The sequence below is a fragment of the Methylorubrum populi genome (genome assembly GCA_036946625.1).
Classification (GTDB): Bacteria; Pseudomonadota; Alphaproteobacteria; order Rhizobiales; family Beijerinckiaceae; genus Methylobacterium; species Methylobacterium populi_C.
In genome coordinates, this window is the sequence record JAQIIU010000002.1 from 1,399,826 (window position 1) to 1,442,500 (window position 42,675).

Here is a 42,675-nt window from a genome sequence, read left to right on the forward strand (position 1 = left end):
GGCTTCCTGCTGCTCGAAGGCCTGCTCGACATCCTCGTCGGCGTCGCGGCCTTCCTCGTACCGGCGGCAGCGGTCTGGGTCTTCGTGCTCCTCGTCGCGGCCTGGGCTCTGGTGACCGGCGGCCTGATGATCGCCGCGGCCTTCCGGCTCCACCTGCATTACGGGCGCTGGTGGCTCGGCTTCGGCGGTGCCGTCTCGGTGCTGTTCGGGATCGCGCTGCTGATCAATCCCGGCATGTCGGCGCTGGTGCTGACGTGGTGGCTCGGCGCCTACGCGGTGGCCTTCGGCGCGCTGCTGCTCGTCCTCGCCTTCCGCCTGCGCGCCCGCCACGAGGCGGCGGGCCGCCCCTGAACCTTCACGCCGCCGGCACCCTGCCGGAGCCTCGCTCCGAAAACCGGATCGGGGTGGAGGCTCCAGGCCCTCGTTCCTGCGTCGGCTCTCTCCGGAAAACCGGCCGCTTGCGGGATACCTCCCCGCTCAGCGCCCCTCCACGGGAGGCCCGGCGGCGCTGTTGCGCCGGACGGTGACGCGGTTCGGAACCTGATCCGGCTCCGGCCGCCACAGCGGCACGAGGAAGCGCAGCCAAGCGCGGGTCTCCTCGCCGCCGAGGTTGCGCTGGGCGATGTCGCGGGTGAGCAAGGTCTGGACCGTGAACTTCTCGAAGGCGTAGCCGACCAGGGCGCCCATCGCGATCTGTCCGACGGGGCGGTAGCCCGGCCGGTTCGTCGGCAGGTCGGTCGAGCCGAAGGCGACGGCGCCGAACTGCCACTTGCCGAACCGCTTGGCCGCGGTCAGGTCGAGATTGAGGTAGTCGGAATAGTGCACGTTGGTTGGCGAGTTCTCTTGCAGCATCGTGCCGTAATGCAGGTTCGCCGTCAGGTTCCAGCCGTCGCCGACATAGCTGATCGCGAAGCGCTGGGCGATCGAGGCCGACCGGAGCGCGAACAGCGTGTCGCTCGGCCAGAAGCCGCCGAAGAAGTAGCTGACGCCGAGATTGTCGCCGATCTTCCAGGCGATCTGCGCGACCGTCAACGGCTGAGCGAGGCCTGCCTGCCAGGGGCCTTCCTGCGGGCTGACCGCGTTGAACGGAAACGACTGGAGGAACCGCAACTGCCCGCCCAGGACCTTCCAGGGTGTCGCCCAGAGGAACACGACGAGGTTGTTGTTGCCCTGGTTGTCCCGCGGCTGCGTCCCGCGCTCGGCGAAACTCGTCGTGAGATTCATCTGAACGCCCTCCGGGACCTGCCAGCCCGTCGGAAGGCCGCCGGTGATGCCCGGCAGCGCGGCGGAACGGGCCAGCGCCGAAGAAGGGGCCCCGACCAGACAGGCACAGAGGGCGATCCGCGCGAAGCACTGCGCTTTCTGTCCAAATTTCAATTCGCTCCCCCAACCCTTGTCCGCGTGAGCCGCCCGTCCTCGGCTCCAGCGCTCCTTGATCCAAGCACCCCCTTCATGAGGGGAAAGAAAGGGTGGAAACAGCCAAGCCAGGACGCATCGATTGATAGATTCGCGCGCTTGTCACGAATTCCGCAGAACAGAACAGATTAAAAATATCTTCGCCCTTTTATCGAGAGCGGGATTAAAAATCATACTTCAGACGTACCAACGGCAGAGCCGATTTGGAGTGCCCCCGAAGCGCCCGGCCAACGGCGCACCCGCTCCAAATGCCCGCCAAATGCTCGGCGGCGGTCAGGCCATGATCGCCCGCGCGGCGTCGGCATCGGCGAGCGGGCGGCCGAGCAGGCGCGCCCCTTGCGCGGCACGAAGGATCTGGGCGGCGTTGCTCTCGGCCGGGCGGCCGTCGGGAGCGAGCAGGCTGTTCTCGAAGCCGACGCGCACATGCCCGCCCAGGCCCGCCGCGACCAGGGCGCAGGCATTCTCGCGCGGGCCGAAGGCGCAGATCGACCAGAGCGGCAGCCCCTCCCCGGCCACACCTCCGGCCACGTCGAGGAAGGGCAGCAGATCGGCGGGGGCGGAGACCTGGCCGGGGGTGTAGCGGCCGAGCACGAACAGGGGGAAATCCTGGCCCTCGCCGAGCACGCCGCGACGTTTGAGTTCGGCGTAGCGCGTGACCTCGGCCGGCTCGTAGAGGATGATCTGCAGGAAGACGCGCTCGCGCCGGGCCCAGGCGAAGAACGCCGCCGCCGCACCTTCCGCGCCCGCGTCCGGCACGATCTCGCGCAACGCCAGCGACACCGCCTCGGGGCGCGCGGCGCGCACCACCGCCATCTGCTCCGGGCCTTCGTAGCGCCCGGCGGCCTCCGAAGTGACCTGCACCACGAGCCGGTCGCCCACCTCGGCGCGGATCGCGGCGGTGACCGTACGATACGCCTCGGCGTCGAGGAGATGGCGGCCCTGGGCGTCGCGGACATGGACGTGGATCAGGGCGGCGCCGGCTTCCGCGATCTCGGCGGCGGTGCGGGCGATCTCGGCCGCCGTCATCGGCAGGGCCGGATGGTCGGCCTTGGTGCGGCCGGCACCGTTGGGGGCGTTGGCGAGGATGAGCGGCGGCCAGCCGGCGGCGTCTTGCATCACGGGTTCGGTCTCTCGGTCGAAAAGAATCAGTCGCCGGCGCTCAACCCGAGCCGCCGCATGCGGTCGGAGAGCGTCTTGCGCGGCAGGCCGAGCGCCCGGGCGGCCTCGGCGATGCGCTGGCCGGAGGCCTTCAGCGCGTCCTCGATGACGAGGCGCTCCACCCGGTCGAGCAGGGCGTCGAGCCCCGGCGCGGCGCCGGCGGCGCCGGCGAGGTCGGGGCCGAGGAAGCCGAGCATGGCGCGCTCGGCGGCGTTCTTCAGCTCGCGCACGTTGCCCGGCCAGTCGGCGAGCATCAGCGTGCGGCGCAGGGAGGGCGGCACCTCGATCACCGGGCGCTGGTACTTCACCGCCGCCTGGACGAGGAAGAGCTCGAACAGGAGCGGGATGTCCTCGCGGCGCTCGCGCAGAGGGGGCAGCGTCAGGGTCACGACGTCGAGGCGGAAGAACAGGTCGCGGCGGAAGCGGCCGGCTTCCGAGAGCGCGCCGAGATCCTCCTTGGTGGCGGCCACCACCCGCAGATCGACCGGCACGCTCGCGTTCGACCCCAGCCGCTCGACCCGGCGGTCCTGGAGCACCCGCAGCAGCTTCACCTGAAGCGCGAGCGGCATGCTCTCGACCTCGTCGAGGAACAGCGTGCCGCCGCTCGCATGCTCGACCTTGCCGATGCGGCGCTTGCCCGCGCCGGTGAAGGCGCCGGCCTCGTGGCCGAACATCTCGCTCTCGAACATGCTCTCGGGGATGGCGCCGCAATTGATCGCCACGAACGGCTTGGCCGCCCGCGCTCCCCCCTCGTGCAGGGCGCGGGCGACCTGCTCCTTGCCCGCGCCGGTCTCGCCGAGCACCAGCACGTCGGCGGCGGCGGAACCGAGCGCGGCGACGTCCTCGCGCAGCCGCCGCATGGCCGGCGACTGGCCGACGAGGCAGCGCTCCACGGCGCTGCCGCGCGCATCGCCCCGGTCGAGGGCGTCGCGCAGGCGGCGGTTCTCCATCACCAGCGCCCGCTTCTCCAGGGCGCGGCGGACCACCTCGACGAAGGCGTCGTTGACGAAGGGTTTCTCGATGAAGTGGTAGGCGCCCTCGCGCATGACGGCGACCGCCATGGCGATGTCGCCGTGGCCGGTGACGAGCACCACCGGCAGTTCGGGATCGCGGCGTCGGATCGCGGCGAGCACTTCGAGCCCGTCGCTTCCCGGCAGGCGCACGTCGCTCACCACGACCCCGGAGAAATCGCGGCCGATCGCCGGCAGCGCCGCCTCGGCGCTGGGATAAGCCTCGACCGCCAGCCCCGCGAGCTGCAGCGCCTGCTCCATGGCGAGGCGGACCATCGCCTCGTCGTCGATCAGCACGACCCGCGGGTGCGGGGCGTCGGGCGGCGCGGGCTCAGGAAACATGGCGCATCCTCTCCGGGCCCATCCTCTCCGGAACGGGGACTCGCGCCGCCTCCGTCGCCGCTTCCATGGCAAGGTCGAAGGCGAGACCGCCGCCGGGCATCGGCCGGGGCTGAAGCGTGGCGCCGAACTCGCGGGCGATGGCGAGCGAGATCGGCAGGCCGAGGCCGAGCCCCTCCCCCGCCGGCTTGGTGGTGAAGAACGGATCGAAGATGCGCGCGAGCGCCGCGCGATCGAGGCCCGGCCCGTTGTCCTCGACGCTGAGCACGACGCGCCCCTCCCCCGCCCAGGCGCGCACCACAACCTCAGCCCCGGAGCGCCCCTTCACCGCGTCGAGGGCGTTGCCGACGAGGTTGACCAGCACCTGCGACAGGCGGATCGGCTCGAACACCACCCATCGCGCCGCCGGATCGAGATCGGTCGTCACCCGCGCGCCCGTGGCGCGGATGCGCGGCGACAGGATCGCGAGACTCTCGGACACGGAAGCGGCGACATCCACCGCCACCCGCTCCGTGCCCGAGCGGCGGGAGAAGCTGCGCAACTGTCCGGTGATCTTGCCGAGCCGGTCCACCAGGGAGACGATGCGGCCCAGATTGGCCTGCGCCTCCTCGTCTCGGCCCTGGCGCAGGAAGGCGAGCGCGTTGTCGGCGAGCCCGCGCAGGGCGGCGAGCGGCTGGTTCAGTTCGTGGGTGATGCCCGCGGCCATCTGGCCCAGCGTCGCCATCTTGGCCGCCTGGACCAACTCGCCCTGCGCCTCCCGCAGGTCGCCCTCGGCGCGGGTCCGCTCCTCGATCTCGCCCGCGAGCTTGAGATTGGCCGCGCTGAGGTCGGCGGTGCGGGCCGCGACCTTTCCCTCCAGTTCGCGCTGCGCCGCGCGATTCTCCCGAACGCGCCGCAAGTGCTGGCGCCCGTACAGGCCGATCAGGCCGAGCACGACCAGCGCCAGGATCGCGCCGACCCGGGCGCTGCGCCCGGCGATCGCCACCGGCGCGGCGTCGGCAAAGAGCAGCAGCGTCCAGCCATAGGCCGGCAGCGCCTGCGCCTCGAACAGGGCGCGGATATGGGGCGCCGCCTCCGAGCGGCTGACTAGGGGCACGCCGCCGACCGTCTCCGTCCGGCCGGGGCCGATCAGGGGATAGTCGCCACGCCCGTACTGGCGCGCCCGCTCCATGCCCACGCGGGCGGCACCATCGAGGGGCTTCGTCGCGCGGAACTTCAGGGCCGGGTCGGAAGCGAGGAAGACGATGCCGTTCCCGTCGGCCACCAGCACGCGGTCGCTGCCCTCGCGCCAGATCGCCTCCATCGGATCGAGGCTGACCTTGGTCGCCATCACGCCGCGCACCGTGCCGTCGACGATGACGGGGGCGCTGATGAAGTAGCCGGGCACGCCGGTCAGCGTGCCGATGGCATAGAAGCGCCCGGTGCGTCCGCCGAGCGCCTCGGTGAAATAGGGGCGATAGGAAAAGTCCTGGCCGACATAGGTCTGGGACGTGGCCCAGTTCGAGGCGGCGATGGTCAGGCCGGAGGGAATCAGCAGGTAGACGACACCCGCTCCGGCCTCGCGGCTCAGCCTTTCGAGATAGGCGTTGACGACCGCGACCTGCGCGGCATCGCCGGGCGCGGCCAGCAACGCCCGCACCCGCGGGTCGAGGGCGGCGGCGGCCGGCAGAAAACCGAAGCGCTCGATGGCGCCCTCCAGGCTCTGCGCGTAGATCTCCGCCCGCTGGCGGGCATCGCCCGCGAGGCTCTCGGCCACGCGCGCCTCCGCCACCTCCCCCGCCTTGAGCACGGCGAGGACGGCCGCGACCGCCAGGGCGGCGAGGATGAGGGCGCGCGCGGCCGTGGCGCGGGGGAAGGGCATCACTCTCATTGACCGGACGAGGCTTCCGTCACCCCCATCGTGAACGGCGGGCGATCAGGGAGCCTAGCATGGCAGCGTCGTGTTCTGGATTGCTTCGCTTCGCTCGCAATGACGGTCTGGGCCACTCTCCCGTCATTGCGAGGCGAAGCCGAAGCAATCCAGCAGCGCGACCTCGGCCGATCTCGCGCCACGGCGGCCACCGCCGACGCGACGGCCGCAAGCCTCAATCCGTCGTCAGCCCCTTCATCTCCACCTGCTCGAAGCGGTGCTGCTCGGCGGTGACCAGGGTGGAGAGGTCGCGCTTGAGGGCGTTGAAGGCGGCCGAGGCGCTGTCGCGCGGGCGCGGCAGTTCCACCCGCAGGTCGCGCTTGATCGTGCCGGGGCGGTAGGTGAGCACGACGATGCGGTCGGCCAGATAGATCGATTCCTCGATCGAGTGGGTGACGAACACGATGGTCTTGCCCGTCGCCGCCCAGATCCGCAGCAGTTCGTCCTGAAGCGAGCGGCGGGTCAGGGCGTCGAGCGCGCCGAAGGGCTCGTCCATCAGCATCACCGGGCTGTCCAGCGCCAGCACGCGGGCGATCGCCACCCGCTGGCGCATGCCGCCGGACAGGTCCTTGGGGAAGCGGTCGCGGAACTCGGCGAGCTTGAGCATGTCGAGGAGCTCGGCCACCCGCGCCTGGATCGCGGCGCGGCCCATGCCCTTGATCTCGAGGCCGAAGGCGATGTTCTGCGCCACGCTCATCCAGGGGAACAGGGCGTATTCCTGGAACACCATGCCCCGGTCGGGACCGGGCTCGGCGATCGCGCGGCCCGCCACGGTGATGCCGCCGCGGGTCGGATGGGAGAAGCCGGCGATGGCGTTGAGCAGCGTCGACTTCCCGCAGCCGGAAGGGCCGAGCAGACAGACGAACTCGCCGCGGTTGATGGTGAGGTCGATGTCCTTCAGGGCGACGACCTCGCCGCCGGGGACGGGGAAGACCTTGTCGACGCCCGTGACCACGATGTGGGGCGTGGTTCGGGATTCGGCGGCGGCGAGCGGTGCGTGGACCGGAACGGCGTCCTGGGTCACGGTTTCGAGGGAGCGGGGTTGCACGGACACGGGATGCCTCACGATTCCAGGCCGCGATGCCAGCGGAGCAGGTGGTTGTTCAGGCGGCTGACGCCCATGTCGATGAGAAGGCCGAGGGCGCCGATGGTCAGCATCCCGGCGATGATCTTGTCGGACCAGAAATATTCGCGCGCTTCGAGAATGCGGAAGCCGAGGCCGTTGTTGACCGCGATCATCTCGGCCACGATCACCACGATGAAGGCGGTGCCGATGCCGATGCGCGCGCCCGACAGGATGTAGGGGGTGGCCGCCGGCAGGATGACCCGCCGGAAGATCGTCATCCGGCTGGCGCCGAGGCTGCGGGCGGCGCGGATGTAGATTCCGTCGACGTGCCGCACGCCGGCGATGGTGTTCATCAGCACGGGGAAGAAGGCACCGATGGCGATGAGGAACACGGCCGGCGCGTTGCCGAGCCCGAACCACAGGATCGAGAGCGGGATGTAGGCGATCGGCGGGATCGGCCGCAGCACCTGCATCAAGGGGTTGACGTGGCGGTAGATCAGGTCGCTGGTGCCCATGAGCAGGGCGAGCCCGGCACCGACGAGGAAGCCGACGACGACGCGGTAGAGCGAGGCCAGCGCATCGTGCGGCATCTCGCCGGAGACGGCCCAGGCGAGCCAGGAGCCGTGCGCCGGATCGTAGGCTTCGAGCGGCGCGAGATAGGCCCACCAGCGCGCCGCCACCGCGGCGGGCGAGGGCAGCACCATCGGGTTGACGAGCCCGGCCGTGCAGGCGAGCTGCCAGATCACGAGGACGGCGAGGGGAACCGCGAAGCCCTCGGCCAGGGATTTGAGGCGGGAGGCGATCATCAAGCGACCTCCTCAGTTCGTGCCGGCGGAAGCCTTGGCGGCCTCCAGCAGGTCGAGCTTCACCCACTCGGCGGCCTTGGCGGGCTTGGACATCTTGCCGATGCCGTGCTCGGCCATCACGTCGGTGGTCTTCTGGATGTGGTCGGCGCTCATCTCCAGGGTGTAGGGCGAGTTGGCGAGCGCCTCCTGGAACTCGGCCGCCGTGACCTGCCCCTTGAACACGTCCTGGGTGACGAAGGTCTCGGCGGTCTTCGGATCGTCCATGAAGGTCTTCTGCGCCTTCACGAAACACTCCATGAACTTGCTCGCGACGGGCTTCCTCTCGCCGTAGAACTTCTCCGTCATCACCAGCGTGCGGATCGGCGAGCCGACCGGGGTGTCGTAGGGCTTGATCACCTCGACGCCGAAGCCGCGGGCGATGGCTTGGGCCGATTGCGGCTCGGTCTGCATGATCGCGTCGACCTGCTTCTGCATCAGCGCCTGGTTCAGGTCGGGATAGCCGAGATAGATCAGATTGACGTCTTTGGCTTTCAGGCCGTGCTTGGCCATCTCGGCGCCGAGCAGCACCTCCTGGATCGAGCCGCGGGTGACGCCGACCCGCTTGCCCTTCAGGTCGGCCGCCGACTTGATGCCGGAATCCGGCGTCGCGAGCAGGCGGGCGCCGCCCTTGGCGAAGCCGCCGACGATGTAGACGGGCGCGCCGTTGCCGCGGGCCGAGATCGCGGCCTCCGAGGCGGTGGCGCCGACATCGAGTTCGCCGGCCAGCATCGCCTGCATGATGTCCGGCCCCTTGGCGAAGATCTTGAGATCGACGGTGAGGCCGCAGGATTGGGCGATCGCCTTGACGTAGGAGACGCCGGCGAAGTGGGCGAGCTTGAGGTTGCCGACGCGGACCACCGCCTGCGCCGAGACGGGGCCGGGCGCGAGCAGGGCCGCGGCGGTGGCGGCGAGGGCCGCCAGACGAAGACGTGTGGGACGGAGGCGTTCGAGCAAGGCGCTGCTCCCTGATGGCCCGGCTCTGCGGCCGGTCTGATGGACATGCCTCTCTTTGCAGAGTGCATGCCAGCCATGCAGGAAGCACCTGACTTATGGTAAATCACTGTAACAAAAATATTTTTTCCGATTCCGCGGATGGCGTTCCAGGCAAGGGCCGGCGGATTTCCGCCAAGCGCCCGAATACGGCGGCGGATTTCCGCCGCCCCTGCGCGGGTCTCCGGGACGACGAGTCGCCGCCGGGCCGTGGCGGCGCGGGGCCGCTTTCAGTCGAGCGGCACGAGGACGATGGCGTCCCCTTCGAGCCGGGCCTGGACCGACTGGCCCCAGCGGGAACCGCCGAGATCGTCCGCGGTCTTGTAAAGACCGTCGATGGCGACGAGTTCCGGCTCGAACTTCCGGGCCAGGATGCGCGCGGCGGGATCGCCGACCGCCCCCGCGATCGCCCGGCCGCGCAGGGCGCCGTAGACATGGATCGAGCCCCCCGCGATCACCTCCGCCCCCGATGCGACGGAGCCCAGCACGGTGACGTCGCCGTCGAGATGCTGGATCACCTGTCCCGAGCGCACGGGCGCGTCGAGGACGAAGGAGCGCGGCCGGGGCGGCGCCGGGGGTGCCACCAGAGCCGGGGCGGAGGCCTGGACCGCGGCGGCGGGCGCCTCGGCGGAAGCGGACTCGGGCGGTGCGATGTCCTCGACCGGCTTGCCGCCCACCAGCGGCGGCGGGAAGCCCGGCCCGAGCGAGGTCGGCCCGATCCCCTCGATGCCGAGGATGGTGATCGAGCGCCGGTTCAGCTCCTCGCAGAGATGGGCGAGGTCCGAGCGCTCGAAGCGCAGGCCGGTCACGTCGAGGATGATCGCCCGCACCGAGAAGAAGGCGGGCGCGCGTTGCTTGAGCGCGTCGAGTTCGGCGAGCCACTGATCGACCGGCGGTACCGGCGCCAGCACCATCGCCAGGAAGGAGCGGCCGCGGAAGCGGATCGGAGGACGGTCGGTCACGGGCGGATTCGCGGCGAGTGGGTCATGTCGGACAGCTTATGGCAGATCGCGGGCCGCACCGCGCGGGAGTGGGGCCTCCTCAACAGCAAACGCGCGATCGCGCGGGCAGGACCATGTCCTGAAGCCCGCGCCGGCACGGCGCGTCCGCCACAGCCGCGGGACCGCGGCGATGGGAGGGGCAGCCGGGACACGGAAAATCCATGCGGCGGCCTCGCTGCCCCGCCTGGGGCCATGCCAGCTCGGACTTGCCAGCCCGGACTTGCCGGATCGAGCCACACCTTATATTGCGACGCGATACCGCCCGAATCCGTACCCTGGCGTCACGACCGTCGAGACACGGCCCGCGACACGGCGCTTCATGGCCGGGCTCCAAGTTTTCCGAACGTTTTCGAGACCTCCGATGAAGCTGCGCAACATCGCCATCATCGCCCACGTCGATCACGGCAAGACCACGCTGGTCGACAAGCTGCTCCAGCAGTCCGGCACCTTCCGCGAGAACCAGCGGGTCGAGGAACGGGCGATGGATTCCAACGACCTGGAAAAGGAGCGCGGCATCACCATCCTCGCCAAGGCGACCTCGGTCGTCTGGAAGGACACCCGCATCAACATCGTCGACACACCCGGCCACGCCGATTTCGGCGGCGAGGTCGAGCGCATCCTGTCGATGGTCGACGGCGTGATCGTGCTGGTCGACGCCGCCGAAGGCCCGATGCCGCAGACCAAGTTCGTGGTCGGCAAGGCGCTGAAGATCGGGCTGCGCCCGATCGTCGCCATCAACAAGGTCGATCGGCCGGATGCGCGCATCAACGAGGTCGTCAACGAGGTGTTCGACCTGTTCGCGGCGCTGGACGCCACCGACGAGCAGCTCGACTTCCCGATCCTCTACGGTTCCGGCCGCGCCGGCTGGATGGCGACGGCGCCGGACGGCGACCCGTCGCAAGGCCTCGCGCCCCTGTTCGACCTCGTGCTGGAGCACGTGCCCCAGGCCAAGGTCGAGGAGGGTCCGTTCCGGATGCTGGGCACCCTGTTGGAGGCCAACCCGTTCCTCGGCCGCATCATCACCGGCCGCATCGCCTCCGGCACGGTCAAGCCGAACCAGTCGATCAAGGTGCTCGCGCGCGACGGCAAGGTCGTGGAGACCGGCCGCGTCTCGAAGATCCTGGCCTTCCGCGGCCTGGAGCGCGCCCCGATCGAGGTGGGCGAGGCCGGCGACATCGTCTCCATCGCCGGCCTCGTGAAGGGCACGGTGGCCGACACCTTCTGCGACCCGCAGGTCGACGAGCCGATCCAGGCCCAGCCGATCGACCCGCCGACCGTCACCATGTCCTTCATCGTCAACGATTCGCCGCTCGCCGGCACCGAGGGCGACAAGGTCACGAGCCGGATGATCCGCGACCGCCTGTTCAAGGAGGCCGAGGGCAACGTCACCCTCAAGATCGAGGAGGCGGCCGACAAGGATTCGTTCTACGTGTCCGGGCGCGGCGAGTTGCAGTTGTCCATTCTCATCGAGACCATGCGCCGCGAAGGTTTTGAAATTGCCGTGTCTCGCCCTCGCGTCGTCTACGAGAAGGACGATTCGGGCCAAGTGCTGGAGCCCGTCGAGGAGGTCGTCATCGACGTCGACGAGGAGCACTCCGGCGTCGTGGTCCAAAAGATGTCCGAGCGGAAGGCCGAGATGCTGGAGATGCGGCCCTCGGGCGGCGACCGCCTGCGCCTCGTCTTCCACGCCCCCACCCGCGGCCTGATCGGCTACCAGGGCGAGCTCCTGACCGATACCCGCGGCACCGCGATCATGAACCGGCTGTTCAAGGCTTACGAGCCCTACAAGGGCGAGATGCCGGGCCGGCGCAACGGCGTGCTGATCTCGAACGACAAGGGCGAGGCGGTGGCCTACGCCATGTGGAACCTCGAAGACCGCGGCCCGATGATGATCGAGCCGGGCTGGAAGGTCTATCAGGGCATGATCGTCGGCGAGCACAACCGCGAGAACGACCTCGAAGTGAACGTGCTCAAGGGCAAGAAGCTCACCAACATCCGCACCACCTCGAAGGACGAGGCGGTGCGCCTGACCCCGCCGATCCGCATGACCCTGGAGCGCTCGCTCGCCTGGATCCAGGACGACGAGCTGGTCGAGGTGACGCCGAAGTCGATCCGCCTGCGCAAGGCCGTGCTCGACCCCAACGACCGCAAGCGCGCCGAGCGGGCCAAGGAAGCGCTGTCGGCTTAAACGAAGACGCTTCCCCGTTCGACGGAAACGAAGAGGCCCCGGTGCGGCGAACGCACCGGGGCCTTTCTTGCGTGGCATGAGCAGGTTGACGTCGCGGTGTCCGGATGGCTTCGCCCGCCGGCGCGCAATAACGGTGAGGGTCATCCTTTCCGTCATTGCGAGGCTTCGGCCGAAGCCATCCAGAGCGCCTGGCGTCCCGGAGAAGTCGCGCCCTCGGACCGCTTCGCCGATCCGAACGGTTGCCCGGCCTCAGGCCGCCCGCACCGTCTGGAGGAAATGGCGGACCTGGCCGTCGAGATGCTCGGACTGGCGCGACAGCTCCGAGGCCGAGACCAGCACTTGGCTCGCCGCCGCGCCGGTCTCGTCGGCCGCCGCGGCGACGCTGGCGACGTTGCCGGTCACCGCGCCCGTCCCGGCCGAGGCTTCGGAGACGTTGCGCACGATCTCCTGGGTCGCCACGCCCTGCTCCTCGACCGCCGCCGCGATCGATCCGGCGAGCCCGTCGATCTCGCGGATGCGCGCGGCGATGTCGCCGATGGCGGATACTGCCTGCCCGGTGATGCCCTGGACCTGCCCGATCTGGCCCGAGATCTCCTCGGTGGCCCGCGCGGTCTGGTTGGCGAGTTCCTTGACCTCGGCGGCCACCACCGCGAAGCCGCGGCCCGCCTCGCCGGCGCGGGCCGCCTCGATCGTCGCATTGAGCGCCAGCAGGTTGGTCTGCCCGGCGATGGTCGAGATCAACCCGACCACGTCGCCGATCCGGGCGGCGGCGGCGCTCAGATCCTGCACGAGCTGAGCCGTGCCTTCGGCCTCGACCACGGCCTTCTGCGCCAGCACCGTGGAGCCGGTCACCTGCCGGGCGATCTCCTGCACCGAGGCGCCGAGTTCCTCGGCCGCCGCGGCGACGGTACCGACATTGGCGGCGGCTTCTTCCGCCGCGGCTGCGGCGGCGTTCGACTGGGAGGCCGTCTGCGAGGCGGTGCCGGCCATGCTCTGCGCCGTGGCCTGCAACTCGGTGGCGGCGGAGGAGACCGCGCCGACGATGCCGCTCACCGCCCGCTCGAAGCCCTCGGCCATCTCGCGCATCGCCGCCTTGCGCTGCGCCTCGGCACCGGCCCGCGCCAGGGCGGTCTCCTCCTCCAGGGCCTTGGTGCGGATCAGGTTGTCCTTGAACACCTGCACCGCGCCCGCCATCGCCCCGACCTCCTCGCGGCGCTCGCGGTAGGGTATCTCGATGCCGGTGTCGCCGTCGGCGAGACGGCTCATCAGGCCGGTCATCCGGCGGATCGGGCGGGAGACGAAGCCGTTCAGCAGCAGGATGCCGAGGCCGGCGGCGACGAGCAGCGCCGCGAAGCCCGCCCCCACGGCGAAGCGCGACGCCTCGGCGGATTCGCGGGCGGTCCGTCCGCGAAGGTCCAGAAGCGCCGTCTCGACCTGGGCCATCTCGGCGGCGGCGGCGCGCACCGCGTCCATGGTGTTCTTGCCGGCGCCGGACGCCTCGAGCCGGCGGGCCTGCGCCTGGGTCGATTCCTCGCCCATCAGCGCGATCTCGCGTTCGGCGACGTCGCTCACCCACTGGCGGGCCGATCCGTCGAGCGCATCGAGCCGGCGGGTCTGCTCGGCATTGTCGGCCACGAGTTTGCGCAGTCGTGCGAGTGCCTCGTCATAGGCCTTCGCGCCGCCGTGATAGGGGTCGAGGAATTTCGGGTCGGCCGCGACGAGATAGCCGCGCAGGCCCGTCTCCCGATCGACCATGGCGGCCGTGAGCCGGTCGAGCTGCAGCAGAACCTCGTAGCTGTGGTCGCGCCAGCGGTTGGATTCCTCGATCGTGCCGAGGCTGCGCCAGCTCGTGAAGGCCGAGCCGAAGACCGCGAGGATGACGAAGGCGAAGACGAGAACGAGTTTGGCGACGATGGGAAGGTTGGCGATCGCTCGCATGAGACTGACCCGGATGAACCATGCGCTGCACGGCGGCGGCGCTTGCAACAAATGTTGGCTTCCGGTCGCTAAAAGCAGGTTAATCCGCACGCGCGCGAAAAAACTGCATGCCCCTGTCGCGCCGGGGCCGCACCGATGCCCAGGGCGCTCGCCCGGACCGTGCGGTTCGCCGGCCGATTCGCGGGGATCACAGGATCAGGCGATCCGGGGAAATCGGTTCGCTTAAGGACTGTTTCCGTCGGCGCATTCGGGCCAAGCCGCTGACAACGCCGAGATTTGTCGAACCCTGCCGATGTGATGGAAACATCTTGCCCGGCAATTCTTGCCCGGTGAGCGTAAAAATTAACTCGCCGGTAACCATCCGGACGGTCAATGGGCGTGTCGGTAAGGAAACGTCAACGCCCGTGACCAGCCCCGCTCCCACCCGCCCTTCACTGCCCCTGCGAGGCCGCGTCTTCCGCGCCGTCTCGCTGGCGCCGGAAGCCCCCCTCGCCGAGTGGCTCGCCCTTCTGGACGGTGCCCTGACGCGATCGGCCACGCTGTTCGACGACCGGGCCGTGATCCTCGACGTCGCCGGCCTCAAGCCCGCGCCGTCCGAGTTGGAGAGCCTGATCGCCGAGCTGTCGGCCCGGCGCCTGCGTATCCTCGGCATCGAGGGTGCGGACGCCCCCCTGAGCTCGAACCTCCCGCCGCGGCTCGCCGGCGGCCGCCCGGCCGGCGACGCCTTCGAGGCGCCGGCCTACGAAGAAGAGAAACCGGGCATGTCGTCCCTCACCATCGAGGGCTCGGTGCGCTCGGGCCAGAGCATCGTCCACCGGGAGGGGGACGTGACCGTGATGGGCTCGGTGTCCTCGGGCGCCGAGATCCTCGCGGGCGGCTCCATCCACGTCTACGGCGCCCTGCGCGGGCGGGCCATCGCGGGCGCCGCCCGCAACCCCCGCGCACGCATCTACTGCCGCAAGTTCGAGCCCGAGCTTCTCGGCATCGACCGCCTCGTCCGCACGGCCGAGGACATGGGCACTCACCTGCGCGGCCAAGCGGTCCAGATCTGGTCCGACGGCGGCGCGATCAAGATCGCAGCCTTGGGTTAAGGGGAAACGAGAATGGCCAAGGTTCTTTGTGTCACGTCCGGCAAGGGCGGCGTCGGCAAGACCACCACGACGGCGGCGCTCGGCGCGGCGCTGGCGCAGGCCGGCGAGAAGGTCTGCGTGGTCGATTTCGATGTCGGCCTGCGCAACCTCGACCTCGTGATGGGCGCCGAGCGGCGGGTGGTCTACGACCTCATCAACGTCACCAACGGCGACGCCAAGCTGCCCCAGGCGCTGATCCGCGACAAGCGCCTCGACAACCTCTCGCTGCTGCCCGCCTCCCAGACCCGGGACAAGGACGCGCTCACCGACGAGGGCGTCGCCAAGGTGATGGAGGAACTGCGCGACAAGTTCGACTGGATCGTGTGCGACAGCCCGGCCGGCATCGAGCGCGGGGCTCAGCTCGCGATGCGCCACGCCGACGTGGCGGTCGTCGTCACCAACCCCGAGGTCTCCTCGGTGCGCGACTCGGACCGGATCATCGGCCTGCTCGATTCCAAGACCGTGCGCGCCGAGCGCGGCGACACGATCGAGAAGCACCTGATCCTCACCCGCTTCGACCCCGCCCGCGCCGACCGCGGCGACATGCTGAAGGTCGACGACGTGCTGGAGATCCTGTCGATCCCGCTGCTCGCCATCATCCCGGAGAGCCTCGAAGTCCTGCGCGCCTCCAACGTCGGCTGCCCGGTGACGCTGAACAACCCGCTCTGCGCGCCGGCCCGGGCCTATATCGACGCGGTGCGCCGCCTGAAGGGCGAGACCGTGCCGATGGCGATCCCGTCCGACCGCAAATCCCTGATCAACAAGCTGTTCACACGGAGGGCCGCATGAGTGTTCTGACCTTCCTCAAACCGCGCGGCTCCGGCTCGGTGGCTCGGGAGCGCCTGCAACTGATCCTCGCGCACGAGCGCGCGGAGAACGGACGCCCCGACCTGATCATCACCCTGCGCGAAGAGATCCTGAACGTGATCGCCAAGCACGTCACGGTCGAGCGCGACAAGGTGCAGATCAAGCTGGAGCGGGGCGAGGGCGTCTCGACGCTCGGCGTCGACATCGAGTTCCCCGTCGACGCGGCGCTCAAGCCGAAGCGCAAGCTGGCCACCGCCTGATCGGAACGGTCGAACGACGAAGACCCGCGGCATCCTCCGATGCCGCGGGTCTTCGTCGTTCGGCCCCCTCTTCCGTGAGCGGGCCGAACGGGTCCGCTTCACGCCCGCCGCGTCAGCCGGAAGGCCGGGGCGTGGTCGGGCTGGGTCGTGACGACGGCGGCGGGAAGCACGGGGCGCGCATCGGCGCGCTCGATCCGGAAACGGCCGACGAGCCGGCTCAAGGCCAGCGTCGCCTCGGTGAGCGCGAAGGCCGCGCCGATGCAGACCCGCGGGCCGGCGCCGAAGGGCAGGTAGGCGAAGCGCGGCACCGGCGGGGCTCCGGGCAGGAAGCGGCCGGGATCGAAGGCGTCGGGATCGCTCCACAGGCGGCGGTGGCGGTGCAGCAGCCAGGGCGAGATCGTCACGCCGTCGCCGGGCCGGACCGCCTCGCCGGCCAGCACGTCGGGGCCGACGGCGCGGCGGGCCAGCACGAAGGCCGGGGGATAGAGCCGCAGGGTCTCCTCGATCACCGCGCGGGTGAAGGGCTTGTCCGGCGCTCCCGCCTCGGCGGCGACCCTTTCCTGCATCTCGGGGGCGAGCGCGAGCAGGGTGCAGGCCCAGAGCAGGGTGACGGCCGTGGTCTCGTGCCCGGCCAGGATCATGGTGGCGACCTGATCGCGCAACGCCTCGTGCGGGAAGCCCCGGCCGGTCTCGGGATCGCGGGCGGCGCGCAGCAGGTCGAGCAGGTCGCGCGCCTCCCCCTCCCGCCGCTCGTCGCGGTCGGCGATCATCCGGTCGAGGAAGGCGACCCAATCGTGCCGGAAGCGGGTCCGGGCGCGGTCGAGGGGCGTGGCGAAGCGCAAGGGCACGAGCACGTCCGTCAGGTGCGGGCGCCCGAGCCGCTCGGCGTAGGCTTCGAGGAAGCCGCGCAGGCGGTTGCCGTGGCGCTCCATGCCGACCGAGAACATGGTCCGCCCGGCGATCTCCAGGGCGAGCCGCTGGAGCGCGGCGAAGAGATCGACCGGCCCGGCCGCGGCCTCCCGCTCCAGGGCGGCGACGGCCTCGTCGCTCGCCGAGAGGATGTGGGGCACCAGCGTCTCCACCGCCCGCGGCGTGAAGGCGGGCGCGAGCGTGCGCCGCTGGTGGCGCCACGCCGCCCCCTCGCTGATGAGCAGGCCGTCGCCGAGCATCGGCCGCAGCATGCGGATGGTGATCGGGGTGCGGGCGTAGTTGGCGGCGTTGTCCACGAGCACGCGCCGCACCAGTTCCGGGTCGCTGACGGTGAAGCGCATGCGCCCGAGCAGGCGGCGGCGACGCAGGGGCGTCTCGTAGGCGGCCGCCGGCCAGCAGGCGATGCCGTTGACCCGCATCGCCGCGATGAAGCGCAGGGTCGGCAATTCCCGCTCCGGCGGCACCGGCACCGGCGGCACCAAGCGCGGCGCCGCGTCGGCCGGCGGGGCCTGCATGTCCATCTCTACGCTCCCTCGCGGCCCGTCGCCGACCGGTCTCGAAGCGTTCTAGGCGCTTGCCGCCGACCGCGCGAGGGCCGCGTCCGGTTCTGATGCACGCAGCGGACGGCGCCGCCCCGAGCGCGGAACGCATCGATCTGCACGCGCCCCCCGTCGGCCTCCTGCTCTCGCCTGCGGCCTCACCGCCCTGTGCCTCGTGCCCGCACGCGTCCCTTCCCACCGTCGCCGGCCGGATCGCCCCCTGCCAGCGGAAGAGCGGCGTCAGCCGCCGATCCGGGGCAGCACCGTGCGGCCGAAGGCGTCGATGAAGGCGTCCTGGCCGGCGCCGACTTGGTGGACGATGATCTCGGCGAAATCCATCTCGGCCAGTTCGGCGAGCCAAGCGGCGTGCCGGCCGAGATCGTGCGAGATCCGCACGCAGGCGTGCATGTCCTCGGGACGGACGAAGCGGGCGGCGGTCTCGAAGTCCTCCGGGCTGCGCAGCTCCCAGTTCACCTCGCCCTCGATGGCGTTGCTCGCCCATTGGGCATGGGCCTCCGCCAGGGCGCGGGCCGGATCGGGATCCCAGCAGACCTTGGTCTGGAGGAAGACCGGCTTGCCCGCACCGCCGCCCTCGCGAAACGCCTCCACGACCGGGCGCAGCTTGCCCGGCTCGATCCCCACGGTGACGAGGCCGTCCGCCCAGGCGCCGAGGGCGCGGGCGGTGGCGGGGGTGGCCGCCCCGCCGATCAGCATCGGGGCCGTCTTCGGCCGCGTGTAGAGCTTGGCCTCGACCACCGTGACGCGGCCGCGATGGGTGACGGTCTCGCCCGCGAGCAGCGCGCGGATGACGCCGGCGCATTCGGCGAGCCGGGCGTTGCGCTCCGCCTTCTCCGGCCAGGGCAGGCCGGTGATGTCCTCGTTGAGGCGCTGGCCGCTGCCGAGCGCGAGCCACAGGCGCTCGGGGAACATCTCGCACAACGTCGCGGCCGATTGCGCGAGCACCGCCGGGTGGTGCCGGTAGCCCGGCGCGGTGATGATGCCGAAGGGAAGCCGCGTGACGGCCAGCGCCGCCCCGAGCCAGGACCAGGCATGGCCCGACTGCCCCTGCGCTCGGCTCCAGGGTTTGAAGTGCTCGGAGGACATGGCGCAGGCGAACCCCGCCTCCTCCGCCGCCCGGACGTGACGCAGGAGGGCCGAGGGTGCGTGCTGCTCGTGCGAGGCGTGATAGCCGACGCGGGGCATGCCGGTCGTCATTCTCCCGCCTCGGCGCCCGCGATGCGGGGTGCCCGGCGCGTGTCCGTCTCGCGCAGGGAGCGGTCGGCGTAGGTGCCCCGCACCGCCGCGCGGCCGCCATGCTCGAACAGGTCGAGCATCAGCGCGCTGTGAATGAAGCCGAGATGGCTGAAGGCCTGCGGGAAGTTGCCGAGGAAGCTGTCGTCCTCCGCGGCCTCCTCGGCGTAGAGGCCGACATCGTTCTGCATCGCGCGCAGCGCGTTGAAGCGGGTGCGTGCCTCCTCCTCGCGCCCGAGCCAGAGCAGGGCGTCGACGAGCCAGAAGGCGCAGAGCAGGAAGGTGCCCTCGTGGCCGGGCAGCCCGTCGTCGTTCCTGTAGCGGTAGACGAGGTGGCCGTGGCTCAGGCGATCGATCACCGCGTCGACGGTGCGGGCGAAGGCCGCCTCGTCCACGGGGAAGCCGACCATCGGCGCGATCAAGAGGGCGGCATCGACATCGTCACTGCCGATGTATTGCGGGTAGTAGCCGTCGCGGTGCAGCCCCTCGCCGTTGACGCACGTCACGATCCGGTCGCGCTCGCGGCACCACTCCTCCCGCTCGCCGAACAGGCGGATCGCCCGGTCGAGGGCGACCCAGTTCATGATCGCCGCGTGCAGGTAGCGCTGCTCCGGCTTGCGCGGCTCCCACAGGCCGGCATCCGGCTCGTGCCAGTGCGCCGCCGAGATGTCGGCGAGCCGCGCCCCGTGCGTCCGCATCGCCTCCGGCATCGTGCCGCCCAGGCGCTCGTAGAAGTAGAGCAGGTCGAGCACCTGCCCGTAGGCGTCGGCTTGGTGCTGCTCGGCCGCCTCGTTGCCGTGGCGCACGGGGGCGCTGCCCTTCCAGCCCTCGAAGTGACCGACCTCGATCTCGCTGAGATCGGCCTCGCCGGAGATGCTGTAGAGCGGCTTCAGCCGGCTCTCCTCGCGCTCGCACAGTTCGGTGACGAAGCCGAAGAAGGCCTCCGCCTCCCGGGTCATCCCGAACTTCTTCAGCACGTAGAAGGACAGGCAGGCGTCGCGGATCCAGCAGAAGCGGTAGTCCCAGTTGCGGATGCCGCCGATCTCCTCGGGCAGGGAGGTGGTGGCCGCGGCCACGATCGCGCCGGTGGGCTCGTAGGTCAGCCCCTTGAGCACCAGGGCCGAGCGCATCAGTTCGTCCGCCAGCGGTCCGACATAGGCCGCCCCTTGCGTCCACAGCACCCAGGCGCGGCGGGTCTCCTCCATCAGCGCGCGGACGTCGGGGCAGGTCGCGGGCGCGGTGTCGCGATAGAGCGCGAAGCTCCGCTCCCCACCGCCCTCCAGGGTGAAGCGGGCCACCGCGACGTCGCCCTCGACGGTGAAGGCGGCATCGGAGACGAGGCCGGGGCAGCCCGCCGCGGTGACGCGGGCACCCTCGACGGCGAGCGGCGCGAAGCTCTCGGCAAATCCGGCGAGCGGGCGGTACTCGGCGATCATCGGCACGCGGCCGGACACGCCGGTGACGAGCCGCACCAGCCGCGGCCGGTCGGCACCGCCCTCCGGGCCGACCATGAAGTCGTGCAGGGTGACGAAGCCGGTCTGCGTGGTGAAGGTGGTCTCGACGATGTTGCTGCGACTGAGATACTGCCGCGCCGTCTCGAACCGCTCCGTCGGCCGGATCGTGAAGTGTCCGCCGCGGGCACGGTCGAGCAGGCGCGAGAAGGAGGGGTCCGCGTCGAAGCGCTCCAGGCAGGCCCAGTCGATCCCGCCGTCGCGGGCGACCAGGGCGCAGCCCTCGCAATTGCTCAGCAGGGCGTAGGCCTCGATCGGCTGGTAGGGGCGGGTGTCGGGCTCGGACATGGTCGTTCCTCGGGCGCCGCGTGCCGGCCCCTTGCTTCGGGATGGTTGGGGTTGAGGGCGCCGGTTCAAGCGTCGAGCCGGAAGGCCGGCTCCAGCAGGCCGCGGACGCCAACCGCGACGAGCAGCGTGCGTCCATGCTCCGGGTCCTGCGCGCGCTCGGCCGCGTCCATGCCCTCGTAGGCGGTCGTGACCAGCAGGCGGTCGAGGTCGCGGCCGGCGAAGGTCGGGCAGGTCGGCTGGCGCGCCGGGACGGGCACGGTGCGCACCCGCTCGCCCGTGGGGCTGTAGGCGTCGAGGCAGGCCGCGCCGAAGCGGGCGGTCCAGATCAGCCCCTCCGCATCCACCGCCGCGCCGTCGATCCCGCCCTCGCCGCCGCGATGGTCGTAATGGGTCTCGGGCTCGGCGACGGCCAAGCCGGTGGCGGGGTCGAGGGCGACGCGCCGCAGCACGCCTTCGTCGGTATCGACGAAGTAGCCGGTCGCGCCGTCGGGCGAGAAGGCGATGCCGTTGGGAATCGAGAGACCGGCAAACAGCCGCGTCACCCGCGTGCCGGCGACGTGGTAGATCGCGCCGCGCCCGGTCTCGGCGTCCCGGCCCATGGTGCTGATCCACAGGGCGCCGCTGGGGTGGACCCGGCCGTCGTTGGAGCGGGTCCCCGCATCCTCCGCCTCCAGCGGGCAGAGCAGGCTCAGGCGTCCGTCGGCGATCGTGCGGACGTAGAGCCCGTCGTCGGCCGAGAGCAGGTGCCGGCCGGAATCGATCGCGGCGACGTCGCTCGCCATGAAGGGCAGCGCATGGGTCCGAACGGCACCGGTCCGAACGGCATCGGCGCCTTCGCCCAAAGGACATTCGAACAGGCGCGATTCGAGGATATCGACCCACCAAGCGGTGTCGGTCGCCGGATCGTAGCTCGGCCCCTCACCGAGGTGGCAGCGGGTCGAGTCGAGAACAAGGGTCGGCGAGGCGGCCAAGGCGAGGGACTTTCCTTCCATGAATGATCGTTGACGCTTATCCGCGACGGAAGTTCCTGAACGTTCCAGTCCTCACGCCCGATCTGCCGCAGCATCGACTCCGTTCTACGGAGTTCTTTCATCCGCATCTCGCGTTTTATCGGCAAAGGGGCCCGGGCGCGCACGCGGTGCGGGCGCGCTTTCCGTCCAGCCCGCCTGGGCGCCGGACTCGGGTCAACACGGCAAGCCGTCAGGACGGATCGGGCGCATCGTCGGCGGGAGATGGCATCGGATCATCCCGCGCCATCGTCGGTCCGGAGCGCGGGGCCGGAGCCGGCTTCCGCTCACGCTCCGCCCTGAGTTCCCGCTCGGCCATGAGCCAGAGCTCGATCTCGAAGCCGTCCGGCCGGTGATGGCGCTCCCACAGCTCGTAGGCGCGCTCCCGGATCTGCTCGAAGGTGATCTCGACCGCCACGTCCATCGGATCCGTCTGCTTCCGCGAGCCTGTCGGCGCTTCGCCGCCGGCCCGGATCGAGGGTGTCTCTGCCGCGCGCCGCGCGGGACCTCACCCACATAGGTTGAGGACGGGCTGGATGAGCGCCGCAATCCTCGGATGTGCGACGCCGACCGTGTCTCGGTCAGTCCGGGGAAGCCTGGGGATCGCGCCGCGGCGGCGGAACCCGCGACGGCCCGCGCGGCGTTGCCGGAAGCCGACCCGGAACCCGCGCAACGGACCATCGATGGCCAAGCCCAGGACGACGCCTCGAACTGCCAAGCCCCGCGCCGATCGGGATGCGACCCGGGACCCGGGCGCCGCCCCGCTGGTCCCGACGGGCGCCCTGGCGGTCTCGCTGCTCGGCTTCGCGCAAGCCGCGCGGCCGCTGGTCCACGTGGCGCGCGACGGGCGGCGGCTCGACGAGATCGCCGCCGTGGTGCGGGCGCTGGCGCCGGAGCGGACGGTGGCGGTCTATCCCGAATGGGATTGCCTGCCCTACGACCGCGCTTCCCCGTCGCGCGGTGTCATGGGCGCGCGCACCGGCGCGCTGCGCTGGCTCACCGACGGCGAGGCGCTGCCGGATCTCGTGCTCACCACCGCGCCCGCCCTCCTGCAGCGCGTGCCGCCGCCGGAGACCTGGGGGCCGGCCCATGTCGAGCTGCGCGTCGGCGATGCCCTCGATCCGCAGGCGCTCACGGCGCAGTTGCGGCGGCTCGGCTACATCCTCGACGACCGGGTCGACGAGCCGGGCGAGGTCGCGGTCCGGGGCCGGACCATCGACGTGTTTCCGGCCGCCGCCCCCCTGCCCTGCCGGGTCGAGCACGACGGCGCCCGCATCACCGCGATCCGCTCCTACGATCCGGTGTCGCAGCGCTCCCGCGTCGAGACCGACCGGCTGGTGATCGATCCCGCCACCGAGATCGTCCTGGCGCCGGATTCGGAGGTCGCTCTGGAGCCCTTCACCGGCCAGGAGCACCGTCTCGCCCGCCTCTACCCCACCCTCGTGGGCCTGCTCGACTACGTGCCCGAAGCGCGCCTCGTGGTCGAGGCCGGGGTGGAGGAGCGCGCCGCCGCCTTCTTCGAGCAGATCGCCGAGGGCCGCGAGGCGAGCGCGTCCGCGGACCGAGACCCGGCGTCGGGTCTCTACCTCGCGCCGGACGCCTGGGCGGATCTGCTGAAGGCCCGCGGCCTCGCCGCGGCCACCGGCGCGGAGGCCGAGCGCGTCGCCCTGCCGTCCTTCGCCCGCGAGCGGCGGCCCGAGACCGCCTTCGCCAAGGCCCTGCGCGCGGCGCTCAAGTCCGGCGAGCGGGTCGTGCTCGCCGGCCCGAAGGCGCCGCTGCGCCGTCTCGTGCGCGCGGCGGCACGGATCGAGGAGCGGACCGTCCGCCTGATCGATGCCTGGGCCGAGGTCGTCGCGGCGGAGCCCGGGGCGATGCTGGCGATCGAGGCACCGGTCGAGGCCGGCTTTCGCGTGCCGGAGATCGGCGCGACGGTGATCGCTGCCGCCGACCTGCTCGGGCCTCTCGGCGCGGGCACGCGGCGGCGCGCGGCGGTGCTGCCGATCGGCGAGGTCGAACTGCGGGTCGGCGACGTCGCGATCGACCGCGATCACGGCCTGTGCCTGTTCGAGGGGCTGGAGGCGATCGCGACCGGGGACGGGGGCGAGGAGGATTCCTTACGCCTGCGCTTTGCCGACGACGCCATCCTGATGGTGCCGGTGACCCAGGCCGACCGGATCTGGCGCTACGGCTCGGAGGCCGAGGCCGTCACCCTCGACCGCCTCGACGGCGGCACCTGGGGCCGGCGCCGCCTGGAGGCCGAAGCGACCTTGGCCAAGACGGCCCGGGCGATGCTCCAGGCCGCGCAGCAGCGCCGGAGCGCGCACGCGCCGCGGATCGCGTCCCCGGAGCGCGAAATGGAGCGGTTCGCCGCCGGCTTCGGCTTCCCGCTCACCGGCGATCAGGCCCGGGCGGTCGAGGAGACCCTGGCCGATCTCGCCCGCGAGGCGCCGATGGACCGGCTGGTCTGCGGCGATGTCGGCTTCGGCAAGACCGAGGTGGCCCTGCGGGCCGCCGCCGCGGCGGTGTTCGCCGGGCGGCAGGTCGCGGTCATGGCGCCGACCACGGTGCTGGTGCGCCAGCATGTCGAGACCTTCCGGCGGCGCTTTGCCCGTTTCGGCATCGAGGTGGCGCACCTGTCGCGCCTCGTTCCCCCCGCCGAGGCCAAGCGGGTCAAGCAGGGGCTGGCCGAGGGCCGCGTGCGCCTCGTGGTCGGCACCCAGGCGCTGGCCGGGCGCGGCGTCGCGTTCCACGATCTCGGTCTCGCCATCATCGACGAGGAGCAGCGCTTCGGCGCCAAGACCAAGGCGAGCCTGCGCAAGGCGGCGGGGGATGCCCACATCCTCACCTTGAGCGCGACGCCGATCCCGCGCACGCTCCAGGCGGCGATGGTCGGGCTGCAGAGCCTCAGCGTGATCGCCACGCCCCCGGCGGTGCGCCAGCCGATCCGCACGGTGATCGCGCCGTTCGAGGCCGAGAGGCTCGCCGCGGCCCTGACCCGCGAGCACCGCCGCGGGGGGCAGAGCTTCGTCGTCTGTCCCCGGATCGAGGACATCGCGCCGATGGCGAAACGCCTGCGCGACCTCGTGCCGGGGCTCGGCCTCGTCACGGCGCACGGCGACATGAAGCCGGCCGAGATGGACGACGCGATGGTGCGCTTCGCCGACGGGGAGGGCGACGTGCTGCTCGCCACCAGCATCATCGAGAGCGGGCTCGACGTGCCGCGGGCCAACACGATGCTGGTCTGGGACGCGGAGCGGTTCGGCCTCGCGCAGTTGCACCAGTTGCGCGGCCGGGTCGGGCGCGGGCAGCGGCGCGGCGTCGTGTACCTGTTCGGGCATCCCGAGAAGCCGCTCAGCGCCTCCACCGAGAAGCGGCTGCGCACGCTGGAGGCGCTCGACCGGCTGGGGGCGGGCTTCGCCATCTCCGCGCGCGACCTCGACCTACGCGGCGCGGGCGATCTCGTCGGCGACGCCCAGGCCGGCCACGTCAAGCTCGTCGGCCTCGGCCTCTACCAGCACCTGCTGCAACTGGCGCTCCGCGCGGCCAAGGGCGAGGCGGCCGAGGATTGGAGCCCGGAGGTGCGCATCGGCCTGAGCGGTCGGGTGCCGGTGGACTACATCCCCGAGCCCGAGATCCGCCTGAGCCTCTACACCCGCCTGCTGCGCCTGCGCGCCGCGGAGGAGATCGATGCCCTGCGCGACGAGATCGAGGACCGCTTCGGACCGTTGCCGGAGGCGGTGGAGGCGCTGTTCACCCTCGCCGGCCTGCGGACCGGATGCCTCGGTCTCGGCATCGTTCGCCTCAGCGGCGGCCCGCAGGGCATCGCCGCCGATTTCCATCCGGACAGGACCGCACCGGTGATCCCGGTCTCGGACGGGATCACGGTGCGCGACGGGCGCATCGTCCTGCGCCGGGGCGGCGACGACGCGGTCGCGCGCGGCAGCCGAGCCGCCGCCTTCCTGCGTCATCTGGAAGAGGCGCGCGACCGGCGCGCCTGAGGGCCTGTTTGAGTGAGCGGGTTTGGCAGACTCAGCGCTCCTCATGCTGAGGCGCCGAGCGAAAGCTCGGCCTTGAGTCCCCCGGAACGGTCGATCCCACGGACACCGGTCTTCCGGGAGAGGCGTCGCGGCGTGCTTCGAGGCTGCTGGGCGCCTACACCTCCTAGCCCTGCAAATCCTCCCTCGGCCTGCCGTTCCTGCTCTGCCTGCCCGCCTCCGCCGTGGTGGCGCTGTTCGGGCTCATCATCGAGCGCGGGCTGATCCGCTGCCTCTACAACCGTCCGCTCGACACCCTGCTCGCCACCTGGGGCGTGTCGCTGGTGCTGATGCAGGGCGTGCGGCTGATCTTCGGCTCGGACACGAAAATACATCGCCGTGCCCGAGATCTTCCAGAGCAACGTCGAGGTGGGCTTCGCCAGCCTGTCGGTGTTCCGCCTCGTGATGCTCCCCATCACCGCGCTCATCGTCGCGGCGACCGCCTGGCTGTTCTACCGCCCCCGCTTCGGCATGCAGGTGCGCGCGGTGATGCAGAACAAGGAGATGGTCGCGTCCTTCGGCGTCAACGCCGACCGGGTCTACATGACGACTTTCGCGCTGGGCGCGGGCCTCGCCGGGGTGTGGCCGGCTCGCTGTTCGGCGTGCTCGTGACCGTGCTGCCGACCATGGGCACGGCCTACGTGGTGCAGGCCTTCCTCGTGGTGGTGGTCGGCGGCGATACGCTGATGGGCAGCGTCGCGGCGGCGGGGCTGACGGGCGAACTCCAGTCGGTCTTCGCCTTCGTCACCAGCGACACCTTCGCCCGCTTCCTCCTCTACGTGCGGATCGTCGTGTTCCTGCGCTTCCGCCCGCGCGGTCTCTTCGCCGTCGCCAAAGGCCGCCGGTGAAGCCCGTCGGCTTCACCCTCCTGCCCGTCACAAGAGTCTCACCCGCAGATGACGACGCGCGATCTCTACCACAGCAAGCCGGCACAATGGGCGGTCTACGGACCGTTCTTCGTAGGCATCACACCGATCCCGGCCGTCTCCCCCGCCGCCGCGATGGTGCGCGACTGGATCTGCGGGCGCTAGGGCGCCGCGGCGCTGGCGGGCGAGGGGCGGCAGGTGTTTCTGTTCCGCCGGGGCGGCTGAAGCCTGCCGCCTATCCGCCGAGCCGCTCCAGCGCGGCTCGATGCAGCCCCGGGTTGGCGGCGGCCACGACGCGGCCGTCGAAATCGGGGGTGAGCGGGCGGCCCTGCCAGTCGCTGATGACCCCGCCCGCTCCCTGGATCACCGGAATCAGCGCGAACACGTCGTAGACCGCGAGTCCCGCCCCGAGCACGAGGTCGCAATGGCCCGAGGCGAGCAGGGCGTAGGCGTAGCAATCGCCGCCGTGGCGGCGCAGGGCCACCGCGTCGGTCAGGGCCGCGACGGCCTCCGCTTGCGCGCCCTTGAAGCGGTCGGGCGAGGTGACGAAAAGGCGCGCCTCGGGCAGGCCGCGGGTGCTGGTGCGGATCGGCGTTCCCTCGAACCACGCCCGGCCGCCCGTGCCGTGCCAGCGCTCGTTCAGGATCGGCATGTCGATGACGCCGAGCACCGGGCGCCCGGCCTCCGCCAGCGCGATCAGGGTGCCGAACAGCGGCAGGCCGGCCACGAAGCTCTTGGTGCCGTCGATCGGGTCGAGCACCCAGGTGTGCTCCGCGGCAAGGTCGCCGCCCTCCTCCTCGCCGAGGATGCCGTGGCCGGGATAGGTCCGACGGATCTCGGCGCGCAGCAGCGCCTCGATGCCGCGGTCGGCCCGGGTCACCGGGCTCGCATCGGCCTTGGCCTCGACCGCGAGCGGCGTGCGGAAATGCGCCCGTGCCAGCGGACGGGCGAGGTCGGCCAGCTTCAGGGCGAAGGCGACGAGGTCTTCACGCATCGATCCGCTCACGCTGCCCTCCCGATGAACTCAGCCAAAGACGACATCGATGGCGTGCCGGGCGAAGCGGTCGGCGAAGGGCTCCGGCGGCGGCCGGTCGGTCACCACGGTGACCGGCGCGGCGAGGTCGAAGGTCTGGAGGTTGGCCTGGCGCCCGAACTTGCGGGAATCGGCGAGCAGCACCGACCGCCGGGTCTGCCCTCGCAGCGCCCGGCGCAGGACGGATTCGTGCTCCTCGTAGTCCATCCAGCCCTGCGCGAGGTCGCACGCCGCGATGCCCATCAGCGCGAGATCGAAGAAGTGGCGCCGGGCGTAATCCACGGTGTCGTAGCCGACCAGCGCGTTGTCCTTCGGCCGCAGCGTGCCCGGCGTCAGGTTCACCCGGGCCGGGCTGTCGGCGAGCAGCAGGGCGATGTCGATCGAGTTCGTCGTCACCGTGAGCTTGCGGGTGGTGAGCCGCCGGGCGAGGGCGAGCGTCGTGGTGCCGGTGTCGATGAAGATCGACATGCCGTCCTCCACCAGCCCCTCGGCCAGCGCCGCGACGCGCCCCTTCTCGCGGCTGTTGAGCTGGCTGCGCTCGACCAGCGGGCGCTCCTGATCGAGGCGCGGCAGCACCGCGCCGCCGTGGATGCGCCGCAACAGCCCGCGCTCCTCCAGCATCTTCAGGTCGCGCCGGATCGTCTCGTCGGAGACCGCCAGGGCGGCGGCGACGCTGGTGACGCCGACGCGCCCCGTCTGCGCGAGCTGCGAGAGGATCTCCTCGTGGCGATGATCGGTCAGCATCCCGGCCCCGGCCCCGTTCGCTGGCCAGGATAGCGCCGCGGCCGCGGAACGGTCGCGTACAATTTCGGCGCGTGCACAGGGTCGGCATCGCGGAGCAAGACCGCACGGTCCCGTGGGAGGGAGCCGGGCGGGCTTATACCAGTCGGCGATGAGGATCACGCATCGTCGGCTGCCCCCGCGCCAAGGGATGCGGTTTGGGGGCGGCGGCCATCCGCCGGATGCGCCGATCCCGACCGATGGTCGGGATCGGCGCCGCTTGGTCTTACGTCCCGACTGCGAAGAATCAGGCGTCGAGGGTCGGAGCGCGGCGGTGACGCGTCGCCTGCTCGTAGGCGTAGGCGTAGGCGAGGAGGGCGCCCTCGCTCCACATCCGCCCGACGAAGATCAGGTTGAACGGCGAGCCGGAGGCGTAGGCGCCCGCCGGCAGCGTCACCCCGGGCAGCCCCGCGATGTTGATCTCGCAGACCGTGGTCTCCAAGAGGGTGCCGGGCCCGTGCAGCGGCGGCAGTTCGGCCCGCATCTGCGGAAACACCAGGGCGTCGAGCCCCTGCTCCGTCATCACCCGGTCGAACAGCGTGAGATAGGCCTCGCGGGCGGCGAGGAAGTCGGAGAGGTCGGGCGGGATCGCCGGATCGGCGAGGCAGGCGGCGAGCCCGCGCAGGTTGGTGATCGGGTGCAGCACGCCACCGGGGGCGAACGCGTCCTCCGCCTTGGTGGCTTCCGCGAAGGCGGCGAAGCTCCCGATCGCCACGTCCGGCCCCATCCGCTCCAGGTAGAGCTGGAGGTCGTGAGGCGCGGATTCGAAGCCGCGGGCGTCGAAGTAGACGAGGCCCGGGGTCGGCTCGGCGATGGCGGCGAAACCGGTGCCGGCGAAGGGATCGGCCACCAGGGTCGCGCCGGCCGCCTCGAGCTCGGCTTGCACGCGGGCGTAGAGGGCGGCGGCCTCCTGCGAGAGCGGCAGGTCGCGCCAGCCGGGCCCGTACAGGCCGAGGCGCTTGCCGGCCAGCGCGCCCGCATCGAGCCCCGCCGCGTAGCCGCCCGCCGGGCGCTTGCCGATGCCGGCCACGGTCTTCGGGTCGGCGGCGGTATAGCCGGCCAGCACGTCGAGGGTGAGCGCGGCGTCGCGCACGCAGCGGGCGATCGGCCCGACCACGTCGCGGGTGCTGCCGGCGAGCGGCATCACGCCGGCATTCGGCACCAGGGCGAAGCTCGGCTTGATGCCCACCAGCCCCTGTGCCGAAGCCGGGTTCTGGATCGAGCCGCCGGTCTCCTCGGCCAGCCCGAGGACGGCGAGGCTCGCGGCCACCGCCGTGGCGGTGCCGGCGCTGGAACCGCCGGGAATCCGGTCGGGCGCGGCCGGGTTGAGGGTGGGCCCGGCCCAACTGTCGTTGGCGTGGCTGCCGGTATGGCTCAGCACCGGCACGTTGGTCTTGCCGAGGATGACGCAGCCGGCCGCGCGCATCCGCGCCGTCACCGGGGCGTCGGTCGCCGGGATCAGGTCGACGCCGCCGGCCTCGGCGCTGAGGAAGTGCCAGCCGCCGGTGCTCGGCAGGCCGGCCATGTCCATCGTGTCCTTGATGACGACGGGCACGCCGGCGAGCGGACCCAGCTTTTCGCCCGCCGCGCGGCGGGCGTCGATGGCGCGGGCATCGTCGAGGGCCTGCGGGTTCATCACGATCAGCGCCTTGTAGCGCGGGTTGTAGGTCTCGATCCGCGCCAGGAAGGCCTTTGCCAGCGCTTCCGCCGTCACGCTGCCCCCGGCAAACGCGCGCTGGACATCCTCGACCGTCATCTCGATCGGTTGCACCGCCAGCGCATCCTCGGCCGCGTCGGGGGCGGCGGCGGAAAGGGCCATTGCGTTCATCTCGATCTCACGCTCCACACACTTTGAAGACGTCGGGGCCGATCCCGTCCGATGGGATCTTTCCCGTAGGGACAACCGTCACCGGCCTTCGCGGCCGGCAAGGGCTTCCTGGCAAGGCGCATGCCACAAAAGCCACAAATCCCTCGAAACGTGTGTTCGCGGAGGATTCGCCGAACCAAGGGGGCGCGACAGATCTTTGCGCGATCGCGCACCGCACCGTGGGCGACGGGCGGCGAATGCCGCCAGCGTTAACCGGCCCTTAAGCGCCTCACCCCCTCGTCTTGAGGGCAGGACCACCGATCCCGGTATCCTGCGGCCGGCAAGCCGTGCCGGCGGAGCCCCCATATGCTGGATTCCGTCCGGATCTCGCTCAAGGTGCTGAACGCGGCCCAGCTCGCCCTGATCGCGGCGGCGGCGCTCCTGCTCGCCTGGATCGGGGCCGCCGTGCTCGGTGCCGGCCCGGCCGCGGACGGGGCGCGGCGTTCCGTGCTGGCAGGCGCGCGCGCCGTGGCCGAGGGCATCGACGCGGAGCTGCATGCCAGCGTCGCGGATGCGCGCGGCGCCGCGCTGCTGCTGCGCCCGAACGATCCGGCGCTCGCCGACGCCGAGCGCTCGAGCCTGCTCCAGCAATGGATCACGCTCGGCCCGCGCTATCACGATGCCGCCCTGATCGGCCCGGACGGGAGCGTGCGGGCCGCCGCGGACTGGCGCCGGCCGGGCGGCAGCGTCGCGCGCCAGCCCTGGTTCGCCCGGGCGCGCAACGCCGAGGTCGTGGTCGCCACCAACGGCGGCGACGAGGCGGCGCCCCTCGACATCATCCTCTCGCTCGGGACGCCGGGCCGCTCCGACCGGATCCAGCTTCGTGCCAGCCCCGCTTTCCTCATCGATATCGGCGACCGGGTGCGACAGGCGCTCGACCTGCCCGAGGCGGTCGTCTTCACGGTGAGCGGCGCCGACGGGCGGGTGCTCGCGGGCACGCCGTCCGCGCCGGAGGGCGCGCACGGCGCGGCCTCGGTCCCCGTCCGCGGCGGGCGCGAACTGGGCAGCCCCGGCTGGGTCGTGACCGCCTACGCGCCGCCGGCCGCGGCAGCGGGCCCGCGCCTGGACGGACGCTGGGTGGCGCTCGCGCTCGCCGTGGTCGGCGTGGCCGCCGGTCTCGGCTACGCGCTGGGCGGACGCGCCGCGCAGCCGCTGCAACGCCTGGCCGACGGTTCGGCGGAACCCGGCGAGGCCGCTTCCTCGCCGGTGCGCGAGATCGCGGCCCTGACCGAGGCGGTGGCCGGCCGCTGCCAGAGCAACGACGCGGCCCTGATGCTCGCGGGCACCGGCCTCGACCGCATCAAGGGCCGGCTCCGGACCTTCGAGAGCATGTCCGGCTGGACCTGCTGGGAGATCGATCCGGAGACGCGCCAAGTGGTCTGGTCGGATTCCGACAGCACCGGCACGACGGTCGCCGCCGACCACGCCACCGATCTCGCCGACCTGGCCGAATGGTTCGAGCCGGAGGACCATGCCCTCCTCGACCTCACCCTGAAGGCGGCGCGCGCGGCGGACGGGCCGCACGACGTGGTGCTGCGCGCCCGCGCCGACGGTGCCGAACCGATCCCCGAGGCGGAGCGGCGGGTGCTGGTGCGCTTCCTGCGGCAACCCGGGGACGGCAGCCGCATCCACGCGCTGAGCCGGACGATCGAGGACGGCCTGTCGGAGACGCCCTCGGGGCTGAACGAGCGGCGGCGCAACACCGTCCTGCGCCGCGTCACCGACGGCATCGTCCACGACTTCAACGACGTGCTGACCATCGTGCTCGCCAATCTCGGCAGCCTGCGCCGCCGCCACGGCCTGGAGCCCGAGCAGGCCCGCCTCGTCGAGGCGGCCCAGGCCGGCGCCCTGCGCGGGGCCGCCCTGACCCGGCGGATGCTCAACCTCGTGCGCGGCGAGGGCGACGTGCTGGCCGAGAGCGACGTCGCCGCCGCCGTCGAATCGACCCTCGCCTTCATGCAGGCCAACGTCCTGCGGGGCACGCCGGTCGTCAACCGCGTCCCCGGCGACCTGCCCAGGGTGCTGTGCGCCGAGCGCGTCCTCGAAATCGTCCTGCTCAACATCGCCTTCCACTTCCGCGATCACGGCCTGCACGGCTTCGCGGTCGGCGCCGCCGAGCACGCGACCGAGACGGAGACCGGGTTCGGCCTGCCGCCGGGCGCCTATGTGCGCCTGCTGGTCGCCAGCGGACAGCGGGTGACCGGCCCGGAGGCGCGAGCACGCCCCCCGCGGTCGCTGGAGGCGGTGCCCCGGCTTCTCGCCGAGGCCGGCGCCGGCTGGCGCCTCGTCTCGGACGGGACCGGCGAGGAGGCCTTCGTCGCCGAGATCTGGCTCAAGGCGGCCGAGCGGCGGGCGGAGGAGGCCCCGCTCTGGCAGTTCCCCTTGCGCGTCCTCCTCGTGGAGAGCGACAGCCTCGTCCGGGCCAGCGTCGCCGAGGCGCTGTCCGATCTCGGCCACCACGTCGTCCAGGCGGCCTCGGGCGAGCACGCCCTCGCCCTCCTGAGCGAGCGCGCGGATTACGACGCCATGGTCGCGGATCAGTCGATGCCGGTGATGACCGGCCTTCAGCTCGCCGCCACGGTGGTCGAGCGCCACCCCGAGATCCGCATCGTCCTGGCGAGTCCGCACGGGCACCTGCCGGCCACGGCGCGGCAATTCCTGCAACTGGACAAGCCCTTCCGCCCGGACGACCTCGCGGCGGTGCTGAGCGCGGCGTCCCTGCGGGCCCGGGCGGCGTGAGGCCGTTCTTCCGCTGTCGGTGAAAGCGGGACGGTGCAAGTGAAACCGGCCACCGTCGCGCCCTGAATTGCTTCGGCTTCGCCTCGCGATGACGGTGCGGGCCAACCCTCTCCGTCATTGCGAGCGAAGCGAAGCAATCCAGAAACGCGACGCAAGCCGGATGAGGCTGGCACGTCCTTCGGAGCCCATTCGTCGACCGGCAGGCAAGCGTCTGCGCCAGCATTGCGGATACCACCCAAGATGTGATCGGCGGCGAAACCGGCTTTTCGCGATCTCGGGAGGCTCTTGTTAACCGTGGGCCGGGATAAATCGGTGCGTATTGTGTGCGTATCCGAGGACCGAATGGGTGTGATTTCTCGCAACCATCTGCGAACTCCCGGGAATCTTGGCGTGCAGGCCCTCGGCTTCGCGGTGGCCATCGCCGCAGTTCCGGCCGGTGCGGCCGATCTGCCGGCCGCGGCCCCGTCCGCCGGCGTCGACTGGTACACCGGCGCGCAAGCGCAGGCGGTGGACGACAGTTGGGCGGTTTCCGTCGACGGCTCGACCAGTGTCACCTCGAACAGCTCGGCCTTCGGCTCGGTGACGGTGACCACGTCGCTGGGCAGCCCGCCGACCGTGAGCGGCGCGCGCGTGCGCGTCGAGGGCGCGGCCGGCACCTACTCCTATCCGGGCCAGGCGGTGGGCGCCCGCGTCACCGGCTACCAGCAGGAGGGCTCGGCGCTGGCCGGCTACGAGTGGATCTGGCGGGATGCGGCGCTCGCCGGCTATGTCGGCTTCAACGTCCGCAGCAACCAGCTCTCGATCTCCGATCCCGGCAACCCGGTCGTCGGCACCGGGATCGGCCTGAAGGTCGCCGGCAACTTCTACGCCACGCCGACCGACCGGACCATGGTCTCGGCCTACGGTTCCTACTCGACCAAGTTCAACGCCTACTATTCCCGCTTCCGCGTCGGCTACATGGTCGCCGACGGGGTCTATGTCGGCCCGGAGGCGCTGTTCCTCGGCGACGACTTCTTCCGTCAGTACCGGTTCGGCGCCCATCTCTCCGGCCTCACCTTCGGCCCCGTGCAGATGTCGCTCGCCGCCGGCTACGTGCGCGACCGCATCCAGGGCACCGGCTACTATTCGAGCATCGAGGCGCGGGCGAATTTCTGATCCGCCCCGCGGCGGACGCACGACGATGGGCGTATCGCGGATCGGAACCCGGCGGGTCTTCGGAAACCGGCACACCAAATCTTGCGCGATCTTTCCGTTCCGCCAGCAAGTCGTCGAATCTCAGCCGAAAGATCGCCGTCGCCGCGGAACGGCTTTCCGTTCCCATCAAATGCTATTTTCGTGCGGAATTTTTCAACCGGCCCGGCAATCTTTCCGCCGAGAGCACGAAACGCCGCAGTGCTAAATCAACCCTGATCGAGGAGGGATGCGCTGGGTTCGTGAACGCATCGGCAAATTGTCGTATTTTGGTGGTGGGCCTGTTCACGATGCGGGAGTGGCGAGTGTGATACGTGCGCTGCGGTGGCTGGCGTGGATGGGGACGACGGTCGCCGGCCTCGTCCTGCTGAGCCAGCCGGTCGGGACACAGAACCAGCTCGCCATGAGCCTCGCCGCCATGGCGGCGATGATCGTGCTGTGGCTGTTCCTCGACGGGCCGCGCACCCGCTTCGTGTTCCTGGCGCTCGGGAGCCTCGTCGTGCTCCGCTACATCCTGTGGCGGGTCACCGACACGCTGCCTTCGCCGGGCGATCCGGTCAGCTTCGGCTTCGGCCTGCTGCTGCTCACGGGCGAGCTGTACTGCGTCTTCATCCTGTTCGTCAGCCTGGTCATCAACGCCGACCCGCTCCGGCGCCGGGCGCCCCCGGCCGCGAGCGCCGCCGAACTGCCCACCGTCGACATCTTCGTGCCGAGCTACAACGAGGATGCGGCGATCCTGGCGATGACGCTGGCGGCGGCGCGCCAGATCAACTACCCGCCCGAGAAGCTCACCGTCTGGCTCCTCGACGACGGCGGCTCGGATCAGAAATGCGCCGACCCCAACCCGGAGAAGGCCAAGGCCGCACGCGACCGGCGGCGCGACCTGACGGCGCTGGCCGAGGAGCTCGGCTGCCGCTACCTCACCCGCGCGCGCAACGCGCACGCCAAGGCCGGCAACCTCAACAACGGGCTCGCCTTCGCCACCGGCGAGATCGTCGTCGTGCTCGACGCCGACCACGTGCCCTTCCGCTCTTTCTTGAGCGAGACCGTCGGCTACTTCGCGGAGGATCCGCGGCTCTTCCTCGTCCAGACCCCGCACGCCTTCCTCAATCCGGACCCGATCGAGCGCAACCTGCGCACCTTCGAGCGCATGCCCTCCGAGAACGAGATGTTCTACGCGGTGACGCAGCGCGGGCTCGACAAGTGGAACGGCTCGTTCTTCTGCGGCTCCGCCGCCCTGCTGCGCCGCACCGCGCTGGACGAGGCCGGGGGGTTTTCCGGCATCACCATCACCGAGGATTGCGAGACCGCCTTCGAGCTGCATTCCCGCGGCTGGACCAGCGCCTATGTCGACAAGCCCCTGATCGCCGGCCTGCAGCCCGAGACGCTCTCGGCCTTCATCGGCCAGCGCTCGCGCTGGTGCCAGGGCATGTTCCAGATCCTGCTCCTGAAGAACCCCGCGCTGCAGAAGGGGCTCAAGCCGATCCAGAAGGTCGCCTACCTCTCCAGCATGACGTTCTGGTTCTTTCCGATCCCGCGGCTGATCTTCATGTTCGCGCCGCTGTTGCACATCTTCTTCGACCTGAAGATTTTTGTCGCCAGCGTCGATGAGTCGATCGCCTATACCGCGACCTACATCGTCATCAACCTGATGATGCAGAACTACGTCTACGGCAAGTTCCGCTGGCCGTTCGTCTCGGAACTCTACGAATACGTTCAGGGCCTCTACCTGTCGAAGGCGATCGTTTCGGTGATCTGGTCGCCGAGGAAACCGACCTTCAACGTCACCGACAAGGGCATCAGTCTCGACCACAACCATCTCTCGTCGGCCTCGCTGCCCTTCTTCGCGGCCTACGGGCTCCTGGCGACCGGCTGCGCCGTGGCGGCGTGGCGCTACCTGTTCGAGCCGGGCGTGACCAACCTGATGCTGGTCGTCGGCCTGTGGAACTTCTTCAACCTGCTGACCGCGGGCGCGGCGCTCGGCGTCTGCGCCGAGCGCCGCCAGTCGGAGCGCACGCCCTCGCTTCCCATCAACCGGCGCGGCCTGCTCACCCTCGGCGGCCGGGCGGTGGACGTTTCGATCGAGCGGGTCTCGGCCGAGGCCTGCACCGTGCGGCTGCCGGCGGCCCTGCTCCCGGCGGGCGGCGCCCGCAAGCTTTCGGGCACGCTCAACGTCGTTCCGATGGCGGGAGCGCGGCCGGCCGGGGCTCTGCCGGTCATCCTGGAGGGCATCGACCGCGCCAGGGACGAGGCCTTCGGCCGCCTCGGCTTCGGCCGGCTGCGGCCGCAGGACTACGTCGCATTGGCCGGCCTGATGTACGGCGACGCCGAGGCGATGCGGCGCTTCCAGATGCGGCGGCGGCGCCACAAGGACATCCTCACCGGCACCCTGCAATTCGTCTGGTGGGGGCTCTCCGAACCCTTCCGCGCCGCACGCTACGCGCTCGCCGCCGACGCGCGGCCGGCCGCGGCGCCGGTGATCGATGGGACCTCGCCGATCTACGACGCGCCGGAGCAGGCCCCGACCGGAGCCGACCTCCCCCAGCCGCTGCTCCCGACCCCGACGCCGGGCCTCGCGCATCGGGCCGTGCCGCAGGGGCCGCGGGAGCCCGTGCCGGCTCAAGCTCCCCCACGACCTGCCGCCGCGCAGCCGGTTGCCGCGCAGGCCCCGGCCCGCGCCTCGAACGACTGGGTGCGGATGATGCTCGACTACGAGAACGAGCGCGCCCTCGGCGGACAGACCGGGCGCGGCGCGGGCACGGCGTGAGCACGATGACGGCGCCGCGGCCTTTTTCGCGCACGGGCGGGATTGGACGCGCCGTCCTCGCCCTCACGCTCGCCTGCGCCCTGACGGGAAGCCCGTCGGCCCGGGCGCAGAGCTTCCTCGGAACCGGCCCGGCCGAGCGGCTGACGGTGCCCCCGACCGGGGACGCCCTGCGCAAGCAGGCCCCGGCTCCGACGCAAGCCCAGCCGCAAGTCCAGGCCCGCCCCCCGGCCCCCGAGGCCTCCGACGCCGCGCGCCGCTCCCCGGTCCAGGCCACCATCGCCCCGGCCCGGCGCCTGCCGGCGGGCACCCGCGGCTTCCGCCTCGCGGGGGAAGAGGACACGCTGCAATACCCCGTCTACCTCACCGAGGGTCAGGTGCGCGGCGCGGCGCGGCTGCGGGTCTCCTATCTCTCGGCGATCTCGGTGGCGCCGGAATTCTCGGAGCTCACCGGTCTGATCAACGGCACCAAGGTCGGCTGGACCCGGATCCAGGCGCCCGGCGCCGTCAAGGTCGTGGAATTCGCGATCCCCGAGGGCACCCTCAAGGCCGGCTACAACGCCGTGACCCTGACCGCGAGCCAGCGCCACCGGGTCGATTGCTCGACCGGCGCCACCTACGAACTGTGGACGCAGATCGACCCGTCCCGCTCCGGGCTCGTGGTCCCCCCGGCGCCCGACCTCGACCTCAAGGCGCTCGCCGCCCTGGAGCCCGACGAGAGCGGGGCGCTTCCCGTCGGCGTGCTGCTCAACGAAAAGCCGACCCTGCCGCGGCTGGAGCGCATGATCGGCGCCGTGCAGGCGGTGGCCCTGGTCGGGCGCCTCGCCCGGCCCACGGTCGGCTTCGGGCCGCCGCTCGCCGGCCGCAACGGCGTCAACCTCGTCGTCGGCACCGCCGCCGAGATCCGCGGCACGGACGGCATCGAGGATCTCGGCCCGATCACCGGTCCGCGCCTCGCGCTGCTGCCGCCGCGGGGCAGCCGCGCGCCGACGCTCGTCGTCACCGGCCTCGGCCCCGACGACGTCCGCGCGGCGACCGCGCAGCTCGCCGCCACGGGCGACGCCGGCGGCACGGAACGCGGCGCCGCACTCGCCCCCCTGATCCGCGGCTACGAGGTGCAGGGCGGCGAGCGGCTCGAACTGGAGCGGCTCGGGGTCGCGACCCGCGAGTTCAGCGGACGCCTGCTGCGCACCCGGATCGAGCTGCGCTTCCCCGCCGATTTCGTCCCGGCCGACTACGGCAAGGCGATGCTGCATCTGGCCGGCGGCTATGCCGCGGGGCTCGCTTCGAGCGCCCAGATCGTCGTCGACATCAACGGCCGCAACGCCGCGAGCGTGCCGCTGCCCTATGCACGGGGCGAGGTGTTCGACGACAACGCAATTCCCTTGCCCCTGAGCCTGTGGCGGCCGGGCCTGAACAGCGTCGAGATCAGCGCGCAGCTTCCGAACGCCTCGGACAAGGTCTGCGACACCCTCTCTCCGGCGGCGCGCCAGCCGCGCTTCCTCTTCCTCGACCGCACCCGCCTCGAAATCCCGGCGCTCGCCCGGGCGGTCCGCACCCCCGACCTCGCCGCGGTCAAGGCAGGGGCCGTCCCCTTCGCGGCGCCGGGCCCACGCCCGCGCCTCGTGCTGCCGGTCGCCGACCGCGAGACCGCGGATGCCGCCGCGACGCTGGCCGCCCGCCTCGCCATCGCCGCCAAGCGCGTGATCGATTTCGAACTCGCGCCCGATGCCGGTCGTGCGGAGGGTGGCGCCAACCTCGTGGTGGCGCCGGCCCGCGCCCTCAACCCGGTGACGATCCAGACGGTGGGGCTCGACCCCGACGAGATCCGCCGCGTCTGGGAGGGGCGCGCCGAGACCGTCGCGACCCCCGGCCAGTTCGGCGCCGAGGGCGTGCTGACCCTCGACCGGCTGCGCCGCAACCTGCCGATGCGTTGCGCCCTGCCCCCCGCCGCCGTGCCGGTCAGCGTGGCCGCTGCGGCCCCTGTCGCGATCCCGGCTCCCGCGCCGGCATCGGTCTCGGCGCCGGCACCGGGCCCGGCCCGCGCATCGGAGACCGACGAGGAACTCGTGGCCCGCTGGGACCAGACCCTGTCGGGCTCGGCCTTCGTGCCCACGGTCCTGCGGGAGGGCTGGACCCGGCTCGCGAACTCGGCTCTGCGGCTGCGCGACGGCGTGACGGGCCTGACGGAGGGGCCGGCGGCCGCGGTGTCGGTCAATCCCCGCGCCTCGCTGATCATCGCCGAGGGCAATGGCGGCACCGAACTGCGCGACAGCACCGTGCTCGTCACCGCGCCGAACGCCTCGATGCTCAAGGCCTCGGTGTCCTGCCTCGTCGATCCGGTGGTCTGGACCCGCCTCGTCGGACGCGCCGCCTTCCTCGACGCCTCGGACGGCACCCTGACCACGGTCGAGCCGGATCACGTCGCGCTGATCGAGACGCGCTCCTGGTCGCTGCCGAACTTCCGCCTGGTCGCGGCGGCGTGGCTTTCCCTCAATCCCGCCTACTACGTCGGCATGACCCTGATGATGGCCCTGTGCCTCGGCCTCGCCACCACCGGCCTCGTGCGCCAGCTCGGCCGGAGGAATTCCTGATGGAACCCGCGCGCGCCCCGCGCCGCCCGCGCCTCGGCGCGGTTGCCCGCGCCTTCGGCCTCGCCGTTCTCCTGGCGGCTCTTTCGGCCACGCCCGCCCCGGCCCAGCAGACGGAGGCCACCACCGTGCCCCCTGCCACAGCCCTGCCGACCCCGCCGCGCCCCGAAACCCCGGCGCGGACCGATTCCGGCCCGGCGCTCGCCAACACGCTGGGCGACGAGGCGGCCTGGCGCGCCTATCGGGGGCGCTTCGTCACCGAGCAGGGCCGGATCGTCGACACCGCCAACGGCCTGATCAGCCACAGCGAGGGCCAGGGCTACGGCATGCTGCTCGCGGTCGCGGCCGGCGACCGGGCCGCCTTCGAGCGGATCTGGGGCTGGACCCGCGCCAACCTGATGGTGCGCTCCGACGAGTTGCCGGCCTGGCGCTGGGCACCCGACCAGCGGCCGGCAGTCTCCGACATGAACAACGCCACCGACGGCGACATCCTGATCGCCTGGGCGCTGACCGAGGCGGCGGAGGCCTGGGGCGAGCCGTCCTACCGCACCGCCGCGCGCCGCATCGCCGTCGAGTTCGGCCGCAAGACGATCCTGTTCAAGGATCCGCACGGGCCGGTGCTGCTGCCCGCCGTGTCCGGCTTCTCGGCCCGCGAGCGCACCGACGGCCCGCTGATCAACCTGTCCTACTGGGTCTTCCCCGCCTTCCAGCGGCTGCCGATCGTCGCCCCCGAATACGACTGGGCCTCGCTGATCCGCAGCGGCCTCGCCTTCCTGCGCCAATCCCGCTTCGGGCCGGGCAGCCTGCCGACCGAGTGGATCTCGGCCAAGGACAGCTTGCGCCCGGCCGATGGCTTTCCGCCGCTGTTCTCCTACAACGCGATCCGCGTACCGCTCTACCTCGCCTGGGCCGGGATCGGCCGGCCGGAGGATTACGCGCCCTTCAGGACGCTCTGGGGCGGGATCGAGCGCGAGCGCCTGCCGATCGTCGATACGCGGGACGGGCAGCCGGTCGAGTGGCTGAGCGAGCCGGGCTACACCGCGATCCCCGCGATCACCGCCTGCGCCGCGGACGGCACGCCCTTTCCCGAACCTTTAAGGACGGTGCAGGACAATCAGAACTACTATCCGACGACCCTCCACCTGCTCGCGCTGATCGCAGCCCGGATGCGCTATCCGTCATGCATGAAGTCCTGACGCCCCCGGAGCGTTCTCCGCCGACCGCGCCTGTCCGGCGAGAGGGTGCGCGGCGACGCGACGTCGCCAAGCCGTTCGCGATCGCGGCCGGCCTCCTGTTCGCGGGCTCCGGCATCGCCCTGGCCCAGGCCGGGGCGCAAGCCGCTCCCGAGCCGGCCCCGCGCGTCGTCTACGGCGACGGCACCCGTGCGCCCGCGATCGTGGTCGATCCCGAGACCGGCGGCACGCCCGGCATGGTCGACGAGAGCGCGCTGCGCTACTACGCCTCGCAGAAGCAGACCGCGCGGATGAAGGCCGAGATCGCGCGGCTGAAGCGGCTCTATCCGGGCTGGACCGAGCCTGCCGACCTCGAAACCCTGCAGCCGAGCCCGCCCGAGGAGGCGCCGCTGTGGGATCTCTTCACCGCCGGGCGCTTTCAGGACCTGCGCGCGGCGATCGCCGCACGCCGCTCGCTCGAACCGAACTGGCAGCCCTCGGAGGAACTCGCGCGCAAGCTGCGCCGGGCTGAGTTCCGCAACGGCATCAAGGCCGCCGCGGAGAAGAACGGCCCGGGCAAGAACGCCGACGAGGTGGTCGCCCTCTACCGCGCCGATCCCGGCGCCCTCGACCCGTCCGACGTCGAGAGCGTCTGGATCGTCGCCGACGCGCTCGCCGCGACGGGCGCGGGCGAGGACGCCTTCGACCTCTACAAGTCCGTCCTCGACGGCAGTGCCGATGCCGGCGCGCGGCTCGCCACGATCCAGAAGGCGATGAGCCACCTGAAGATGGATCAGGCCGAGCGGCTCATCGCCATGGGGCGGTCGGGTCCGGAAGGCGCCTCGGAGTTCGACGCGATCCGCCTCGACATCACCCGGGCGCGCATCGCCGCCTTCCTGCACGACGAGCCGGCCCAGACGCCGACGCTGGCCGACCTCACCGCCTTCCAGGCCTATGCCCGCAAGAGCGGCGATCCCGGCCAGACCGGCCTGCTCGGCTGGTACGCCTACAAGCGCCACCAGTTCCGGGAGGCGCTGGAGTGGTTCAAGCTCGCCATCGCCCGCGGCGGCGACGCCATGGTCGCCCACGGCCTCGCCCACACCTTGCGCGAATTGAACATGCTGCGCGAGGCGGAGGAGGTGGCCTATGCTTGGCGCGACCGCTTCGTCGGCAACGAGCTGCTGTTCATCGACGTGCTCGAACGCAAGCTGACGCAGGCCAACCCGCCCTTCATCGAGCCTGCCCGGATCGAGCGCTACGCCAAGGTCGTGATCGCCACCGGCTCCGGCGAGGGGGCGCAGGGACTGGCATGGTACGCCTACAATTCCTGCCAGTTCGATACGGCGCTCGAATGGTTCCAGCGCGCCGTCGCCTGGATGCCGAGCGAGGCCACGGTGTTCGGCTACGCCCTGACCCTGCAGCGACTCAAGCGCCAGCGCCCCTATCTCGAAACCGTCAACCGCTACGACGGCCTGTTCCCGAAGGTCGTCGACATGCTGTTCCGCGAGGATCCCGGCGGGCCGCCGCTGCCCTGCGCGACACCGCAGCCGCCCCCCCGCGCGCCGGCCCGGGCAGAGAAACCCGAGCCGAAACCCGAGGCGCCCTCCTACGGCCGGGTGCCCCGCCCGGACGCGGCCAAGGTCGGCGCCCAGGGCGACACGGTGCCGCCGGCCGTCCAGCGCAACGAGTTCCCCCTCGCGGTGCCCCTCGACAACCCCTTACGCTACCCGCCGGCCTCGCTGCAGCGGGCGCTCGCGGACCCGGCCGCGCCCGGAAGCTACGCCCGCGAACCGGCGACGGCCCGCCCGCCCCTGGTGGCGCGGCGCGTCAACGGCGCCGGCGCGATGCCCTACGAGCGCTACGGCTTCGCCCTGTTGCCGGGCTATAACGGTCTCGACAAGCCGGACGGCCTCGGCGCCCCGCCGCCGGGCACGCTGTGGCAGGATCAGCAGGCCGAGCGCGGTCGGAGCACGGCGCCGGAAACCGACCGCTTCTCCGTGCCCTCCCGTATCTCCTCGGGCAACGGGCCGAACGGGAAAGGCTTTCCGTGAGATC

33 protein-coding genes (2 of these 33 only partly in view) are annotated in these 42,675 nt (G+C 71.5%); 16 read left to right on the plus strand and 17 right to left on the minus strand.

Annotation, left to right across the window (positions count from 1 at the left end; genetic code table 11):
• A protein-coding gene (locus PGN25_08580; protein MEH3117642.1) for an HdeD family acid-resistance protein crosses the window boundary here: on the plus strand, positions 1-351 show its 3' portion. Its footprint begins 288 nt before the window's first position; the window shows 351 of its 639 coding nt (coding positions 289-639); its start codon lies off the left edge, out of view; it ends in the stop codon at positions 349-351.
• 126 nt (positions 352-477) lie between these two features.
• Here PGN25_08580 and PGN25_08585 read toward each other — a convergent pair whose 3' ends face one another.
• From PGN25_08585 to minC (PGN25_08620), 8 genes are all read right to left on the minus strand, one after another.
• Complete coding sequence (locus tag PGN25_08585; protein MEH3117643.1) at positions 478-1,224, minus strand: transporter; 747 nt, start codon at positions 1,222-1,224, stop codon at positions 478-480.
• Positions 1,225-1,689: 465 nt separating this feature from the next.
• A complete protein-coding gene (locus PGN25_08590) occupies positions 1,690-2,532 on the minus strand; it encodes a 3-keto-5-aminohexanoate cleavage protein (protein ID MEH3117644.1) in 843 nt (280 codons plus the stop codon).
• A 29-nt stretch (positions 2,533-2,561) separates the two neighbouring features.
• Positions 2,562-3,926, minus strand: coding sequence for a sigma-54 dependent transcriptional regulator (locus PGN25_08595; GenBank protein ID MEH3117645.1), 1,365 nt, complete (start codon positions 3,924-3,926; stop codon positions 2,562-2,564).
• Positions 3,916-5,784: an ATP-binding protein gene (locus tag PGN25_08600; protein ID MEH3117646.1), complete on the minus strand. Its 1,869-nt coding sequence runs from the start codon at positions 5,782-5,784 to the stop codon at positions 3,916-3,918. The genes PGN25_08595 and PGN25_08600 overlap by 11 nt, the downstream gene beginning before the upstream one ends.
• Before the next feature lie 223 nt (positions 5,785-6,007).
• The gene (locus tag PGN25_08605) at positions 6,008-6,886 is read right to left on the minus strand and encodes an ABC transporter ATP-binding protein (GenBank protein MEH3117647.1); all 879 of its coding nucleotides are present in this window, start codon (positions 6,884-6,886) and stop codon (positions 6,008-6,010) included.
• An 8-nt stretch (positions 6,887-6,894) separates the two neighbouring features.
• A complete protein-coding gene (locus PGN25_08610) occupies positions 6,895-7,704 on the minus strand; it encodes an ABC transporter permease (protein ID MEH3117648.1) in 810 nt (269 codons plus the stop codon).
• 12 nt (positions 7,705-7,716) lie between these two features.
• Positions 7,717-8,697: an ABC transporter substrate-binding protein gene (locus PGN25_08615; protein ID MEH3117649.1), complete on the minus strand. Its 981-nt coding sequence runs from the start codon at positions 8,695-8,697 to the stop codon at positions 7,717-7,719.
• 266 nt (positions 8,698-8,963) lie between these two features.
• The gene (gene minC, locus PGN25_08620) at positions 8,964-9,695 is read right to left on the minus strand and encodes a septum site-determining protein MinC (protein ID MEH3117650.1); all 732 of its coding nucleotides are present in this window, start codon (positions 9,693-9,695) and stop codon (positions 8,964-8,966) included.
• 400 nt (positions 9,696-10,095) lie between these two features.
• Between minC (PGN25_08620) and typA the strand changes: the two genes are divergently transcribed.
• On the plus strand, positions 10,096-11,922 hold the full coding sequence (gene typA / locus PGN25_08625) for a translational GTPase TypA (protein ID MEH3117651.1): 1,827 nt from the start codon (positions 10,096-10,098) through the stop codon (positions 11,920-11,922).
• Positions 11,923-12,171: 249 nt separating this feature from the next.
• On the opposite strand, the gene PGN25_08630 is transcribed toward typA, so the two are convergent.
• Positions 12,172-13,860 (minus strand): CHASE3 domain-containing protein, encoded by a 1,689-nt coding sequence (locus PGN25_08630; protein MEH3117652.1) that lies wholly within the window; start codon positions 13,858-13,860, stop codon positions 12,172-12,174.
• A gap of 404 nt (positions 13,861-14,264) precedes the next feature.
• Between PGN25_08630 and minC (PGN25_08635) the strand changes: the two genes are divergently transcribed.
• The 3 genes from minC (PGN25_08635) to minE are packed head-to-tail and all read left to right on the plus strand — an operon-like array spanning position 14,265 to position 16,057.
• Complete coding sequence (gene minC, locus PGN25_08635) at positions 14,265-14,951, plus strand: septum site-determining protein MinC (protein ID MEH3117653.1); 687 nt, start codon at positions 14,265-14,267, stop codon at positions 14,949-14,951.
• Between the two features lie 12 nt (positions 14,952-14,963).
• Complete coding sequence (gene minD, locus PGN25_08640; protein MEH3117654.1) at positions 14,964-15,779, plus strand: septum site-determining protein MinD; 816 nt, start codon at positions 14,964-14,966, stop codon at positions 15,777-15,779.
• The gene (minE, locus tag PGN25_08645; protein MEH3117655.1) at positions 15,776-16,057 is read left to right on the plus strand and encodes a cell division topological specificity factor MinE; all 282 of its coding nucleotides are present in this window, start codon (positions 15,776-15,778) and stop codon (positions 16,055-16,057) included. The genes minD and minE overlap by 4 nt, the downstream gene beginning before the upstream one ends.
• Before the next feature lie 98 nt (positions 16,058-16,155).
• Here the strand turns inward: minE and PGN25_08650 are convergent, their stop codons facing one another.
• The 5 genes from PGN25_08650 to PGN25_08670 form a co-directional block, all read right to left on the minus strand.
• Complete coding sequence (locus tag PGN25_08650) at positions 16,156-17,508, minus strand: cytochrome P450 (GenBank protein ID MEH3117656.1); 1,353 nt, start codon at positions 17,506-17,508, stop codon at positions 16,156-16,158.
• Between the two features lie 258 nt (positions 17,509-17,766).
• Entirely contained in the window at positions 17,767-18,729 is a 963-nt protein-coding gene (locus PGN25_08655) for a TIGR03885 family FMN-dependent LLM class oxidoreductase (GenBank protein ID MEH3117657.1), read from the minus strand.
• An 8-nt stretch (positions 18,730-18,737) separates the two neighbouring features.
• Positions 18,738-20,576, minus strand: a complete 1,839-nt coding sequence (locus PGN25_08660) for a glycoside hydrolase family 15 protein (GenBank protein ID MEH3117658.1) — start codon at positions 20,574-20,576, stop codon at positions 18,738-18,740.
• A gap of 65 nt (positions 20,577-20,641) precedes the next feature.
• Entirely contained in the window at positions 20,642-21,547 is a 906-nt protein-coding gene (locus PGN25_08665; GenBank protein ID MEH3117659.1) for an SMP-30/gluconolactonase/LRE family protein, read from the minus strand.
• A 229-nt stretch (positions 21,548-21,776) separates the two neighbouring features.
• Positions 21,777-22,007 carry a DUF2934 domain-containing protein gene (locus tag PGN25_08670; protein ID MEH3117660.1) on the minus strand — a complete coding sequence of 77 codons (231 nt, stop codon included), beginning with the start codon at positions 22,005-22,007 and terminating at the stop codon, positions 21,777-21,779.
• 259 nt (positions 22,008-22,266) lie between these two features.
• Between PGN25_08670 and PGN25_08675 the strand changes: the two genes are divergently transcribed.
• The 4 genes from PGN25_08675 to PGN25_08690 all read left to right on the plus strand — a co-directional run bounded on the left by PGN25_08675 (position 22,267) and on the right by PGN25_08690 (position 26,648).
• The gene (locus tag PGN25_08675) at positions 22,267-25,581 is read left to right on the plus strand and encodes a helicase-related protein (protein MEH3117661.1); all 3,315 of its coding nucleotides are present in this window, start codon (positions 22,267-22,269) and stop codon (positions 25,579-25,581) included.
• Positions 25,582-25,956: 375 nt separating this feature from the next.
• Entirely contained in the window at positions 25,957-26,229 is a 273-nt protein-coding gene (locus PGN25_08680; GenBank protein ID MEH3117662.1) for a hypothetical protein, read from the plus strand.
• Entirely contained in the window at positions 26,199-26,465 is a 267-nt protein-coding gene (locus tag PGN25_08685) for a hypothetical protein (GenBank protein MEH3117663.1), read from the plus strand. Before PGN25_08680 ends, PGN25_08685 begins: the two co-directional genes overlap by 31 nt.
• 48 nt (positions 26,466-26,513) lie before the next feature.
• The gene (locus PGN25_08690) at positions 26,514-26,648 is read left to right on the plus strand and encodes a hypothetical protein (protein ID MEH3117664.1); all 135 of its coding nucleotides are present in this window, start codon (positions 26,514-26,516) and stop codon (positions 26,646-26,648) included.
• Positions 26,649-26,718: 70 nt separating this feature from the next.
• Here the strand turns inward: PGN25_08690 and PGN25_08695 are convergent, their stop codons facing one another.
• The 3 genes from PGN25_08695 to PGN25_08705 all read right to left on the minus strand — a co-directional run bounded on the left by PGN25_08695 (position 26,719) and on the right by PGN25_08705 (position 30,124).
• The gene (locus PGN25_08695) at positions 26,719-27,477 is read right to left on the minus strand and encodes an inositol monophosphatase family protein (GenBank protein MEH3117665.1); all 759 of its coding nucleotides are present in this window, start codon (positions 27,475-27,477) and stop codon (positions 26,719-26,721) included.
• A gap of 30 nt (positions 27,478-27,507) precedes the next feature.
• Positions 27,508-28,260, minus strand: a complete 753-nt coding sequence (locus PGN25_08700; protein MEH3117666.1) for a DeoR/GlpR family DNA-binding transcription regulator — start codon at positions 28,258-28,260, stop codon at positions 27,508-27,510.
• 283 nt (positions 28,261-28,543) lie between these two features.
• Complete coding sequence (locus tag PGN25_08705) at positions 28,544-30,124, minus strand: amidase (protein MEH3117667.1); 1,581 nt, start codon at positions 30,122-30,124, stop codon at positions 28,544-28,546.
• Between the two features lie 345 nt (positions 30,125-30,469).
• On the opposite strand from PGN25_08705, the gene PGN25_08710 reads away from it, so the two are divergent.
• From PGN25_08710 to bcsN, 7 genes are all read left to right on the plus strand, one after another.
• Entirely contained in the window at positions 30,470-32,902 is a 2,433-nt protein-coding gene (locus PGN25_08710) for a response regulator (protein ID MEH3117668.1), read from the plus strand.
• Positions 32,903-33,244: 342 nt separating this feature from the next.
• Positions 33,245-34,057 carry a cellulose biosynthesis protein BcsS gene (gene bcsS, locus PGN25_08715; GenBank protein MEH3117669.1) on the plus strand — a complete coding sequence of 271 codons (813 nt, stop codon included), beginning with the start codon at positions 33,245-33,247 and terminating at the stop codon, positions 34,055-34,057.
• Positions 34,058-34,391: 334 nt separating this feature from the next.
• Complete coding sequence (gene bcsA / locus PGN25_08720; GenBank protein ID MEH3117670.1) at positions 34,392-36,860, plus strand: UDP-forming cellulose synthase catalytic subunit; 2,469 nt, start codon at positions 34,392-34,394, stop codon at positions 36,858-36,860.
• A 5-nt stretch (positions 36,861-36,865) separates the two neighbouring features.
• Positions 36,866-39,451 carry a cellulose biosynthesis cyclic di-GMP-binding regulatory protein BcsB gene (locus tag PGN25_08725; GenBank protein MEH3117671.1) on the plus strand — a complete coding sequence of 862 codons (2,586 nt, stop codon included), beginning with the start codon at positions 36,866-36,868 and terminating at the stop codon, positions 39,449-39,451.
• A complete protein-coding gene (locus PGN25_08730; GenBank protein MEH3117672.1) occupies positions 39,451-40,644 on the plus strand; it encodes a glycosyl hydrolase family 8 in 1,194 nt (397 codons plus the stop codon). The genes PGN25_08725 and PGN25_08730 overlap by 1 nt, the downstream gene beginning before the upstream one ends.
• Positions 40,629-42,671, plus strand: coding sequence for a hypothetical protein (locus PGN25_08735; protein MEH3117673.1), 2,043 nt, complete (start codon positions 40,629-40,631; stop codon positions 42,669-42,671). Before PGN25_08730 ends, PGN25_08735 begins: the two co-directional genes overlap by 16 nt.
• Positions 42,668-42,675, plus strand: partial view of a cellulose biosynthesis protein BcsN gene (gene bcsN, locus PGN25_08740; protein MEH3117674.1) — the 5' portion only. It continues 1,009 nt past the right edge of the window; 8 of the gene's 1,017 nt are visible here — the first part of the coding sequence; the start codon lies at positions 42,668-42,670; the stop codon falls past the right edge of the window. The genes PGN25_08735 and bcsN overlap by 4 nt, the downstream gene beginning before the upstream one ends.

Coding starts and splice junctions, on each gene's coding strand:
- PGN25_08660 (MEH3117658.1), bottom strand. CDS start 20,576: ATGTCCGAGCCCGACACCCGCCCCTACCAGCCGATCGAGGCCTACGCC.
- PGN25_08630 (MEH3117652.1), bottom strand. CDS start 13,860: ATGCGAGCGATCGCCAACCTTCCCATCGTCGCCAAACTCGTTCTCGTC.
- PGN25_08600 (MEH3117646.1), bottom strand. CDS start 5,784: ATGCCCTTCCCCCGCGCCACGGCCGCGCGCGCCCTCATCCTCGCCGCC.
- PGN25_08700 (MEH3117666.1), bottom strand. CDS start 28,260: ATGCTGACCGATCATCGCCACGAGGAGATCCTCTCGCAGCTCGCGCAG.
- PGN25_08655 (MEH3117657.1), bottom strand. CDS start 18,729: ATGCCCCGCGTCGGCTATCACGCCTCGCACGAGCAGCACGCACCCTCG.
- PGN25_08610 (MEH3117648.1), bottom strand. CDS start 7,704: ATGATCGCCTCCCGCCTCAAATCCCTGGCCGAGGGCTTCGCGGTTCCC.
- PGN25_08590 (MEH3117644.1), bottom strand. CDS start 2,532: ATGCAAGACGCCGCCGGCTGGCCGCCGCTCATCCTCGCCAACGCCCCC.
- typA (MEH3117651.1), top strand. CDS start 10,096: ATGAAGCTGCGCAACATCGCCATCATCGCCCACGTCGATCACGGCAAG.
- PGN25_08695 (MEH3117665.1), bottom strand. CDS start 27,477: ATGCGTGAAGACCTCGTCGCCTTCGCCCTGAAGCTGGCCGACCTCGCC.
- PGN25_08730 (MEH3117672.1), top strand. CDS start 39,451: ATGGAACCCGCGCGCGCCCCGCGCCGCCCGCGCCTCGGCGCGGTTGCC.
- PGN25_08705 (MEH3117667.1), bottom strand. CDS start 30,124: ATGAACGCAATGGCCCTTTCCGCCGCCGCCCCCGACGCGGCCGAGGAT.
- PGN25_08650 (MEH3117656.1), bottom strand. CDS start 17,508: ATGGACATGCAGGCCCCGCCGGCCGACGCGGCGCCGCGCTTGGTGCCG.
- PGN25_08585 (MEH3117643.1), bottom strand. CDS start 1,224: ATGAATCTCACGACGAGTTTCGCCGAGCGCGGGACGCAGCCGCGGGAC.
- PGN25_08690 (MEH3117664.1), top strand. CDS start 26,514: ATGACGACGCGCGATCTCTACCACAGCAAGCCGGCACAATGGGCGGTC.
- PGN25_08710 (MEH3117668.1), top strand. CDS start 30,470: ATGCTGGATTCCGTCCGGATCTCGCTCAAGGTGCTGAACGCGGCCCAG.
- PGN25_08670 (MEH3117660.1), bottom strand. CDS start 22,007: ATGGACGTGGCGGTCGAGATCACCTTCGAGCAGATCCGGGAGCGCGCC.
- minE (MEH3117655.1), top strand. CDS start 15,776: ATGAGTGTTCTGACCTTCCTCAAACCGCGCGGCTCCGGCTCGGTGGCT.
- PGN25_08675 (MEH3117661.1), top strand. CDS start 22,267: ATGGCCAAGCCCAGGACGACGCCTCGAACTGCCAAGCCCCGCGCCGAT.
- minD (MEH3117654.1), top strand. CDS start 14,964: ATGGCCAAGGTTCTTTGTGTCACGTCCGGCAAGGGCGGCGTCGGCAAG.
- bcsS (MEH3117669.1), top strand. CDS start 33,245: ATGGGTGTGATTTCTCGCAACCATCTGCGAACTCCCGGGAATCTTGGC.
- PGN25_08595 (MEH3117645.1), bottom strand. CDS start 3,926: ATGTTTCCTGAGCCCGCGCCGCCCGACGCCCCGCACCCGCGGGTCGTG.
- PGN25_08725 (MEH3117671.1), top strand. CDS start 36,866: ATGACGGCGCCGCGGCCTTTTTCGCGCACGGGCGGGATTGGACGCGCC.
- PGN25_08735 (MEH3117673.1), top strand. CDS start 40,629: ATGCATGAAGTCCTGACGCCCCCGGAGCGTTCTCCGCCGACCGCGCCT.